This is a genomic window from Spirillospora sp. NPDC000708, assembly GCF_040299565.1.
In the GTDB taxonomy this organism is placed as follows: Bacteria; Actinomycetota; Actinomycetes; order Streptosporangiales; family Streptosporangiaceae; genus Spirillospora.
On the sequence record NZ_JBEPCJ010000067.1, the window covers coordinates 1 to 56873 of the forward strand.

General features: G+C 74.1%; 50 protein-coding genes (1 of these 50 running past the window's edge). 20 read left to right on the plus strand and 30 right to left on the minus strand.

What is annotated here, in order from left to right:
• The first annotated feature begins 219 nt into the window (after window positions 1-219).
• Entirely contained in the window at window positions 220-1554 is a 1335-nt protein-coding gene (locus ABT299_RS35935; protein WP_387021501.1) for a UDP-glucose dehydrogenase family protein, read from the plus strand.
• A gap of 38 nt (window positions 1555-1592) precedes the next feature.
• Entirely contained in the window at window positions 1593-2012 is a 420-nt protein-coding gene (locus ABT299_RS35940) for a CoA-binding protein (protein ID WP_190867040.1), read from the plus strand.
• Between the two features lie 85 nt (window positions 2013-2097).
• Here the strand turns inward: ABT299_RS35940 and purE are convergent, their stop codons facing one another.
• Both purE and ABT299_RS35950 read right to left on the minus strand, forming a co-directional pair.
• Window positions 2098-2589 carry a 5-(carboxyamino)imidazole ribonucleotide mutase gene (gene purE, locus ABT299_RS35945; RefSeq protein ID WP_500253451.1) on the minus strand — a complete coding sequence of 164 codons (492 nt, stop codon included), beginning with the start codon at window positions 2587-2589 and terminating at the stop codon, window positions 2098-2100.
• Window positions 2590-2638: 49 nt separating this feature from the next.
• Window positions 2639-3850 (minus strand): 5-(carboxyamino)imidazole ribonucleotide synthase, encoded by a 1212-nt coding sequence (locus ABT299_RS35950; protein ID WP_500253452.1) that lies wholly within the window; start codon window positions 3848-3850, stop codon window positions 2639-2641.
• A gap of 220 nt (window positions 3851-4070) precedes the next feature.
• Here ABT299_RS35950 and ABT299_RS35955 point away from each other — a divergent pair, with 220 nt between their 5' ends.
• A complete protein-coding gene (locus ABT299_RS35955; protein WP_387021510.1) occupies window positions 4071-4658 on the plus strand; it encodes a GtrA family protein in 588 nt (195 codons plus the stop codon).
• Window positions 4659-4789: 131 nt separating this feature from the next.
• On the opposite strand, the gene ABT299_RS35960 is transcribed toward ABT299_RS35955, so the two are convergent.
• The 5 genes from ABT299_RS35960 to glgX form a co-directional block, all read right to left on the minus strand.
• Window positions 4790-6067 (minus strand): sensor histidine kinase, encoded by a 1278-nt coding sequence (locus tag ABT299_RS35960; RefSeq protein ID WP_387021513.1) that lies wholly within the window; start codon window positions 6065-6067, stop codon window positions 4790-4792.
• Between the two features lie 101 nt (window positions 6068-6168).
• Window positions 6169-6840: a response regulator transcription factor gene (locus ABT299_RS35965; RefSeq protein WP_019629095.1), complete on the minus strand. Its 672-nt coding sequence runs from the start codon at window positions 6838-6840 to the stop codon at window positions 6169-6171.
• 176 nt (window positions 6841-7016) lie between these two features.
• A complete protein-coding gene (gene treZ / locus ABT299_RS35970) occupies window positions 7017-8852 on the minus strand; it encodes a malto-oligosyltrehalose trehalohydrolase (protein ID WP_500253453.1) in 1836 nt (611 codons plus the stop codon).
• 20 nt (window positions 8853-8872) lie between these two features.
• Entirely contained in the window at window positions 8873-11104 is a 2232-nt protein-coding gene (gene treY, locus ABT299_RS35975) for a malto-oligosyltrehalose synthase (RefSeq protein WP_500253475.1), read from the minus strand.
• Between the two features lies 1 nt (window position 11105).
• Window positions 11106-13271, minus strand: coding sequence for a glycogen debranching protein GlgX (gene glgX, locus ABT299_RS35980; protein ID WP_500253454.1), 2166 nt, complete (start codon window positions 13269-13271; stop codon window positions 11106-11108).
• Window positions 13272-13462: 191 nt separating this feature from the next.
• Here glgX and ABT299_RS35985 point away from each other — a divergent pair, with 191 nt between their 5' ends.
• The gene (locus ABT299_RS35985) at window positions 13463-13822 is read left to right on the plus strand and encodes a (2Fe-2S)-binding protein (protein ID WP_500253455.1); all 360 of its coding nucleotides are present in this window, start codon (window positions 13463-13465) and stop codon (window positions 13820-13822) included.
• Window positions 13823-13917: 95 nt separating this feature from the next.
• The gene (bfr, locus tag ABT299_RS35990) at window positions 13918-14415 is read left to right on the plus strand and encodes a bacterioferritin (RefSeq protein ID WP_190867055.1); all 498 of its coding nucleotides are present in this window, start codon (window positions 13918-13920) and stop codon (window positions 14413-14415) included.
• A 6-nt stretch (window positions 14416-14421) separates the two neighbouring features.
• On the opposite strand, the gene ABT299_RS35995 is transcribed toward bfr, so the two are convergent.
• Together ABT299_RS35995 and ABT299_RS36000 are read right to left on the minus strand one after the other, a co-directional pair.
• On the minus strand, window positions 14422-15453 hold the full coding sequence (locus ABT299_RS35995) for an adenylate/guanylate cyclase domain-containing protein (RefSeq protein WP_387022224.1): 1032 nt from the start codon (window positions 15451-15453) through the stop codon (window positions 14422-14424).
• 179 nt (window positions 15454-15632) lie between these two features.
• Entirely contained in the window at window positions 15633-16496 is an 864-nt protein-coding gene (locus ABT299_RS36000) for a biotin--[acetyl-CoA-carboxylase] ligase (RefSeq protein ID WP_433141692.1), read from the minus strand.
• A gap of 93 nt (window positions 16497-16589) precedes the next feature.
• Between ABT299_RS36000 and ABT299_RS36005 the strand changes: the two genes are divergently transcribed.
• Complete coding sequence (locus tag ABT299_RS36005; protein WP_190867062.1) at window positions 16590-17363, plus strand: enoyl-CoA hydratase/isomerase family protein; 774 nt, start codon at window positions 16590-16592, stop codon at window positions 17361-17363.
• Between the two features lie 22 nt (window positions 17364-17385).
• Here the strand turns inward: ABT299_RS36005 and ABT299_RS36010 are convergent, their stop codons facing one another.
• Genes ABT299_RS36010 through ABT299_RS36020 form a run of 3 tightly spaced genes read right to left on the minus strand, consistent with a single transcriptional unit; the run spans window position 17386 to window position 20834 of the window.
• On the minus strand, window positions 17386-17718 hold the full coding sequence (locus ABT299_RS36010) for a TraR/DksA family transcriptional regulator (protein ID WP_500253456.1): 333 nt from the start codon (window positions 17716-17718) through the stop codon (window positions 17386-17388).
• A gap of 36 nt (window positions 17719-17754) precedes the next feature.
• Window positions 17755-18198 carry a GNAT family N-acetyltransferase gene (locus ABT299_RS36015; protein WP_500253457.1) on the minus strand — a complete coding sequence of 148 codons (444 nt, stop codon included), beginning with the start codon at window positions 18196-18198 and terminating at the stop codon, window positions 17755-17757.
• The gene (locus ABT299_RS36020) at window positions 18198-20834 is read right to left on the minus strand and encodes a phosphoenolpyruvate carboxylase (protein ID WP_500253476.1); all 2637 of its coding nucleotides are present in this window, start codon (window positions 20832-20834) and stop codon (window positions 18198-18200) included. Before ABT299_RS36020 ends, ABT299_RS36015 begins: the two co-directional genes overlap by 1 nt.
• A 132-nt stretch (window positions 20835-20966) precedes the next feature.
• Between ABT299_RS36020 and ABT299_RS36025 the strand changes: the two genes are divergently transcribed.
• From ABT299_RS36025 to ABT299_RS36035, 3 genes are all read left to right on the plus strand, one after another.
• A complete protein-coding gene (locus ABT299_RS36025; protein ID WP_206700316.1) occupies window positions 20967-22559 on the plus strand; it encodes an acyl-CoA carboxylase subunit beta in 1593 nt (530 codons plus the stop codon).
• Between the two features lie 74 nt (window positions 22560-22633).
• Entirely contained in the window at window positions 22634-22873 is a 240-nt protein-coding gene (locus tag ABT299_RS36030; protein ID WP_387021534.1) for an acyl-CoA carboxylase subunit epsilon, read from the plus strand.
• A gap of 188 nt (window positions 22874-23061) precedes the next feature.
• Entirely contained in the window at window positions 23062-24129 is a 1068-nt protein-coding gene (locus ABT299_RS36035; RefSeq protein ID WP_500253458.1) for an NYN domain-containing protein, read from the plus strand.
• 13 nt (window positions 24130-24142) lie between these two features.
• Here the strand turns inward: ABT299_RS36035 and abc-f are convergent, their stop codons facing one another.
• Window positions 24143-25786 carry a ribosomal protection-like ABC-F family protein gene (gene abc-f / locus ABT299_RS36040; RefSeq protein WP_387021538.1) on the minus strand — a complete coding sequence of 548 codons (1644 nt, stop codon included), beginning with the start codon at window positions 25784-25786 and terminating at the stop codon, window positions 24143-24145.
• Between the two features lie 219 nt (window positions 25787-26005).
• On the opposite strand from abc-f, the gene ABT299_RS36045 reads away from it, so the two are divergent.
• Window positions 26006-27211, plus strand: coding sequence for a YncE family protein (locus ABT299_RS36045; RefSeq protein ID WP_500253459.1), 1206 nt, complete (start codon window positions 26006-26008; stop codon window positions 27209-27211).
• Here ABT299_RS36045 and ABT299_RS36050 read toward each other — a convergent pair whose 3' ends face one another.
• The 11 genes from ABT299_RS36050 to ABT299_RS36100 form a co-directional block, all read right to left on the minus strand.
• Window positions 27212-30373 (minus strand): BTAD domain-containing putative transcriptional regulator, encoded by a 3162-nt coding sequence (locus tag ABT299_RS36050; protein ID WP_500253460.1) that lies wholly within the window; start codon window positions 30371-30373, stop codon window positions 27212-27214.
• A gap of 64 nt (window positions 30374-30437) precedes the next feature.
• Window positions 30438-30911, minus strand: coding sequence for a TadE/TadG family type IV pilus assembly protein (locus ABT299_RS36055; RefSeq protein WP_500253461.1), 474 nt, complete (start codon window positions 30909-30911; stop codon window positions 30438-30440).
• Window positions 30908-31393 (minus strand): TadE family protein, encoded by a 486-nt coding sequence (locus tag ABT299_RS36060; protein ID WP_500253462.1) that lies wholly within the window; start codon window positions 31391-31393, stop codon window positions 30908-30910. Before ABT299_RS36060 ends, ABT299_RS36055 begins: the two co-directional genes overlap by 4 nt.
• Window positions 31390-31866: a TadE family protein gene (locus ABT299_RS36065; protein WP_500253463.1), complete on the minus strand. Its 477-nt coding sequence runs from the start codon at window positions 31864-31866 to the stop codon at window positions 31390-31392. The genes ABT299_RS36060 and ABT299_RS36065 overlap by 4 nt, the downstream gene beginning before the upstream one ends.
• Window positions 31867-31871: 5 nt before the next feature.
• The gene (locus ABT299_RS36070; protein WP_190867078.1) at window positions 31872-32084 is read right to left on the minus strand and encodes a Flp family type IVb pilin; all 213 of its coding nucleotides are present in this window, start codon (window positions 32082-32084) and stop codon (window positions 31872-31874) included.
• Between the two features lie 41 nt (window positions 32085-32125).
• Window positions 32126-33040, minus strand: coding sequence for a type II secretion system F family protein (locus ABT299_RS36075; protein ID WP_190867080.1), 915 nt, complete (start codon window positions 33038-33040; stop codon window positions 32126-32128).
• Window positions 33041-33056: 16 nt separating this feature from the next.
• Window positions 33057-34106 (minus strand): type II secretion system F family protein, encoded by a 1050-nt coding sequence (locus tag ABT299_RS36080; RefSeq protein ID WP_387021555.1) that lies wholly within the window; start codon window positions 34104-34106, stop codon window positions 33057-33059.
• Window positions 34096-35397, minus strand: a complete 1302-nt coding sequence (locus ABT299_RS36085; RefSeq protein ID WP_500253464.1) for a TadA family conjugal transfer-associated ATPase — start codon at window positions 35395-35397, stop codon at window positions 34096-34098. The genes ABT299_RS36080 and ABT299_RS36085 overlap by 11 nt, the downstream gene beginning before the upstream one ends.
• Complete coding sequence (locus ABT299_RS36090; protein ID WP_500253465.1) at window positions 35398-36396, minus strand: hypothetical protein; 999 nt, start codon at window positions 36394-36396, stop codon at window positions 35398-35400.
• Between the two features lie 2 nt (window positions 36397-36398).
• On the minus strand, window positions 36399-37310 hold the full coding sequence (locus tag ABT299_RS36095) for a hypothetical protein (RefSeq protein WP_500253466.1): 912 nt from the start codon (window positions 37308-37310) through the stop codon (window positions 36399-36401).
• A gap of 246 nt (window positions 37311-37556) precedes the next feature.
• Window positions 37557-38267 carry a TetR/AcrR family transcriptional regulator gene (locus ABT299_RS36100; RefSeq protein WP_190867443.1) on the minus strand — a complete coding sequence of 237 codons (711 nt, stop codon included), beginning with the start codon at window positions 38265-38267 and terminating at the stop codon, window positions 37557-37559.
• 129 nt (window positions 38268-38396) lie between these two features.
• On the opposite strand from ABT299_RS36100, the gene ABT299_RS36105 reads away from it, so the two are divergent.
• From ABT299_RS36105 to ABT299_RS36115, 3 genes are all read left to right on the plus strand, one after another.
• Window positions 38397-38870, plus strand: a complete 474-nt coding sequence (locus tag ABT299_RS36105) for an SRPBCC family protein (RefSeq protein ID WP_500253467.1) — start codon at window positions 38397-38399, stop codon at window positions 38868-38870.
• Between the two features lie 73 nt (window positions 38871-38943).
• On the plus strand, window positions 38944-39885 hold the full coding sequence (locus ABT299_RS36110; protein ID WP_500253468.1) for an NAD-dependent epimerase/dehydratase family protein: 942 nt from the start codon (window positions 38944-38946) through the stop codon (window positions 39883-39885).
• Between the two features lie 118 nt (window positions 39886-40003).
• Window positions 40004-44518 (plus strand): FtsK/SpoIIIE domain-containing protein, encoded by a 4515-nt coding sequence (locus tag ABT299_RS36115; protein WP_500253469.1) that lies wholly within the window; start codon window positions 40004-40006, stop codon window positions 44516-44518.
• 123 nt (window positions 44519-44641) lie between these two features.
• Here ABT299_RS36115 and ABT299_RS36120 read toward each other — a convergent pair whose 3' ends face one another.
• Window positions 44642-44914, minus strand: a complete 273-nt coding sequence (locus tag ABT299_RS36120; protein ID WP_151543653.1) for a WXG100 family type VII secretion target — start codon at window positions 44912-44914, stop codon at window positions 44642-44644.
• Between the two features lie 349 nt (window positions 44915-45263).
• Window positions 45264-45806: a hypothetical protein gene (locus tag ABT299_RS36125; protein WP_190867434.1), complete on the minus strand. Its 543-nt coding sequence runs from the start codon at window positions 45804-45806 to the stop codon at window positions 45264-45266.
• 223 nt (window positions 45807-46029) lie between these two features.
• Between ABT299_RS36125 and ABT299_RS36130 the strand changes: the two genes are divergently transcribed.
• From ABT299_RS36130 to ABT299_RS36145, 4 genes are all read left to right on the plus strand, one after another.
• Window positions 46030-46275, plus strand: coding sequence for a type B 50S ribosomal protein L31 (locus ABT299_RS36130; protein WP_151543655.1), 246 nt, complete (start codon window positions 46030-46032; stop codon window positions 46273-46275).
• Window positions 46276-46642: 367 nt separating this feature from the next.
• Window positions 46643-48409: an ATP-binding protein gene (locus ABT299_RS36135; RefSeq protein ID WP_190867432.1), complete on the plus strand. Its 1767-nt coding sequence runs from the start codon at window positions 46643-46645 to the stop codon at window positions 48407-48409.
• A 134-nt stretch (window positions 48410-48543) separates the two neighbouring features.
• The gene (locus tag ABT299_RS36140) at window positions 48544-50046 is read left to right on the plus strand and encodes a hypothetical protein (protein WP_500253470.1); all 1503 of its coding nucleotides are present in this window, start codon (window positions 48544-48546) and stop codon (window positions 50044-50046) included.
• Window positions 50047-50061: 15 nt separating this feature from the next.
• A complete protein-coding gene (locus ABT299_RS36145; RefSeq protein ID WP_190867428.1) occupies window positions 50062-50382 on the plus strand; it encodes a DUF5313 family protein in 321 nt (106 codons plus the stop codon).
• A gap of 51 nt (window positions 50383-50433) precedes the next feature.
• On the opposite strand, the gene ABT299_RS36150 is transcribed toward ABT299_RS36145, so the two are convergent.
• Window positions 50434-51819, minus strand: coding sequence for an NAD(P)H-quinone dehydrogenase (locus tag ABT299_RS36150; RefSeq protein WP_190867426.1), 1386 nt, complete (start codon window positions 51817-51819; stop codon window positions 50434-50436).
• A 102-nt stretch (window positions 51820-51921) separates the two neighbouring features.
• Here ABT299_RS36150 and ABT299_RS36155 point away from each other — a divergent pair, with 102 nt between their 5' ends.
• The 3 genes from ABT299_RS36155 (at window position 51922) to ABT299_RS36165 (ending at window position 55034) form a co-directional block, all read left to right on the plus strand.
• Window positions 51922-52368, plus strand: coding sequence for a gamma-glutamylcyclotransferase family protein (locus ABT299_RS36155; protein ID WP_151543661.1), 447 nt, complete (start codon window positions 51922-51924; stop codon window positions 52366-52368).
• 231 nt (window positions 52369-52599) lie between these two features.
• Window positions 52600-53400 carry a purine-nucleoside phosphorylase gene (locus ABT299_RS36160; protein ID WP_190867424.1) on the plus strand — a complete coding sequence of 267 codons (801 nt, stop codon included), beginning with the start codon at window positions 52600-52602 and terminating at the stop codon, window positions 53398-53400.
• 2 nt (window positions 53401-53402) lie between these two features.
• A complete protein-coding gene (locus ABT299_RS36165; protein WP_500253471.1) occupies window positions 53403-55034 on the plus strand; it encodes a phospho-sugar mutase in 1632 nt (543 codons plus the stop codon).
• On the opposite strand, the gene ABT299_RS36170 is transcribed toward ABT299_RS36165, so the two are convergent.
• From ABT299_RS36170 to ABT299_RS36180, 3 genes are all read right to left on the minus strand, one after another.
• Complete coding sequence (locus ABT299_RS36170; RefSeq protein WP_500253472.1) at window positions 55027-55668, minus strand: PH domain-containing protein; 642 nt, start codon at window positions 55666-55668, stop codon at window positions 55027-55029. The two genes, ABT299_RS36165 and ABT299_RS36170, sit on opposite strands and share 8 nt — an antisense overlap.
• 7 nt (window positions 55669-55675) lie before the next feature.
• The gene (locus tag ABT299_RS36175) at window positions 55676-56767 is read right to left on the minus strand and encodes an adenosine deaminase (RefSeq protein ID WP_500253473.1); all 1092 of its coding nucleotides are present in this window, start codon (window positions 56765-56767) and stop codon (window positions 55676-55678) included.
• 64 nt (window positions 56768-56831) lie between these two features.
• Window positions 56832-56873, minus strand: the 3' portion of a protein-coding gene (locus tag ABT299_RS36180) for a cupin domain-containing protein (protein ID WP_190867416.1). It continues 315 nt past the right edge of the window; 42 of the gene's 357 nt are visible here — the last part of the coding sequence; its start codon lies beyond the right edge, outside the window; it ends in the stop codon at window positions 56832-56834.

Here is a 56873-nt window from a genome sequence, read left to right on the forward strand (position 1 = left end):
TCCGCCGCGAACGGCGCGATCTTGGCATCCGCCAGCTCACGCACCGTCGCCCGCAGCAGCTCCTGCTCCTCCGACGGCGCGTACGCGGGAAAGTCATGGCTCATGCCGCAAATGCTACCGGCCAGTAGACTCCACTGCGCCCCCGCCGGTACCGGGCAGCACTTCGGGGAAGGTTGACTAGGGCGTACGACGGCGGCAGCGAACCGGAAGGAGCCCGCCTTGACCCAGCGGCTGACGGTCATCGGAACCGGTTACCTCGGCACCACCCATGCGGCCTGCATGGCCGACCTGGGCTTCGAGGTGCTCGGCCTGGACGCCGACAAGGACAAGATCGCCCGGCTCGCGGCCGGTGACCTGCCGTTCTACGAACCCGGGCTCGAACCCGTGCTGCGCCGCGGCCTGGCGAGCGGGCGGCTGCGGTTCACCACGTCCTACGAGGAGATCGCCGAGTTCGGCGACGTCCACTTCCTGTGCGTCGGGACCCCGCAGAAGGCGGGCGAGTACGCCGCCGACCTCGCCTACGTGGACGCGGCGGTCGGCGCGCTCGCGCCGCTGCTGCACCGGCCCTGCCTGATCGTCGGCAAGTCGACGGTGCCGGTGGGGACGGCGGCGCGGCTGGCCGAGACGGTCGCGAGGGAGGCGCCGGTGGGCGGCGACGCCGTCCTGGCGTGGAACCCCGAGTTCCTGCGCGAGGGGTTCGCCGTCGAGGACACCCTGCACCCGGACCGGATCGTCGCCGGGCTGCCCGCCGAGCAGGGCGCCGCCGAGCACGCCGAGAAGGTGCTGCGCGAGATCTACCGGACGATGATCGCCGACGAGACGCCGTTCATCACCGCCGACTACGCCACCGCCGAGCTGGTCAAGGTGTCGGCGAACGCGTTCCTGGCCACCAAGATCTCGTTCATCAACGCGATGGCGGAGGTCTGCGAGGCCGCGCACGCGGACGTGACCAAGCTGTCGGAGGCGCTGTCGTACGACGACCGGATCGGCGGCCGGTTCCTCGGCCCCGGGCTCGGGTTCGGCGGCGGCTGCCTGCCCAAGGACATCCGCGCGTTCATGGCGCGGGCCGGGGAGCTGGGCGCCGACCAGGCGCTGACGTTCCTGCGCGAGGTCGACGAGATCAACATCCGGCGCCGGATCCGGATGGTGGACCTCGCCCGCCAGCTGCTCGGCGGCTCGTTCGCGGACCGGACGGTCGGGGTGCTCGGCGCGGCGTTCAAGCCGAACTCCGACGACGTGCGCGACTCGCCCGCGCTGGACGTCGCGGCGTCGATCCGCGCGCAGGGCGGCCGGGTGACCGTCTACGACCCGCGCGCGATGGAGAACGCCCGCCGCGCGCAGCCGTCGCTGGCCTTCGCGTCGTCGGCGCTGGGCGCGGTCAAGGACGCGCACGTCGTGCTGCTGCTGACCGAATGGCGGGAGTTCCGCGACATGGACCCGGCGGACCTCGCCGCGGCGGTGGCGGAGCGCAACATCGTCGACGGCCGCAACGCCCTGGACCCCGAGCGCTGGCGGGCCGCCGGCTGGAACTACCGGGCCCTCGGCCGCCCCTGAACGGGAACGATCGGGGCGCCGCGGGTGTTGTCGCGGGCATGGGTGATGTCTACGCCGACCCGGACGTGATCAGCCGGCTGCTCAGCGAGTCCAGGACGTGGGCGTTCGTGGGCCTGAGCGACAACCCGGCCCGGGAGGTCCACAACCAGGCGCGGCTGCTGCAGCGGCGCGGCAAGCGGATCGTCCCGGTGCATCCGTCGGGCGCCACGGTGCTGGGAGAGCGGGGCTACGCGTCCCTGGCCGACGTGCCGGACGCGGCGGACGTGGACGTCGTCGGCGTCTACCGGCGCTCCGAGCACGCGGGCGCGGCCGTGGACGAGGCGATCGCGGCGGGCGCGAAGGCCGTGTGGCTGCCCCTCGGCGTGATCGACGAGGCGGCCGCCCGGCGCGCGCAGGACGCCGGGCTCGACGTGGTCATGGACCGCTGCCCCGCCATCGAGTGGAGCCGCCGGCACTGAAGCCCCCGGCCCACTGATGTGGCCCCTGTGTGAGCCCGGCACCGGGTGAGCCCCGGCGCCGGGCCGCGCGCCCCTCGCAGGGCCGTCAGAGGCTCTGTCGGAGCCGTTCGCCCTTCGCCTTGGCCTGGTCGTACATCGACTGCTGGAAGTCCTTCATCTTCGCCTGGAGCGCCTCGTCGGACGCCGCGAGGATGCGGACGGCCAGCAGTCCCGCGTTGCGGGCGGCGCCGACCGCCACCGTCGCGACCGGGACCCCGGCGGGCATCTGCACGATCGACAGCAGCGAGTCCATGCCGTCGAGGTACTTCAGCGGGACGGGCACGCCGATCACCGGCAGCGGCGTCACCGACGCGAGCATGCCGGGCAGGTGCGCGGCGCCGCCGGCGCCCGCGATGATCGCGCGGAGCCCGCGCCCGGCCGCCTGCTCGCCGTAGGCGATCATGTCGTGCGGCATCCGGTGCGCGGACACGACGTCGGCCTCGTAGGGGACGCCGAACTCCTCCAGGGCCTCCCCCGCCGCCTTCATGACCGGCCAGTCGGAGTCGCTCCCCATCACCACGCCCACCAGCGGGCTCATGCGTTCCTCCTGTGGGGGGACGACCCCCACGCCCCCCGGTTCGCTTCGCTCATGCGTGTTCCTTCATCGCCGTGCCCCAGCGCAGGTAGTCCGCCGCGTGCCGGGCGCGCTCCCGCAGCTCGGGCAGGTCGTCCCCGAGCACGGTCACATGGCCGATCTTGCGGCCCGGCCGGGACTCCTTGCCGTACATGTGCACCTTGACGCCCGGGTCGTGCGCCATCACGTGGATGTAGCGGGAGTAGACGTCCGGGTCGTCGCCGCCGAGGACGTTCGCCATCACCGTGTAGGGGGCGGTGGGCTCGGTGGAGCCGAGCGGCAGGTCCAAGACGGCCCGCAGGTGCTGCTCGAACTGGGACGTGCGGGCGCCCTCGATCGTCCAGTGCCCGGAGTTGTGCGGGCGCATCGCCAGCTCGTTCACCAGCAGGCCGCGCCCGCTGCCCTGACGCCCGGTCTTCGGCGCCTCGGTCTCGAACAGCTCGACCGCGAGCAGCCCCGCGACGCCCAGCTCGTCGGCGATCCGCAGCGCGAGGCTCTGCGCCTCGGCGGCCAGCTCGCCGGACAGCCCCGGCGCCGGGGAGATCACCTCGACGCAGATGCCGTCCTTCTGGACGGTCTCCACGATCGGGTACGCGGCCCCCTGCCCGTACGGGGAGCGGGCGACGAGCGCCGCGAGCTCCCGCCGGAACGGAACGTACTGCTCCACCATCAGGGAGACGCCCTCGCCGATCAGCCGCTCCACCAGCTCGACGGTCCCGACGCCGAGGTTGTCGGCGATCCACACGCCCTTGCCGTCGTAGCCGCCACGGGTCGCCTTCAGCACCACCGGCCAGCCGTGGTCCCGGCCGAACGCCTCCAGGGCGGGCACCGGGTCGGCCGAGGGCAGGGGCGCGTACGGGGGGCAGGGCGCGCCGAACGACGACAGCTTGTCCCGCATGACCAGCTTGTCCTGGGCGTGGGCGAGGGCCGCCGAGCCCGGCCGGCACGGCACCCCCGCCTCCTCCAGTTCCCTGATGTGGGGGCCGGGGACGTGCTCGTGGTCGAACGTCACGACGTCGCACCCCTTGGCGAACGCCGTCAGGTCGTCCAGGGAGCGGTCGTCGCCGACCCGGACGTCCGCGACGACCTTCGCCGCCGACTCGCCCGGCGATCCGGCGAGGACGCGCAGCGGCACGCCGAGGGCGATCGCGGCCTGCTGGGTCATCCGGGCCAGCTGCCCGCCGCCCGCCATCCCGACGACCGGTGTCTGAGGTGGATTGCTCACGTCAGAAGGCTATCGGCCCATGGAACCGAACAATTCCCCCGTTCCGGACGTCGGACCAGGTGTGGACCTCCGGGCTCGGGGCAGGGAACGCGTGGAAAACGCAGAACGTTCATGTTCCGACGTCACGGGGCCGGGGGCGTCTATCCTCGTTGTGCCCCCGCACCGGCCGCGTCAACGACCGCGGCGCCACCCGCCGAGGTCCGGAAGGACGGTTCCCTTCGTGAACCTGGTCGCCACTCTCAACCGGCGCTTCGCGCACCTGCTGCGCGAGCTCGCCCAGTTCGGCAGCGTGGGCGCGGTCGCCTTCGTGATCACGGTCGGCATCGGCAACGGGATGAACAGCGGCCTCGGCATGGGCCCGCTGACCTCCAACGGCGTCGCCACCATCGTCGCGACGACGTTCGCCTACCTCGCCAACCGCTACTGGACGTTCCGGCACCGCGACCGGACCGGGCTCGGCCGCGAGTACGTGCTGTTCTTCGCGCTGAACGGCGTCGGCCTGGTGATCACCGAGGCGTTCATCGGGTTCACGCACTACGTGCTGGGGCTGACGGGCCCGATCCCGTACAACATCTCGCTGGTGATCGGCACCGGCGTCGCCACGCTGTTCCGGTTCTGGTCGTACAAGAAGTGGGTCTTCCTGCCCGCGAGCGCCCCGCCCGTCGACCCGGCGTCCGGACTGCCCGAGGGGCCCGGCGTGCACGCCGCGACCAGCCCGCACGCCAGGCACGGCGGGGCTGGCCCGGCGGGGCGGCTCGGGCACCCGCTCGACCAGGACGCCGCGGGCGACTACGCCCAGTTCTCCTGACCTCGCACGGCGTTCTGCCGGTCTCGCCCGGCTCCTGATCTCGCATGGCTCCTGATCTCGCACGGCGTTCTCCCGGCCTCGCGCGCTCTCCGGGCCGCCCCGGGCACCGCCTCTCTGAGCGGCGGCCCCCTCTAGGCGGGCCCCAGGACGACGCGTTCACCGGCCAGCCGGGCCTCCGCCGCCTCGCGCAGGAACACCCCGAACACCGCCGGGCGGGACTGGAGCAGCTCCAGCCGCCCGCCGTCCACCACGGCCAGCGAGCGGGCCAGGTAGAGGCCGAGGCCGGTGCCGCGGCCGCCGCTGACGCTCCGCTCGAAGATCCGCGGCTCCAGCTCCGGCGGTATCCCGGCGCCCTCGTCGCCGACCTCCACCACCACCGAGCTGGCGCCCGGCTTGGTGTGGATGGTGACGGTCCCGGCGCCGTGCATCAGCGAGTTGTCCAGGAGCGTCGCGACGATCTGCGACAGCCCCTCCGGGTTGGTCATGCCGACCAGGCCCTGCTCGCCGACGATCCGCACGTCCCGGCCGTCCCGCCGGAAGATCGGCCGCCACTCCTCCACCTGCTGGCGGATGATGTCGTCGATCGGGGAGGCGACGGCGCCGCCCGTGCGGTCGTGGCGGGCGCGGGCGAGCAGCTGCTCGACGACGGCGACGAGCCGCTCGGCCTGCGCCACGGCCGCGGCGCCCTCCTCGCGGACGACGTCGGGGTAGTCGGCCGCCTCGATCATCTCCTCCAGCCGCATGGACAGCGCGGTCAGCGGGGTGCGCAGCTGGTGGGAGGCGTCGGAGGCGAACTCGCGGCTCGCGGCGAGCAGGTCGGCGATGCGGACGGCGCTGCGGTCCAGCACCTCGGCGACCCGGTCGACCTCCGGGATGCCGTAGCGGCGCCGGCGCGGCCGGGCGTTGCCGGTGCCGAGCCGGTCGGCGGTCTCGGCGAGGTCGCGCAGCGGCAGCGTCAGCTTGCGGGCCTGGACCATCGCCAGGCCGACGGTGACGGCGACGCCGAGCAGCGCGAGGCTGCCGATGAACAGCAGCAGCCGCAGTTCCTGGTCCTTCAGCTGGGAGGCGGGCCGCGACATCCGCACCCGCACGCCCTGCCCGGCCGCGGTCGCGGTGAGCTGCCGCGCGCCCGGACGGGGGCGCGGCCCCGCCTCGACGGCGGCGCCGCCCGGCAGGGTGACCGCGATGTACCGGCCGGGGTACTCCCGCGCGATCGCGGCGCCGGTGACCGGCTGGCGCGATTCGAGGGTGTAGGCGACCCCGCCGGCGATGGCGGACGCCTCCCGGTCGAGGGACTGCCCGGCCTCTTCGTAGATGAGCTTGTGGGCGGCGTAGGCGAGGGGTATGCCGAGCAACAGGATCGCGACCACCGCCACCGCGAGCGTCGACAGGAGGAGTCGGCGCCTCATCTGGGCTCCTTATGGTGGGGCCACGCCCGGGCGGGGCGCCCCGGGCCTCTCGGGAAGGCCCGGGGGCTGACCGCGCGGCCATGGCGGCCGGTACGGGGCTGTCAGTCGCCGCGTTCGAACCGGAAGCCGACGCCCCGCACGGTGGTGATGTAGCGGGGGCTGCCGGCGTCGTCGCCGAGCTTGCGGCGCAGCCAGGAGATGTGCATGTCGAGGGTCTTCGTGGAACCCCACCAGTTGGTGTCCCACACCTCGCGCATGATCTGTTCGCGGGTCACGACCTTCCCGGCGTCCCTGACCAGGACGCGCAGCAGGTCGAACTCCTTGGTGGTGAGCTGCAGTTCCTGGTCGCCCATCCAGGCGCGGCGCGACTCGGCGTCGATCCGCACCCCCTGGACGATCGGGGTCTCGGTGCTGCCGCGGCGCAGCAGCGCGCGGACCCGGGCCAGCAGCTCGGCCAGGCGGAACGGCTTGGTGACGTAGTCGTCGGCGCCCGCGTCGAGACCGACGACGGTGTCGACCTCGTCGGCCCGGGCGGTCAGGATCAGGATGGGCACTCCATGCCCCTCGGCACGGACCCGGCGGGCCACCTCCAGGCCGTCCAGCTCGGGCAGGCCCAGGTCGAGAACAATGAGGTCCACGCCGCCCCCGAGCGCCCGCTCGAGCGCCTGCGGACCGTCCGGGCTGACTTCGACGGTGTACCCCTCGCGACGCAGCGCGCGGGCGAGAGGCTCGGAGATGGACGTGTCGTCCTCGGCGAGCAGTACTGAGGTCATGAACCGATCGTATGACCATTCTTGAACGTTTCCCGGGTGCCGCCGCGCTCTTGACCTGCGGTTTGCCACTCGTAGTACATCCTCGAACACCCATTTTCCGGGTGGTAGCGGGAGTTAGGCGGACATCGCGCTTCGGGCCCTTGTCCGCCGGGCGGCGGGCGCGCCGCCGTGAACGGTCATCCGCAGACGGCGGCCGACGCGCCCGGGAGGACCACGACCGGGATTTTGGAATCGCCGTTGGCGCCGGTTTCCATCCGGATTGCCGGATCTGACGCGAGCAGCAGGCGGGCCCCTCCCCCGACCCCGGCATCGGGGAGTGGGAGCCGGACGGTCCCGTCGCCGAGATTCGCCGCCACGAGCACGCCGCCGCGCCGCATGACGAGCCAGCGGCCGGCCGCGCCGTCGCCGTCCGCCCGGACACCGCAGTCGGCGGCGGACTCGCTGGTCACGACGGACGCGGCGGTCAGGCGCGGGTCGTTCAGCTCCGGCCGGGCGCGGCGCAGGGCGATCAGGGACCGGTGCCATTCCAGCAGGTCCGCGTGCGGTTCGGCGGCGGGCTCGGCCCAGTCGAGGACGGACCGGCGGAAGGTATCCACAGCCTGTGGATCGGGGACCTCGCCCGTCCAGCCGTGCCGGGAGAACTCCCTGCGCCGGCCCTCGCTGACGGCCCGCGCCAGTTCCGGGTCCTGGTGGTCGGTGAAGTAGCACCAGGGGGTGGAGGCGCCCCATTCCTCGCCCATGAAGAGCATCGGTGTGAACGGCGCCAGGACGAGCAGCGCCGCGCCGACTTTGAGCAGCCCGGGAGGGAGCCCGGCCCCTGCCAGGACGGCGCCTATACGGTCTCCTGCGCCCCTGTTACCGACCTGGTCGTGGTTCTGCAGAAAACCGAGGAACCGGTGGGCGGGCAGCTTTTCCACGTCCACGGGACGGCCGTGCCTGCGCCCGCGGTACGTCGACATCGTTCCGTCGTGGACGAACACCCTCGTCAATGCTTTCTTGAGGGTTTCCAGAGAGCCGAAGTCGCAGTAATAGCCCTGCCGTTCGCCGGTCAGCGCGGCGTGCAGGCAGTGGTGGAAGTCGTCGCTCCACTGGGCGTCGAGCCCGTATCCGCCCGCCTCCCGCGAGGTGACGAGGCGCGGATCGTTCAGGTCCGATTCCGCTATGAGGAACAGATGCCGCCCCAACTGCGCGGACAGGGCCGACACCGCCTGCGCCATCTCCTCCAGCAGATGGACGGCACTGTGGTCGGTGATGGCATGGACGGCGTCCAGGCGCAGCCCGTCGAAGTGGTAATCCCGCAGCCACATCAACGCGTTCTCTATGGCGAAGGCACGGACCTCGTCCGAGCCCTCCTGGTCGTAGTTGACCGCGTCGCCCCACGGGGTGCTGTGGGCGCTGGTGAAGTAGGGGCCGTAGTCGCCCAGGTGGTTTCCGTCGGGCCCGAGATGGTTGTAGACGACGTCCAGGACGACGGCGAGGCCGCGCGCATGGGCGGCGTCCACGAAACGCTTGAGCGCGTCGGGGCCGCCATAGGGCTCGTGGGGCGCCCATAGGAGAGCACCGTCGTATCCCCATCCGTGGTGGCCGGGAAAGGACGCGACGGGCAGGAGTTCGACGGTGTCGATTCCGAGCGCGACGAGATGGTCCAGCCGCTCGATCGCGGCATCGAACGTCCCCTCGGGCGTGAACGTGCCGACGTGCATCTCGTACAGGACGCTGCCGGGAAGCGGGCGTCCGTGCCAATGCCCGTCCGTCCAGGCGAACCGGTCGTGCTCGTAGACGCGGCTGAGAGCGTGCACGCCGGACGGCTGCCACGGGGAGCGCGGGTCGGGCAGGGGGTCTTCTGCGCCGTCCAGCGCGAACCCGTAGTCCGTCCCGTGGCCCGCGCCGGGCACGTCGGCCGTCCACCAGCCGGGGCGTCCCTCCGCCTCCGCCATGGGACGCCGCTCGCCTGCGACGACGACATCGACGCGCCGGGCCTTGGGGGCCCAGACCTCGAACCGCTGATTCATCGGCCGGTCTTCGGGGGACTTCACCTGTCGATCTCCCGGGGGACGATCAGCGCGACGGGCAGATGTGCGAACACCTCGGCGGCGTCCAGGAGCGGGCCCCAGTGCGTGGCGCCGGTGAGGACGTCCCGCCAGCCCTGCCGGCCGACGTCCACCTCCGTCCCCGCCCAGCCGCCCCGTCGCTCCAGGCCGGCGGGGAGCCGGGTGGCGAGCGCGACCGCGCCGCCCCGCCGGAACGCGACGACGTGATCGGCGGCGGGCCCCGCCACCGGGACCGGCTCATGAGCCGCCGACGGCCCGAACCACTTCGGATGGGTGCGGCGCAGCCGCAGCGTCCGCGCCGTGACCAGGAGCTTCTCGTCGTCGACGTCCTTGGGCGGGCGGCCGGTGTCGAGCCGGTGCAGCCGCTCGCGGCGCCGCCCGTAGTCGACCGGCCGCCGGTTGTCGGGGTCGACGAGCGCCAGGCCGGTCAGCTCGCAGCCCTGGTAGACGTCGGGGACGCCCGGCATCGCGAGCTGGACGAGCTTCTGCCCGAGCCCGTTCACCCGCGCGTACGGCTCGAGCCGCGCCACGAACGCGGTCAGGTCGGTGACCAGGCCGGGGTCCTCCAGGACGCGCCGCGCGTACCCGAGCGCCGCGTTCTCGTAGGCGGTGTCCGGCTCGGCCCAGGACGTCCGGGTCTTGGCCTCGCGCATCGCCTTGACGAGGAACTCGTGCAGCCGGTCGGGGGTGATCGGCCAGGCGCCGGCGAGCGTCTGCCAGAGCAGGTACTCCAGGTCGGGTTCCATCGGCGACTCGGCGGGCCCCCACCAGGAACGCCACCGGCGGACCGCGTCGGCCCACTCCTCCGGCAGCTCCGACAGGACGGCCAGCCGCGCCCGCACGTCCTCCTGGCGCTTGGTGTCGTGCGTGGACAGCGTCGTCATCGTGGACGGCCAGTCCCGCGCAAGCCGGATGCAGTGCGCGTGGAAGTCGGCGGGGCTGACGGAGAAGCGCCCCGGGTCGCCCCCCACCTCGTTGAGGGCGGCCATACGGTTCCAGCGGTAGAAGGCGGTGTCCTCGACGCCTTTTGCGGCCAGCGGCGCTGCCGTCTGCTGGAACCGCACGACGAACTCTGGATCGGCGTTCTCGCCTCGCCCGAGCGCCATCTCCACCACCGTGTCGAGCGCCGGATGCAGCTTCTCGGGCAGGTGCCCGCGCGCTCTCTGCGCGGCCTCGTTGAGGACGTCCACGGCCTGTGGCGGCGGGTCCTCACCAGGGACGACGTACGCGCGGTACACGGGCATGGCCACGAGCAGCGCCTGCAAGGCCCGCTCCAGGTCCGCGTCGAGCTTCCCCACCACGCGGCCGAGGACGCGCATCAGCCGGTCCATCTCCGGCTTCATCCCGTGCGTCGCGGCATGCAGGCGGGCGTCGTGCTCGACCTCCTCGAAGGCCGCGGGGCCGCCCGTCAGCGCCGTGTAGAGCTCGGTGAGCGGCTCCTCACCGGCCGGGTCGACGAACAGGCCGCCGATCATCCCGAGCGAGTCGTAGCCCGTCGTGCCCGCGCACGGCCAGTCCGCGGGCAGCCGCTCCGCCCCCTCGGTGATCTTCTCGACGAGCAGCCAGCGGCCGGGCGCGGCGCCCGCCAGCCGGCGCAGGTACCCGCGCGGGTCGGCCAGGCCGTCCGGGTGGTCGACGCGCAGGCCGTCCACCAGGCCCTGCCCGACCAGGCCGAGCAGCAGCGCGTGCGTCCGCTCGAAGACCTCCGGCTCCTCCTGCCGCAGCCCGATCAGCCCGGAGATGTCGAAGAACCGGCGGTAGTTCGGCTCGCCCTGGCCGGGCAGGACGATCCGCCCGCCGCCCGCGTCCCAGTCCACGTCGAACCACTTCGCGTACGGCGACGACGGCCCCTCCGCCAGGACCGCGTTGAGCGGCAGGTTCAGGTCGGGCGGCACCGGAACGGCCATGTGGTTGGGGACGATGTCGACCAGCACCCGCAGCCCGTGCGCGCGGAACCGCTCCGCCATCGCGCCGAACGCCTCACCGCCGCCCAGCTCGTCCGACAGCCGGGAGTGGTCGACCACGTCGTAGCCGTGCGTGGAACCGGGAGCGGCCCGCAGGACCGGCGAGAGGTACACGTGCGACACGCCGAGAGCCGACAGGTACGGGGCGAGCGCGGCGGCCTCGGCGAACCCGAAGTGGTCCTCGGGAGTGCCGCGGAGCTGGAGCCTGTAGGTGCCGGAAGGGGGGGTGTCGTGCTCGGGGGGAGGCATGTCAGACACGGCGTAGCACCTGCACGGAGCGGGCCGCGACCTTCACGGACTCCCCGGCCTTCACGACCGGCGACTCCTCCTCGGCGAGCAGCGGATCGGCGGTGTCCAGCACCTTGATCCACATCTGCCCGTACGCGGCGGGCGGCAGCGCGAACGCCAGCTCGCCGTCATGGGCGCTGAACAGCAGCAGGAACGAGTCGTCCCGCACCTGCCGGCCCCGCCGGTCCGGCTCGCCGATCGCCTCCCCGTTCAGGAACACGTTCAGCGACTTGTTGAACCCCGCGGACCAGTCCTTCCCGGTCATCTCCTCGCCGCCCGGGGTGAACCACACCAGGTCCGGCAGGTCGGAGGCGCCGCCCCGGCCCGTCCTGTCGTCCCCGGACGGCCGGTCGCCGACGAAGAACCGGCGGCGCCGGAACACCGGATGGTCCGTCCGCAGCTTCGACAGCCGCCGGACGAAGTCGAGCAGCGGGCCGCGCTCGTCGAAGAACGTGTCCTCGTGGAGGCCCGTCCAGTCGACCCAGGAGATCTCGGTGTCCTGGCAGTAGGCGTTGTTGTTGCCCTGCTGGGTGCGGCCCAGCTCGTCGCCGTGCAGCAGCATCGGGACGCCCTGCGACAGGAACAGCGTGGTCAGGAAGTTGCGCTTCTGCCGCTCCCGCAGCGTGATGACGTCGAGGTCGTCGACCGGGCCCTCGTGGCCGCAGTTCCACGAGCGGTTGTCGTCGCTGCCGTCCCGGTTGCCCTCGCCGTTGGCCTCGTTGTGCTTGCCGTTGTACGACACCAGGTCGTGCAGCGTGAACCCGTCGTGGCAGGTCGCGAAGTTGATCGAGGCGATCGGGCGGCGGCCGTCGTCGGCGTACAGGTCGGACGACCCGGTCAGCCGGGACGCGAAGTCGGGCAGCGCGCCCGGCTGCCCGCGCCAGTAGTCGCGCACCGTGTCGCGGTACTGGCCGTTCCACTCCGTCCACAGCGGCGGGAAGTTCCCGACCTGGTAGCCGCCCTCCCCCACGTCCCACGGCTCGGCGATCAGCTTGACCTGCGACACCACCGGGTCCTGCTGGACGAGGTCGAAGAACGCCGACAGCCGGTCCACCTCGTGCAGCTCGCGGGCCAGCGTCGCGGCCAGGTCGAACCGGAACCCGTCCACGTGCATCTCCGTCACCCAGTACCGCAGCGAGTCCATGATCAGCTGCAGCACGTGCGGGCTGCGCATCAGCAGGCTGTTCCCGGTGCCCGTGGTGTCCATGTAGTAGCGCTGGTCGCCGTCGGTCAGCCGGTAGTACTGGGCGTTGTCGATCCCCCGGAACGACAGCGTCGGCCCGAGGTGGTTGCCCTCGGCGGTGTGGTTGTAGACCACGTCGAGGATCACCTCGATGTCCGCCTCGTGCAGCGCCTTCACCATCGCCTTGAACTCCAGCACCTGCTCCCCGCGCTCCCCCGACGAGGAGTACTCGCCGTGCGGCGCGAAGAACCCGATGGTGTTGTAGCCCCAGTAGTTGCGCAGCCCCCGCTGGATCAGCGCGTCGTCGTGGACGAACTGGTGCACCGGCATCAGCTCGACCGCCGTGACCCCGATCGACTTCAGATGGTCGATGATCACCGGGTGGGCGAGGGCCGCGTAGGTGCCGCGCAGCGCGGGCGGGATGTCCGGATGCCGGGCGGTGAGGCCCTTGACGTGCGCCTCGTAGATCACCGTCTCGTGGTACGGGATCCGGGGCGGCCGGTCGTCGCCCCAGTCGAAGTACGGGCTGACGACCACCGAGCGCATCGTGTGCCCGGCCGAGTCCAGGTCGTTGCGCGACCACGGGTCGCCGAACCGGTAGCCGAAGCACGACTCGTCCCAGTCGATGCGCCCCTCGATCGCCTGCGCGTACGGGTCGAGCAGCAGCTTCGCCGGGTTGCAGCGCTGCCCGCGCTGCGGATCGTAGGGGCCGTGCACCCTGAACCCGTACCGCCGGCCCGGCATCACCCCCGGCAGGTACCCGTGCCATACGAACGCGTCGACCTCCGGCAGCGCCAGCCGCGTCTCCTCACCGTCGCCCGCCGGCCCGTCGAACAGGCACAGCTCCACTCGTTCGGCCGCCTCGGAGAAGACGGCGAAGTTCGTGCCCGCGCCGTCGAACCGGGCTCCGAGGGGGTATGCATCGCCCGGCCACACCTGTGCCACTTGTCCCGCCCTCCCGTCGTACCGGGTGAAGCCCTTCCCTCTGAGGGTTGAATCACACCGATTCGGAGACCACTGGCCAGAACGGACATCGCTGGGTTACCTTAGGGGAGCCTAACCTTCATAAGGGTGCCCTAAGGGTCCAGGTCAGGCGCTTTCGTACCGGCTAGTCGCAGGGAAGGTCCCCCAACCGGATGTACGTCTGCATCTGCAACGCGATCACGGAGGACGACGTCCACGGCTGCCTGGCCGGCGGCGGCTGCGGCACCGCCAAGGAGGTCAAGGCGGCCTGCGGCTTCAAGCCCGGCTGCGGCTCCTGCACCAAGCGGCTGCACGCCATGGTCAGCGAGTACCGCACCGCAGGGGAGCTCGCCGACGCCCTGACCGGCGGCCCGACGCCGCTCGCCGCCGTCCCCGACGCCGCCCCGGCCGCCTCGGCTGTCGCGGACGCCGGTGCGGCGCCGTCCGGCACCCTCTCCCGCCCCTCCGAGCCCGCCGCCGCGGACCGGCTCGTCCCGCCGGGGGCCGTCGCCGGAGCCGAAGCCGCCGCCTGAGCCGCCGCGGCGCCTTCCGCACGGCCCGCCGGCCCGCGCCGCGAGACGCGCCGCTGCGGGGATCACCGCCGCCCCCTGTGCGAGCATGAGGTCCCATGGAAGGCGACAAGGACATCATCGCGCTGCTGAACGACCAGCTCACCGCGGAACTGACGGCGATCAACCAGTACTTCCTGCACTCCAAGATGCAGGAGAACTGGGGCTTCACGCGCATCGCGAAGCACACCCGCGAAGAGTCGATCGACGAGATGCGGCACGCGGAGCGGCTCACCGACCGGATCCTGTTCCTCGAGGGCCTGCCGAACTACCAGAAGCTCGGCACCCTGCGGATCGGCCAGACCGTCGTCGAGCAGCTCAAGGCGGACCTGGAGATCGAGATGGAGGCGGTCGCCCGGCTGCGCCCCGGCATCGAGCTGATGCGCTCGCGCGGCGACGTCACGTCCGCGCGGATCTTCGAGGACATCCTCGCCGACGAGGAGTACCACATCGACTACCTGGAGACCGAGCTCAGCCTCGTCCAGGCCCTCGGCGAGCAGAACTACCTGCAGCGCCTCACCGACTCGCCCGGCGAGGAGATCAGCAAGCCGGTCTGACGCGCCCTACCGGCCGCCGCCGTCCGGCGGCCCGTCCTGGGGCTCCGGCGCGCGCCGCAGCACGAACGGCTGCACGATCCCGAGCCCCTGGACGGGCCGCCGGACGATCCGCGTGATCCGGTACGCCGGCTCCTTCTCCAGCCGCGCCGCCAGCTCGCTGTCGATCACCACCGAGCCCGGCCGGGCCAGCGCCGTCAGCCGCGCCGCCAGGTTCACCGTGGTGCCGAACACGTCCCCCATCAGCGGCAGCACCGGGCCGTGCGCGACGCCGACCCGCACGTCCGGCACCTCGGTCTCGTCCTGGATCGCCGCCGCGATCGTCAGCGCGATCTCCGCGCCGATCGTCGGCGACTCCGCGCTGAACAGCACCTCGTCGCCCAGCGTCTTCACCAGCCGCCCCCCGCACGCGGCGATGATGTCGGCGGCGGTCTCCTCGAACCACTCCACCACCCGGGCCAGCTCGATCTCCTCCAGCTCCCGGCTGACCTGCGTGAACGACACCATGTCCGCGAACCCGACGGTGGTCGGCGGCCGCCCCGCGGGCTCCCCGTCGTCCCGGGTCGCCGCCGCCGCGATCGCCCGCGTCCCCGCCGCGGCGAGCTGCCGCCGCCACGCGTGCACCACCAGCGGCTCGAACTCCCCGATGTGCTTGTCGGCGATCTCCACGATCGTCCCGACCGCCTCCGCGGACGGCACGCCGTTCGGGTCCGGGGCGACCATCTCCCGCATGAGGTTGACCTGCCACTCCGCCAGCCGCGTCATGGTCTGCCCGAACGCGCGGATGAGGCGGATCACCCCGTCCTCGTCGAGCACGCCCTCCTCCATGAGGCGGCGGAGGCGGCACAGCGCCGCCACGTCGCCCTCGGTGTAGGCGACCGCGTCGTCCGGCATCGACGGGTAGCCGAACGCGCGCCACACCCGTCCGGTGAAGTCCCGCGACACCCCCGACAGCCGGACGGCGTCGACGCGCGTGTAGCGGAGCTCGCCGCCGAGGAGCAGCTCCTCGATCTCCTTGGGATCCGGCAGTCCGCGCGCCATCATCCGCCCCTCAGTCCGCCGTCGCGCGGAGCCCCCGCCGCCGGCGTCGTGGATCGGTACACCCCATATCGTTGCAGATCCGACGTGACACAGCGCACCCACCTGCACTGGTCACCCCACGTGCACCATCCCCCATACCGCCGCAAAGCGACAAGGTTCCGTCCCCAAGGTCCAGTCCCTCAACGGACGTGGACCACGTCGCCCGCGCTCACGGCGACGTCGCCGCCCGGCCCCTCGACCACGAGGCGGCCCGACCCGTCCACGTCCCGCGCCGTGCCCTCCAGCGTCTCGTCCGCCGGCAACTCCACCCGGACGCGGCGGCCGAGGGTCGTGCAGAGCTCCTTGTAGGCGGTGCGGAGCCCGCTGGACTCCGGGTCGCCGCCGAGCATCGTCCACTCGCCGTACCAGGTCCGCATCTCGCGCAGGATCGCGCGCAGCAGCGGCGCCCGGTCGGTGAGCGGCGCGCCCTCGATCGCCAGCGACGTCGCGGTCGGCACCGGCAGCTCCTCGGCGCGCAGCCCGACGTTCAGGCCGACGCCCACGATCAGCGCGTCGTCGACCTTCTCGGCGAGGATCCCGGCGAGCTTGCGGTCCCCGACCAGCAGGTCGTTCGGCCACTTCAGCCGGGCGTCCACGGCGACGTCGCCGCCGGCGCCGCCGAAGAACCGCTCCCCGGACTCGGCGAACGCGGTCATCCGGCGGATCGCGGTGGCGACCGCGACGCCGGTCAGCAGCGGCAGCCAGCCGAGCAGCGGCACCGGCACCGCCGGCCGCAGCAGCATCGAGAACATCAGCCCCGAGCGCGGCGGCGCCGTCCACGACCGGCCGAGCCGCCCGCGCCCGGCCGTCTGCAGCTCGGTGACCAGCACCGTCCCCTCGGGCGCCCCCTCCCTGGCCCGGGCCGCGAGGTCGGCGTTGGTCGACCCCGTCTCCGGCACGACGCGCACCTCCCGCCACAGCCCGCCCTCCTGGACGAGCGCGCTCCGCAGCGCCGCCTCGTGCAGCGGCGGCCGGTCAAGGTCCCCATACGGTGATTCGCTCACCCGTCCATCCAACCTCACCGGCCCCGGCCCTCTCCCGCCCGCCACCGAACCTCGCCGCGAGCCGGCGCCGGGGCGGCCGTTAGGGTTCGCCGCATGGATGGTGTGACGCTGCGGCGCGACGGGCACGTCGCGGAGATCGTGCTGGACCGGCCCGAGGCCCTCAACGCCCTGTCGACGTCGATGGCGCGGCGGCTGGCCGCGGTGTGCCGCGAGGTCGCCGACGACGCGTCCGTCCGGGCGGTGGTGCTGAGCGCGGCGGGCGAGAAGGCGTTCTGCGTCGGCGCGGACCTGAAGGAACGCAACTCGATGAGCGACGAGGAGATCCTCGCGCAGCGGCCGGTGTTCCGGGCCGCGTTCGGCGGCGTCCTGAACCTCCCGCAGCCGGTGATCGCGGCGGTGCACGGGTACGCGCTGGGCGGCGGCTGCGAGTTCGCGCTGTCCGCCGACATGATCGTGGCGGACGAGTCGGCCGTGTTCGGGCTCCCTGAGGTGAGCGTCGGGCTCGTCCCCGGCGGCGGCGGTACGCAGCTGGCGCTGCGCAAGCTCGGCCCCGGCAAGGCCGCCGACCTGGTGTTCACCGGGCGCCGCCTCGGCATCGAGGAGGCCCTGGAGTACGGCCTCGCCGACCGGAAGGTGCCCGCCGGGACCGCCCGCGAGGAGGCCCTCGGCATCGCCCAGGTGATCGCGCGGAACTCCCCGACCGCCGTCCGGGCCGCCAAGCGGGCGCTGCGCCTCGGCGCCGGCGTCTCCCTGGAGGCGGGCCTGGACCTGGAGGACAACGCCTGGCGGACCGTCGCGTTCTCCGCCGACCGCCGCGAGGGCATCGCCGCCTTCAACGACAAGCGCAAGCCCGAATGGCCGAGCTAGCCCCCTCCGCTCGACGGGGGTGTCAGGCGCAGGCGACGCAGGTGCGGGCCATGGGGCGGGCCTCCAGACGCTCCGGCGCGATCGGGCCGCCGCAGCGTTCGCAGATCCCGTAGGCGCCCTCGGCGAGCCGGCGCAGCGCGCCGTCGATCTCGGCCAGCCGGGCCTCGGCCCGGCTCAGCGACGCCTCGATCCGGGCGCGTTCGAAGGCGATCGTGGCGCCTTCCGGGTCGTGCTCGTCGTCCGCGTTGCTCTGCGCCGACGCCTCGACGACGCCGTCCCAGTCGCGGCGCAGCGACGCCAGAAGCTCCAGCGTGCCCGCGCGGTCGGTGATAAGGCGTTCCTCCGCTGTGGTCACACCGCCTTCAACGCCGGCCGCGCCCGGCGCGATTCCTCACGCCAGCGGCTTGGCCATGTGGACGACGTTGCGGCCCTTGAGCACCTCGCGGCCGGTCTCCCGGTAACCGAGCCGCTGGTAGCGGTCGATGTTGCCGGTCATCCGCTCATTGGTGATCAGGCGGAGCCGGGTCAGGCCGAGGGCGCGGGCGCGGGCCTCGGCGAACGCGAGCAGCCGCCCGCCGATGCCCGTGCCGTGCAGCTCCGGGTGCACGGCCACGTTGTCGACGAGGAGGACGCCGTCCTCGGGAATGAGGACGATCAGGCCGTCCGGCCCGGGGCCGGTCACGAACACGTGCCCGGCCCCGATCAGCGCGGCGTAGTCGTCGTCCATGGGCATGGGGCGGGTGCCGATGATCTCCGCCCACGGCGCGTAGGCGGCCTGGACGATCTCCTCCACGCGCGGCCGGTCGGCGGCGGCCGCGGGCCTGACCTCCGCCATCAGCCGGTGTTCTGCAGTCCGGCGGCGACCCCGTTCACCGACAGGAGCAGCAGCGCTTCGAGGTGGCTGCGCTCCTCCTCGTCGGTGACGTCCCCGGCGCGCAGCGCGGTGAGGGCGCGCAGCTGGAGGTGCGAGAGCGCGTCCACGTACGGGTTGCGCAGCTCGACGGCGCGGGACAGCACGCGGCGGTTCTCCAGCAGCCGCTCGTGGCCGGTGACCGCGAGGACGAGCCGCCGGGTGCGGTCGTACTCGGCGAGGACGGTCTCGGACAGCTCGGGGCGCCCGCCGAGCGCGAGGTAGCGCTCCGCGATCGCCCGGTCGGACTTGGCGAGGCTCATCTCGGCGTTGTCGAGCAGCGTGTTGAACAGCGGCCACGCCTCGTAGGCCTCGCGGAGCCCGACGAGGTCGCGGCCGTCGTCGGAGACGGCGGCGAGGCCGCTGCCGAGGCCGTACCAGCCGGGCAGGTTGACGCGGGTCTGCGTCCACGCGAACACCCAGGGGATGGCGCGCAGGTCCTCCAGGCCGCGGGCGGCCTTGCGGCGGGCCGGGCGGGACCCGATCCGCAGCTCGGCGATCTCCTCCAGGGGGCTGACGCGGGCGAACCAGGCGGCGAAGCCGTCGGTCTCGATCAGCGCCCGGAACGCGTCCTTGGCCGCCTCGCCGATCTTGTCGGCGAGCGGGCGGAACCGGGCGGCGGCCTCCCGGGCGCGGTCCTGGACGGCGTCGGTCGAGGCCAGCAGGACGGCGCTGGTGACCTGCTCGACGTGCCGCTCGGCGATCTCCGTCCGGCCGTACCGGGCGAAGATCACCTCGCCCTGCTCGGTGACCTTGAAGCGGCCCGCGACGGACCCGGGGGCCTGCGCGAGGATCGCCCGGTTGGCGGGGCCGCCGCCGCGGCCGAGGGACCCGCCGCGGCCGTGGAACAGCGTCAGCGTGATGTCGTTGCGGGCCGCCCACGCGGCGAGCGCCTCCTGCGTGTCGTACAGCCGCAGGGTGGCGCTGGCCGGGCCGAGCTGCTTCGCGGAGTCGGAGTAGCCGAGCATGACCTCCATGCGGCGGCCGGTGTCGTCCAGCCGGCGCCGGACGGCCGGGATCTCCAGCATCCCCTCCAGCACGGACGGGGCGCGCTCCAGGTCCTCGCCGGTCTCGAACAGCGGGATCACGTCGAGGACGGGCGCGCCCTCGCCGAGGGACGCGGCCAGCTCGTGGACGTTCGCCATGTCCTGCGCGGACCGGGTGAACGACACGATGTAGCGGTGGCAGGCGCGGACGCCGAAGCGCTTCTGGATCCACGCGACGACGCGGAGGGTCTCGAGGATCTCCTCGGTCATCTCACTGAGCTGTTGCCGGGGGGTGTGGGGGGTCGTCCCCCCTCGGGTAGCGCCGTCGCCGCCCGCGCGGACCTCGGCCAGGGCCTTCTCGTGCAGCTCGGAGTGCTGGCGGATCTCCAGCTCGGCGAGGTGGAAGCCGAACGTCTCGACCTGCCAGACCAGCTGCTGGACGCGCCCGTACGCCTGCCGGACGGCGCCGGCGGCGGCCAGGGACTCCTGGACGGTCCGCAGGTCGGCGAGCAGCTCCTCCGGGGACGCGTAGGCGAGGTCGGCGTCCCGTTCGCGGGTCGCGGCGATCCGCGCCGCCGCGTACAGCAGGAACTGGCGGTGCGGCTCGCCCGGCGACCGCTTGGTGCCCTCGGCGAGCCGGGACGGGTGCGCGGTGCGGGCGGCGGCGAGCGCGTCCCGCAGCTCCGCCGAGGCGGGCGTCGTGGACTCGTGGACGGTCAGCTCGCGGCCGACCCGCGCGCACGCGGTCTCCAGCGCGCGCAGCACGTGGTCCGCCTGGATCATGACCGCGTCGCGGGTGACCTGCGCGGTGACGTAGGGGTTGCCGTCCCGGTCGCCGCCGATCCAGCTGCCGAACCGCAGGTACGGGCGGGCCTTCGGCGGGCGGGTGCCGGTGTCCTCCCCGTCGAGGGCGCGGTCGAGGGCGCGGTAGACGTGCGGCACGACCCGGAAGATCGTCTCGTCGAACGCGGCCATCGCGGTGCGGACCTCGTCGAGCGGGTCCATCTGGGTGCCGCGGCGCAGCGCCGTCCGCCAGAGCACGTCGATCTCCTCGCGGAGCCGCCGCTCGGTCTCCTCCCGCTCGCTCGCGCCCTGCCCGGCGTTCAGCGCCGTCAGCAGGTCGCTGATCCGCTGGATCGCGGTGACGACGGCGCGGCGGCGGGCCTCGGTCGGGTGCGCGGTGAAGACGGGCCGGAACTCCAGGCCGTCGATCATCTCGGCGAGCCGGTCGCCGCCGGCGGCGCGGATCTCCTCGACGGCCGCGGCCACCGAGCCCGGCACGCTCCCGCCGGTGTCGCGCTCGCGGAGCGTCCGGATCCGGTGGTGCTCCTCGGCGAGGTTCGTCAGGTGGAAGTACACGGTGAACGCGCGCGCGACCTGCTCGGCGCGCTCCAGCGTCCAGCCGTCGACGATCGCCGCGACCTCGTCGGCGGACGTCTCGCCCCGGCGGGCGGCGATCACCGCGTGGCGCAGCCGCTCGACGTCGTCCAGCAGCTCTCGCCCCCCGTACTCCACCAGCCCGTCGCCCAGCATCGCCCCGAGGAGGCGGACGTCACGGCGCAGCGGTTCCGGCATGTCCTGCCGCAGGGTGTCTCGCGTCTTCGTAGCCACGCGCCCAGCGTAACGAGCCCCGGTAAGGCGGAGTTCATCCCGGTCAGCGGGCCCCGCCCGCAGGTCCGGGGTCAGCGTGCGGTTACCCTGGCCCGCATGGCGATGGAAGCCCCTGAACCCGCGGTCGAGTACGACATCCACACGACGGCGGGAAAGATCGCGGACCTGGAACGACGCCGCTACGAGGCGGTGCACGCGGGCTCGGCGCGCGCCGTCGAGAAGCAGCACGCCAAGGGCAAGATGACGGCCCGGGAGCGGATCGACGCGCTGCTCGACCCCGGCTCGTTCGTCGAGTTCGACGAGATGGCGCGGCACCGGTCCACCAACTTCGGGATGGAGAAGAACCGCCCCTACGGCGACGGCGTCGTCACCGGGTACGGCACGGTCGACGGCCGGCCGGTCGCGGTCTTCAGCCAGGACTTCACCGTCTCCGGCGGGTCCCTCGGCGAGGTGTTCGGCGAGAAGATCGTCAAGGTCATGGACCACGCGCTGAAGACGGGCTGCCCGGTGGTCGGGATCAACGACTCCGGCGGCGCGCGGATCCAGGAGGGCGTGGTCGCGCTCGGCCTGTACGCGGAGATCTTCAAGCGGAACGTGCACGCCTCCGGCGTCATCCCGCAGATCTCGCTGGTCCTCGGGCCGTGCGCGGGCGGCGCGGTGTACTCCCCCGCGATCACCGACTTCATCGTCATGGCCGACCAGACCTCGCACATGTTCATCACCGGCCCGGACGTCATCAAGACGGTCACCGGCGAAGAGGTGACCATGGAGGAGCTCGGCGGGGCGCACTCGCACAACTCCAAGTCGGGCGTGGCCCACTACCAGGGCTCCGACGAGGAGGACGCGATCGAGTACGTCAAGGCGCTGCTGTCGTACCTGCCGTCCAACAACCTCTCCGACGCGCCCGCCTTCGACGTGCCGGTCGACCCGTCCGAGCCGGTCGAGGACCTCGACACCCTCATCCCGGACTCGCCGAACCAGCCGTACGACATGCACACCGCGATCGAGCACGTGGTCGACGACGGCGAGTTCCTGGAGGTCCAGGAGCTGTTCGCGCCGAACATCATCTGCGGGTTCGGGCGCGTCGAGGGCCACTCCGTCGGCATCGTCGCGAACCAGCCGATGCAGTTCGCCGGGACGCTCGACATCGACGCCTCCGAGAAGGCCGCCCGGTTCGTCCGGACCTGCGACGCCTTCAACATCCCCGTGCTGACCTTCGTGGACGTCCCCGGCTTCCTGCCCGGCACCGACCAGGAGTGGAACGGGATCATCCGGCGCGGCGCCAAGCTGCTGTACGCCTACGCCGAGGCGACCGTCCCGCTCGTCACCGTGATCACCCGGAAGGCGTACGGCGGCGCGTACGACGTCATGGGCTCCAAGCACCTCGGCGCCGACATCAACCTGGCGTGGCCGACCGCGCAGATCGCCGTCATGGGCGCGCAGGGCGCGGTCAACATCCTGTACCGGCGCGAGCTGGCCGCCGCGGACGACCCCGACACCCGCCGCGCCGAGCTGATCACCGAGTACGAGGACACCCTCGCCAACCCGTACGTCGCCGCCGACCGCGGCTACGTCGACGCGGTGATCAAGCCGTCGGAGACCCGCGGCCAGGTCGTCAAGGCGCTGCGCGCGCTACGCGAGAAGCGCAAGACGCTGCCGCCGAAGAAGCACGGCAACATCCCGCTCTAGAGCACCGAGACGGACGCCCGTTCCGGGGTCGGACCGCCCGCCGCGTCCGGCCCCGGGGCCGCCGAGGAGAACCCGTGACCGCTGAAGACAAGCCGTTCCTGCAGGTGGTGCGGGGCGACCCGTCCCCCGAGGAGGTCGCCGCGCTGGTCGCCGTGCTGACCGCGCGCGCCCGCGCCGCCGCCGCGGCCCGCGACGGCGGAGAGCCCCGGACGTCCCGCTGGGCCGACCGGACCCGGCTCGTCCGCGCCACCGCGGCCGGCGGGCTGCGGCCCCGCGGGCCCGGTGCGTGGCGGGCCAGCGGCCTGCCCCGCTGACCCACGCCCGCGAGACGCCGCGCGGCCCGCGTCGGCGGCCACCGCGCGGGCCCGCGCGACGCGCCCGGGATGCGTCCGATCTCCCGTCCTATGGGGTGTGTTGATCCCCGGACGGGGAATGGGATCGGGCGACACGTAACCGTGGTTCGCGCCCAGCGGGGGTCTCCGCACGAATAAGGTGGAAGGCCATGGCCACCTCGGAGTTCGTCCCACAGCCCGCGCGATACGCCATCTTCGTCGACGCGGGGTACCTTTACGCGGCCTCCGGGGCTCTGCTGCTCGGCTGCGGCTCGCGGCGCGAGTACCGGGTCGCCGCGGAGCAGCTGATCAAGGCACTGACCAGCCACGCGGACGACCAGTTGCTGGGCGAGCTGCTGCGCGTCTACTGGTTCGACGCCGCGCCGAAGAAGCAGCCCACCGTCGACCAGCGGGTCATCGCGAACCTGCCGCTGGTGAAGCTGCGGCTCGGCAACCTGAACGCGCAGGGCCAGCAGAAGGGCGTGGACGCGCAGCTCCGCGCCGACCTGGAGGCCCTCGCCCGGCACCGCGCGATCACCGACGCGGTGCTGCTGGCCGGCGACGAGGACATGCTGCCCGCCGTGGAGGCCGCGCAGCGCTACGGCGTCCGCGTGCACCTGTGGGGCGTGGAGCCGACGCACGGCTCCAACCAGGCCGAATGGCTGGTGTGGGAGTCCGACCGGGTCGAGGTGCTGTCCGCCGACTTCCTGCGCCCCTACTTCACCAAGGCCAAGGTGCTGCCGGTGCCCGCGCCCGGCACCGCCGCCGCCGTCCGCGACGCGGCCGCCGCCGCGCAGCGCACGTCGCCCGTCCCGTCCCCGTCCCAGGTGTTCGCCGGGCGCCCCCCGGCGGTCAAGCCCGCGCCCGCCGCGGCCGTCCGCACCGCCGTGCCCGTCCCGGGCGGCACCCCGGTGACCCCGGCGACCGTGGCGGCCTCGATGAACGCGGCGTCCGCCGCCCAGTCCGACGGCCGCCTCGGCCCGGACCGCGACCACATGCTGGAGATCGGCGAGCACGTCGCCCAGAAGTGGATCTTCGAGCGGGGCCGCGACAACATCCGCGATCTGCTCCCCGGCCCGATCCTGCCGCCCGTCATCGACAAGGAGCTGCTGATCGAGGCCGAGAAGGAGCTCGGCGGCTCCCTGCGCCCCTACCAGGAGGCCCGGACCTGGCTCCGCGACGGCTTCTGGGAGCGCGTCTACCGGGAGTTCGGCATCGGCTTCGGCAAATCCGACTGACCTCCGCCGCCGGTCAGGCGGCCTGCTCGTCGGTCACCCGGCCGTCCCGGAGTTCCAGGCGGCGGCCCGTGAAGGACGCGCGCATGCGGCGGTCGTGCGTGACGATGACGAGCGCCCCCTGGTAGCCGTCGAGGGCCTCCTCCAGCTCGTCGACCAGCAGCGGCGACAGGTGGTTGGTGGGTTCGTCCAGCAGGACGAGGTCCGCGCGGCCGGAGACGAGGCGGGCCAGCTCCAGCCTGCGGCGCTGCCCCGCCGACAGGGACCGGACGCTCTTGCCCAGGTCGGCGGCCGTGAACAGGCCCATGGCGAGCAGCTCGGCGGCGTGCTCCTCGGGCTCGCCGGCCCGGCCCTCGCCGAACGCGCGCAGCAGCGTCCGGCCGTCGCGGTGGGACGGGCCGCCGTCCTGGCGGAGGTGGCCGACGTTCGCCGGACGGCGGACGCGGCCCTCCGCCGGGGCCAGCTCACCGGCCAGCACCCGCATCAGCGTCGTCTTCCCGGCGCCGTTCGGGCCGGTGATCAGGACCCGCTCGCCCGGCCGGACGCGCAGCGACCCGATCTCCAGGCGGCCGGGGATCCGGACCTCCTCGAGTTCGACCGCCGGGCCGTCCGGCGGCGCGCCGGCGGTGGACGGGCGGGCCGCGAACCGCAGCGGCTCGGGCGGCGGCGGGACCGGGCCGTCCCGCAGTTCCCGGAGCCGCTGCCGCGCGCTGCGGATCCGGGACATCGCGCCGTGCGAGCGGGACCGCGCGCGGAACGCGCCCGCGCCGCTGAACGCCCACGGGCCCTTGCGCGGGATCGCCGAGAGCCGGTCGATGTTGCCGTCGGCGAGCGCCTCGTGCCGCCGCACCTCCTCCCGCCACGTCTCGTACTCGTGCCGGTGGCGCTCCCGGGCGGCGGCCTTCGCGGCGAGATAGCCGGTGTAGCCGTTGCCGTAGCGCCGGACGGTCCGCTGGTCGTGGTCGACCTCGATGACGGTGGCGGTGACGCGGTCGAGGAACGCGCGGTCGTGGGTGACGGCGACGACGGACCCGCGATGGGTGCGCAGCCGTTCCTCCAGCCACTGCGCGGCGTCGTCGTCGAGGTCGTTGGTGGGCTCGTCCAGCAGGAGCAGTTCGGGTGACGCGGCGAGCGTCGCGGCGAGCATCAGCCTCGACCGCTCGCCGCCGGACAGAGTGCCGAGCGCCCGCTCGCGGGCGAAGCCGGACACGCCGAGGGCCTTGCGGGCGATCTCGACGCGGGCGTCGGCCTCGTAGCCGCCGCGCGCCTCGAACCGTTCGACGAGGTCGCCGTACGCGGCGAGTTCGGCGGGTGTGGCGGTGCCGAGTCCGGCCTCGGCGCGGGTCATCCGGTCCCGGAGGTCGCGCAGGTCGGCGAGCGCGAGGTCGATCGCGTCCTGCACGGTCGCGGACGGCGGGAGGTCGAGGGTCTGCGGCAGGTGGCCGATGCCGCCGGGCGCGGCGACCTCCACGGTGCCGTTGTCGGGGGCCTCGACGCCGGCGATGAGGCGCAGAAGCGTCGACTTCCCCGAGCCGTTCTCGCCGATCACCCCGACCTTGTCGCCGGGGCGGATCGACAGCGACACCCGATCGAGGACGACGTGGTCGTCGTAGCGCTTGGTGACGCCGGACAGGACGAGGCGGGATTGCGCGGTACGCAAAAAGGAACTCCAGTGATCAATGCGTTGGCAGGGCGTGGCGGAGCGCGGCTCGACGCCGGGTGCGCGCTTGCAACGCAGTGATCACAGAGTTCCCATTGCCTCCATTACTAGCAGACGGCTTCCGGAGCGACAAGCCTCGCCTTCTCGCGAGACGAGGATGGACACGTTTCGTAGTTATTCGGGCGCGTTGAGTTGCAGGCGAGTACAGTCCCCGCCGTGATGGGGAGAGGCTGTGCCGCGGGACGGCGCCGGAGCCTGCTCGGCGCGTTCGCGCTGGCCGGGGTCATGGCGCTGGTCTCGGGGTGCGAGCCGCCCGTGGGCTTCTACCGGCCCGGCGAGGGCGGCCCGGACGATCCCGTGGTGGGGCTCGGCGGGCCCGCGCCCTACGTGCGGCCGGGCACGGAGCGGCCCAAGACCGCGGACCCGCCGGTCGTGCCGGCCGGCGGACGGGTGTACGCGGCGACCGGACCCGGGATGATCGCTCCGGGCGCGCGGAGCATGCCGGCGCGGCTGTACGTCGCGGACGGGCGCGGCATCGAGGTCATCGACCCGCGGACGCTGCGGCTGATCGGACGGGTCGGCGCCGGGGCCGGGGGCGCCGCGGCGCGGGTGGTGCCGTCGTGGGACCTGCGGCGGCTGTGGATCGCCGACACCGTGCACGACGTGCTGGTCCCGGTGTGGGCGCGGACGGGGCGGCGGGGCCTGCCGGTGCCCGCCGTCGACCCGGCGGGGCTGTACTTCACCCCCGACGGGCGGACGGCGCTGGTCGCGGCGGGGCGGCCGAGGCGGATCGAGGTCCGCGACCCGCGGACGATGCGGCCCCGGGCGTCGGTGCCGCTGCCGTGCGCGGCGGCGGACGGCGACTTCACGCTCGCCGGGACGTCCCTGGTGATGAGCTGCACGTCGGCGGGGGCGCTGGTCCGGGTGGACGTGCCGGGGCGGCGGGTCGCGGGCGCGGTCCGGCTGCCTGCGGGGGCGCGGCCGGGCGACGTGCGGCTGTCCCCCGACGGCGGGACGTTCTTCGTCGCGGACGCGGCGAACGGCGGGGTGTGGGCGGTGGACGCGCGGACGTTCGCGCCGCGCGGGTTCGTCCGGACGGCGCCGGGCGCGCGGGGCCTCGCGATCAGCCGGGACGCGCGGCGGCTGTTCGTCGCGGGCGGCGGGACGCTCGCCACCGTGGACTTCCGGACCCGCCGCGTCACCGCGCGATGGCCGCTGCCAGGAGGCGGGGACGCGATCCCGGGCGGTGTGTCGTCGGACGGGCGGGCGCTGTGGCTGGCCGGCGCGGAAGGGCTCGTCTACGCGGTGTCGACGCGGACGGGCCGGGTGCTGCGGCGGGCGCGGCTCCGGAGCCGTCCGGCGGCCCTGGCCGTGCACCCGCAGCCGGGCCGGTACTCGCTGGGCGGCACCGGCCTGTACCGCTGATCAGGACCCGACCCGGTGCCATTCCGGGATCAGCTCCTCGACCAGCGCCTCCGTCTCCGGCTGCAGCTGGTCGATCATCGGGTCCCGGCCGACGCGGCCGCGCAGCTCGTCGACCGCGATCCTGACCTGCGCCTCGTCACCGGTCGCGTGGGTGGCGCGGAGCAGGTCCCGCCACAGGCCCTCGTCGTCGGGCGCGAGCCGGAGCCCGGCGCGGGCGGCGGCGACCGCGCCGCGCGCGTCGCCCTCGTCCAGCCGCAGGACGGCGAGCCGGTGCGCGACGTCGACGACCCGGGCCGTCGCCTCGTACTCCAGGTCGTGCGCGGCGAGCCAGGAGTAGCGGCCGCGGGGGCGGCCGGAGAGCAGGGGGCCGCGGACGAGGTCCAGCGCGTACGCCATGTAGGCCATCTCGGAGGCGGGTTCGGCGGCGGACCGCCACACCAGCCACCGGAACACGGCGAGGTCGACGCGGACCTCCGAGCCGAGCCTGATCCGGCCGCGCTCGTCGTAGTACAGGTTGGGGCGGCCGCGGGCGTCGCGGCCGAGCCAGTCGGACACGCGGGCCACGCACGCGTCGCGGACGCCCGCGGTGACGCCGCGCGGCCAGATCGCGCCGGACAGCACGGTCGGGTGCACGCCGTTCGGGTGCGCCGCCAGGTAGACGAGGACCTCGGTGCAGAGTTCGCGGCGGCTCTCGTCCATCGGCCCCGGTGCCTCGACCTCGATCGGGCCGAGCAGCCGGACGTCGACCGACGACTGCTGCGCGTCGGGCGGCTGCGGGGCGTCCACGGGGTCCGCCAGCGGCACCGGGTCGGTCCGCCCGGCCGTCTCGAACAGGTCGAACACCGCGCGGTACTGGTCGTCGCGGACGAGCTGCGCGTCCACCTCGAAGCCGAGGACGCCGGCGTGCAGCCGGGCGCGCTCGTCGACGTCCCAGGTCCAGGTGGCGCCGGGCACGTCGCCGGGGACGAGGTAGCCGGCGGCCATCCGGGTGCCGGTGCGGGCGAGGGCGACGAGCCGGTCCGCCTCCCAGTCCGCCGGCGGGTCCGCCATGATCAGGTAGTGCGGCATCCACGCCTCGCCGAACACGCCGCGGCAGCGCCCGGTGAGGACGGAGTCGACGCCGGACGCGGCGAGCGCCTGGCGGACCTCCTCGGTGCGGCCCTCCAGTTCGGGCAGCGCGTCGGCGAGGTTCGGCACGGACCGGACGCGGTCCGGGGCGATCCGGGCGAGGCCCTCGCCGAACTCGGCGCCGAACCCGACGAGCGTGATCCGCATGTGGTCGGACCAGCGGTTGGTGGCCAGCTCCATCGCGATCGCGGCGAGGGCGGCGCGCCGGTCGTCGTCGGGGCCGCGCAGCGCGACCAGGCCGTGCGCCGCCTCCAGGTCGACGAGGATGCGGCCGTTGTCGTTGGTGCCTATGGAGACCAGGCCCGGGTAGGGGGCGAGGACGTCGGCGAGGTCGGCGGCCTCCAGCCCGGCCGCCGCGTCGGCGCGCAGCCGCCACACCTGCCCGTCGTCGAACGCCTGCCAGGGCGCGGGCGGGTTGCGGTCGGCGGGCGCGATCCACAGGTCGAGGCTGCCCTGCCCGTTCTGCGCGTGGCCGAGGTGCACCCCGTAGACGGTGGGGAGGGCGCGTCCTCCGGCGGCCATCGACTTCGACAGGTGCCGCAGGCCGAGGTCGAGGAGCCGCGCGCCGTCCTCGTCGGCGCCGAACCGCAGCGCGCGCTCCGCCTCCGCCGCCGCGCCCTCCGGCCGGGCGATCATGTGGCCGAACGCGCGGTTCCACATCTGCGTCCGGCGGCGCCGGCCGAGCACGCTGAGCAGGCCGGCGGCCAGCAGCGACGCGGCGGCGAGGCCCTGCGGCCATTTCAGCTCGAACGACGGGCCGGGGTCGTCGTAGGAGGTCCGGCTCTGGCCGGGCAGGCTCGCGCCGCCGGTGCCGGCGCCGCCGCCCATCTCGCCGGACGGCCCGCCCGCACCGCCGCCGTGCGCGGGCGGATGCGCCGGGGTCTCGGCCCCGTGCGACGGCGCGGCCGTGTGGGACGGGGAAGGCGCGGCCGTGTGGGACGGAGACGGTGCGGCCGTGTGGGACGGAGACGGTGCGGCCGTGTGGGAGGGGGCCGGGCTCGGCGCCGCGGTGTGGGGCGGCGACGGCGTGGGGGCGGCCGTGTGCGCGGGCGGACGCGCGGGCGCCGGCTTCTGCGGCTGCGGTGTAGCGGTGTGCGCCGGCGCCTCGGTGTGGGACGGCCGCGGTGCCGGAGTCGCCGGCGCCGAGGGCTGCGGCGCCGGCTTCTGCGGCGCGGGCGTCGAGGGCGCCGGGTCCTGCGGATGCTCCGGACGGTCCGGGACGGCGTGCCCGAACCGGTAGTAGTCGTGCAGGTCCTTCACGGGGACGGTGTGCGCGTGCTTGGCGTCCGCCGGCATCTCCAGGACCCAGCCGGGACGGATCAGGCTCGCGATCGTGAGGCGCGTCCCGTCCGGCTGCACGTGCCCCTTGTTGAGGTCGTAGATCTCCTTGTAGCGGCGCCCTTCGCCGAGGCACTTCTCGGCGATCTCCCAGAGGCTCTCGTGGTGCCGGCCCTCCGGCGGGTGCACCCGGTAGATCTTGGTGGTGTCCGGTTTCTCGCTGAGCGTCTCGGTGCGGGACTCGGCGGGCGCGGGCGGCGCCTCGGCGGGACGGTCCGGCGCGTCCGGGACGCGGTGGTACTCCTGCGCCGAGGCGTGCGCGGGACGCTGCGACAGCCCGCCGGAGAGCGCCGGCATGATCACGGACGTGGCGGTGAACAGCAGCAGCGCGGCGACGACGAGCCGGTGCACCAGCGACTGCGTGCCGCCCGCGAGCGGCACCCGCGCGGGCACGCCGACCCCGCGGATCCCCGCGTACACCTCGACGACCACGCACAGCGCGAGCTGGATCCAGGCGAGCCAGACCAGCACGACGAGGATGCCGATGAGCGAGCCGGGCCCGATCCGGTGCGAGAGGTCGGACGCGGCGGGCAGGTGCGACGGGATCGGCGACCCGAAGAACGTCAGCAGCGCGTAGGGGACGCCCGCGAGGAGCGCGGCGAGCGCCGCGAGGGCGCCGATGCCGGCGAGGACGTCGCCGGGGCCGCGGCGCGCCCGCACCCGTACGGGGGTCCGCCGCCCATGCCCTGTCACCATCGCGCCCCCACGGTTCGCCGGGTCTCGGACGTCGCCTCGATCGTAAGGCCCTTCCCCGCCGGCCTCATGGGCCGTTCCCACCGGTGACGGGGCGGGCGGTCTCGGTGGAGGTCAGGGTGAACGAGCCGAACCCCGGGACGATCCCGAGGATCTGCGGCTTCACCGTGATCTCGACGCTGACCGTCACCTGCTGCTGGTCGGCGTCGCAGCGCGACGCGGCGACCTGGGTGCCGAAGTCGCCGAGCAGCTCGCAGGCCGCGGCGCGGGCCCGTCCCGGGTCGAGGACGGGCTCGCCGGTCGCGCGGAGCGCCTCGGTGTCGATCTGGTTCGCCCCGGCGCGCGCCGCCTGCTCGGCCATGTCGGCGGCGCGCTGCCGCGCGTGGATGGCGAGGCCGCCGTCCACCAGCAGGCCCGCCAGCATCAGCACGATCGGGGTGAACAGGACGGTGTACATCGCGATCGTGCCCCGGTCGCCGCCGCCCTGGCCCGAGAGCCGGGTCCGGGTCCGGGCGCGGAGCACGCGGAGGGCGCGTCTCATCGGCCGTCCCCCGGTTCCGCCGGTCCGTCGCCGCCCCGGAAGGTGAAGGTGTCGATCGGGGCGACCGACCGGCCCTGCAGCCGCTTGGTGCCGGGCAGCCCGATGAACGCCAGGTCGGACAGGTTCACGTCGCACACGATCGTCACCTCGACGTGCCCGCCGGGCGCGAAGTCCGACACGTCCGTCTGGACGGACGGGCCGCCGGAGCACCAGCGCGAGTCGCGCAGCCCGGCGGTGGCGGTCTCCTGCGCGAGCTCCTGCGCGGATCCGGAGTCGCGGGCGATGGACGCGGCGCGGACCGCGTCGCGGGCGGCGCCGTCCACCTGGCTCTGCGCGTCCACCATCCGCCCCGCGCCGGCGAGGAACAGCAGGAACGCGACGAACAGCGGCGTGACGAGCACCAGCTCCAGCGACATGGAGCCCCGGTCGCCGCCGGCCGCGCTCCGCCGCCCGCTCCCGATCCGCCCGATCCGCCCGGTCACGGGCCCGCTCCCCGCTGGCAGGCGAGGCCCGTCCCGACGTCCGGCCGGAAGCACTCGATCGGCCCCTGCGACCGCTGCGACACGTGGAAGGTCAGGAACGGGATGACCTGCACGGCCTCGCCGCTGACCTGCACCCACCGCTCGTCGTTCACCTCGCCGGTGTCGACGTGCAGGCCGCTGATCAGGTGCGGCCCGATGTGGTCGATGTCGCCGGTCGCCTTCGTGACGGCCGCGTCCTGCCAGCCGCCGCCGACCGGCTGGGTCCGCGCGACACGGGCGCCGGACTGCGCGGCGGCCAGCGCGACCTGCCGCGCGTGGAACACCATCGTGAACTGGACGACGGCGAGCAGCACGAGGATGAGCACCGGCGTGAGCAGCGCCCACTCCATCGACGACACGCCCGCGTCCGACCCGAGCCGGCGGCGGGCGGCGGCGAGGGCGGCGGCCGCCCGCGCGCGTCCACGGCACCGCATCGCGGTCAGCCCGTGTTGATGCTGTTGGCCTTGTCCTGGATCTTTTTCTGGATGATCGCGCCGATGGTGATCGCGATCAGCGCGAGGATCGCGGTGATGATCGCCCATTCGATCGCCGAGGCGCCCTTGCTCCGCTCCTCCTCGTCGCGCAGCCGCGCGAGCCGCGTGCCGAGCAGGGCCCGCAGGTAGACGAGGGCCGGATCGTTCAGCGGGTTCATCGAGACTCCTTCAAGGGGACGGGCCCGGAGGCGATGCGGGGTCACGAGGCGAGCACCCGCATCAGGGCCGGATAGGCCAGGAAGACCAGGAAGCCGGCGCACAGGAACAGCTGCGCGACGAGCATGGACTGGGACCGCTCGCCCGCCTTGCCCTCCAGCTCCGACAGCTCGCGGCTGCGCATCGACGCGGCGCGGGCGGACAGCGACCGGCGGATCTGCGCGCCGTCATCGGACACCAGCGCGAGCGCGCCGGCGAGGTCGCGCAGCTCGGCGATGTCGAGGTCGTCGCCGAGGCCGCCGAGCGCCTGCCAGGGCGTCTGCCCGGTGAGGCGGGCGTTGCCGAGCGCGTCGCGGATGCGGCGCATCGCCGGGCCGTCCCCGACGTTCGACGCGGTCATCAGCGCCTCCGGGACGCCGCGCCCGCCCGCGAGGTTCATCGAGACCAGGTCGAGGAACGCGCCGACGACGTGCCGGAAGTCCTGCCGGCGGGCCTGCGCCTCCTGCCGCAGCTGCATGTCCGGGAAGAAGAAGAACAGCGCGGCGAACAGCACGCAGATCCACACCGGGACCTGCACGGACGAGCCGAAGCCGAGCAGCGCGAAGTACCCGACGACCAGCGGGATGAACAGCAGCGCGGCGGCGGGCAGCAGGAACTTGGTCGCGAGGAACGCCTCCAGCGACCGCTCGGTGATGGCGAGGTCCGCGCGGACCGAGCGCAGCTTCCAGCCGCGCGACTCGCAGAACGCCACCAGCTCCCGCCCGAGCCGCGCCCGCATCCCGCCGAACCGGCCGGCGGGCCGGACCGTCCCGGCCCGCGCGTCCTCCAGGTCGCGGCGGCGGGCGGCGTCGAGCGCGGCCATCCGCGCGGCGAGGCCGGGACGCGCCGGGAACAGCGCCCGGACGAGCGCGTACAGGCCGAGGCCGACGACGGCGCCCGCGAGGATCGCGCCGGTCACGCGGCATCACCCCCGGTCATGCCGCACCACCGCCGCCCGCGTCCATGGTGTGCCGGCCGCGCAGCGGGAGGTCCTGGGCGCCGGTGGCGGCGCGCCCGGCCTGCCAGCCCGCGACCGTGCTCGGCACCTCGCCCGGCACGCCGGGACGGGCCTGCCGCGGCTCGCCGAGGAACCGTCCGGGCAGGTCGTACTTGGCGAGGCGGCGCAGCCACAGGAACGCCGCGCCGTACAGGGCGACGACGATGCACAGCACGAGCTGCCCGAGGAAGTCGTCGTAGGGCTGCACGTAGGAGTGGTTGAACACGGCGAGCGCGAGGGCCGTCCCGACCGAGACGCCGACGACGATCCGGACGCTGCGGCGGGTGGAGCGGCGGTCGGCCTCGACGCGGCGCCGCATGTCGAGCTCCGCGCGCGCGGACGTCGCGAGCGCGCTGAGCATGTCGCGCAGGCCGGGGCCGCGCAGCCGGGCGTTCAGGATCAGCGCGGCGATCACGAGGTCGGCGGACGGGTCGTCGATGTCGTCGGCGAACCGGCGCAGCGCCTCCGGCATCGGGACGCGGGTGTGCAGCCGGTCGACGAGGGTGCGCAGCGGCTGCTGGAGCGCCGGGGCGGCGGCGCGCTGCGACGCCGGGATGGCCTGTTCGAGGCCGACCGCGCCCGCGATGGTGTCGCGCAGCGACTCCGTCCACGCGGCGAGGCCCTCCAGCCGCGCCATGCCCTTGCGCTCCTCGGCGGCGCCGCCGGCGAGGCCGTCCCAGGCGAGCACGAGCGCGCCCGTCCCGGCGGCGGCGATAGGCCAGCGGGTCACCGCGAGCACGAGCACGCCGACGATGACCGCGACGGCGGTGCGGGTGGTGAGGGTCCGGACGAGGTCCTCGCGGCTGCGGCCGCGCACCGGACGGGTCCGCGGCGGCAGGCCGCGGATCGCGACGGCGAGCAGCAGGAGCCCGCCGCCGGCGACGGCGCCGGCGACGACGGCGAGCAGCACGTCGGCGGAGTACATCACCGGCCCCCGCTCCGCGCGCGCCGCGCCCGCCGCGCCCCGCTCGCAGTGATCACCAGGCACCCCCGTGGGACGGGTCGTAGCCGTACTCGGCGAGCTCGTCGACGCAGGCGATCGGCGCGGACGCCACCGCGAACCCGCCGGGCCCGAGCGCGAACACCTCCGACGACAGCACCCGCCCGTCCACGCCGGTGACCTCGCGGACGCTCGCGACGTAGCGGCGCAGCCGCCCGCCGGAGGCGTAGTCGTTGCGCTTCTCGATGAACACCACGAAGTCGATCGCGCCCGCGATCAGCATGTGCGTCGCCTCGACGGGCAGCCGCTCCTCCGACTGGATCGCGTAGGTGGAGATGCGGTTGAACACCTCCGCCGACGAGTTCGCGTGGATCGTCGACAGCGAGCCGTCGTTGCCCTGCGTCATCGCGTTCAGCATCGTGACGATCTCGTCGCCGAGCACCTCGCCGACGATGACGCGGGACGGGTTCATCCGCAGCGACCGGCGGACCAGCTCCGCCATCGAGATCGCGCCCTGCCCCTCGGAGTTCGGGAGCCGCTGCTCGAACGCCACGCAGTTCGGGTGCAGCTCGGGGAAGGCGTCCAGGCCGAGCTCCAGCGCCCGCTCGACGGTGATGAGCCGCTCGTTCGCCGGGATCTCGTTGGCGACGGCGCGCAGCAGCGTCGTCTTCCCCGCGTTCGTCGCGCCGGCGATCATCACGTTCTTGCGGGCGAGGACCGCGGCGCGGAAGAACCGGCCCAGCTCCTCGGTGAACGTGCCGTTGCCGACCAGGTCGGACAGGAACACCTTGCCGAGCCGGGCGCGGCGGATCGACAGCGCGGGGCGCAGCGTCACGTCCATCACCGCGGAGAGCCGCGAGCCGTCGGGGAGCCGCAGGTCCAGCTGCGGGTTCGCGGTGTCGAACGGCCGCGACGACAGCCCGCTGTAGGCGGCGAGGATCTGGATCAGCTCGACCAGCTCCTCGTCGGTCTCGGCGACCGGCTCGCCCATCACCTCGCGGCCGTCGGCGTAGCCGATGAACACCCGGTCGCAGCCGTTGATGTCGATGTTCTCGATCTCCGGGTCCTCCAGCAGCGGCTGGAGCCGGCCGACCCCGAACAGCGCGGCGTGCACGCCGGCGGCGAGCGCCTCCTCCTCTTCGGCGTTCGGCGGGCGCCGCCCGGCGGTGATCTCGCCGCGCGCGAACTCCTCCAGCACCTGGCCGATCAGCGCGCGGGCGAACTGCCGCTCGTCCTCCCCGGACATCGGCGGCAGCCCGTGCGCGGCGTCCATCCGGCGCTGCTGGGCGAGCCGGTCGCCGACCTCCTGGCGGAGCCGTTTGACGAGGACGTGGTCCACCTAGCGCCCCCGCTCCTCGTGCCGTCCGCCCGCCGGGACCTGCTCGGACCGCGCGTCCGCGGGCGGGACGGGACGCCCGTTCCCGGCGGCGTGCCGCGCGTGCGGCGCCGGCTCGCCGGCCGCGTCCGGCATCGAGGGCATAGGCGGTGCGGCGGGCGGCGCGGACGCGGGCGGGGCGGCGGGCGCGGCGCCGAGGCGCGCGACCAGGTCGCCGGCGACCTCGCGGGCCGAGCGGATCAGCAGCGACCGGTCGAGGCGGCCGCCCCAGCGGCCCGACAGCAGGTCGGCGCCCTTCGGGTCGAGCGCCAGCCCGCCCAGCACGCGCACCTCCGGCGGCGGCGGCCCGGCCTGCGCGGCCGGGTCCGGGGCCTGCCGGCCGCGCGCGCCGACGATGATCCGGTCGACCTCGGCGATCGAGCCGCGGAAGTCGCGCGGGTCGGCGAGGACCAGCACCCCGACCGGCGGCCCGCCGCGCAGCTCCGCCGTCAGCGCGGCGACGCGCTCGCGCAGGTGCGCGACCTGCTCCAGGGTCGCCCGGGTGAGCAGGACGACGAGGTCCGCCTCGCGCAGCAGGTCGTTGAGGGGGGTGCCGGCGCCGAGCCGTCCGCAGTCGGCGATCACGTCCACCGGGGCGAGCCCGGCGAACGCGCGGCCGAGCGGCCCCCACAGCCACGTCATCCCCTGCGCCTGCTCGGCGTTGGTGATCCCGACGAGCACGTCGAGGCCGCCGACGAGGCGCTGGCAGTGCTCGCCGATCTGGTCGGGGCGCAGCCCGCGGCGGGCCGTCGCGGCGAGGCTGAGCAGCCCGCGCGCCGGGTTCAGCATGCCGCCGTCGCCCGCGCCGTCCGGCGCGGCGGCGGGCAGCCGGTACACCAGGTCGCCGCCCGCCTGGTCGCACTCGGCGACCAGCACGGGGCGCGGCCACACCGCGCCGAGGGCCACCGCCGCGGTCGTGACGCCCGGCGCCCCCTTGTCGGCCGCGAGCGCGATCAGTGCCACTGTCAGTTCCCGCCTGTGCCCGGAGTGCCGTTCCCCGCACCGGGGGTGCCGGTACCGGCACCGTTGCCGTTGCCGTTGCCGCTGCCGCCCGTCCCGGCCGGAGGCTGGGCGCCGCCGGTCGCCGGGGTCTGCCTGCCCGGCGTCCCGCCGGCCGGCTGGCCGGGCGCCTTCGTCCCGTCGGGGATCAGCGCGATCGCGACCGTCCCGGCGGACGCGGCCTCCGTGACCTGCGGGGCGTCGCCGGGCGCGACGGCGACGTCCACGGTCGTCTGGTCGGAGCGCAGCCGGTCGCCGCCGCCGCTCCCGACGTTGATCACGATGGCCTCGGCGGCGAGCACCGTGCCGGCGCGCGGGCCGCCGCCGTTGCCGCTGCCGTTGCCGACCGCGTACAGGGTCACCTTCTTGCCGCTCTCGACGCCGTCGGACGGCAGCTGCCCCGGCTTGAGCGCGAGGCCCACGACCAGCCGGCCCTTGGCCGCCTCGTCGGTCCGGCTGATCATGCCGTTGGTCAGCAGCGCGCCCTTGACCAGCGGGACCGAGGCGTAGTACCGGGACACGTTCAGCCGTTCCGACCAGGTGATGTACTGGACGCCGGTGTCGCCGATCTGCACCTCCTCCAGCGCGCTCTGCGGGATCTGCTGCCCCGCCGCGACGGGCTGCGCGATCCGGATCGCCGACACCCGCTGGCCGCTCGCCATCACCAGGTAGGCGCTGGCCAGCGCGCCGCCGAGGATGAGCAGCACCGCGAGCGCGGCCAGCGCCGGCTTGCGCTCGCGCGGCGAGACGGGCAGCCGCTGCCCGCCGGAGGTCCCGAGGCCGGTGCGGCCGAGCCCGCCGCCGGCGTTCGCCCCGGAGGAGCCGCCGGACGAGCCGCCGGCGAGGGCCGACTGGTTGGCCTTCATCGCGCTGCGCACGTGCCCCTTCCCGCCCTCCCGCGGACCTCGCCTCAGGAGGTCTCCGCATCATCGGGCGATCCATGCTTGCGGTGCGGGCAAGGCCGCGTCAATGGATTCGGTGAGGGTAAGCGCGCCGTTCTCCCCGACCATGGCGATGACCTGCGAATTCATCGGTCACTTCGCTACTTACCACCAGTCACATCCGTCACTGACCGCCTCTGGCGGGACATTCGCGGCGACCTGCCCGCCCCGGCGGCGGCGCCGTTACGGGACGTCGTGGAAGCCGACGAGCCGCCCCAGCAGGGTCATCGCGTGGTCGAAGTAGGCGGCCCGTTCCTCGATCACATTGTTGAATTGCCCGAACAATTCGAAACTGACCGTCCCGTACAGACCGGCCCACGCGGTGAACGCCCGGGCCGCCACGTCGTCGGGCGCGTCGATGAGGAGCGCGGCCCGGCCGCGCGCCAGGTCCTCGCCCAGCACGGGCGGCGCCGGAGGGCACGGCCCGGCGGGCTCCAGGGCCCCCGCCGCGTGCGCCTCCGAGACGAGCCGCGCGAAGACGACCGTGTCCCGCATGGCCGCGGGGACGGTGTCCTCTGGCGCCTCATAGCCGGGCACCGGCGAGCCGTACAGCAGCGCGTACTCGTGCGGGTGCGCCAGCGCCCACGTGCGGACGCTCCGGCACACGGCGAGCCACCGCCCGGAGAAGGACGTCCCGGCCTCGCGCGCGGTCGCGTCGGCCTGCTCCACGGCCTCGCCGACGGCGTTGTAGCCGTCGATGATCAGCGCGGTCAGCAGGTCGTCGCGGCTCGGGAAGTAGCGGTAGATCGCCGAGGAGGCCATGCCCATCTCGCGGGCCACCGCCCGCAGCGACAGCCCCGCCGCGCCCTCCGTCGCCAGCTGCTCCCGCGCGATGCCGGTGATCTCCCTGATCAGCTCCGCGCGCACCCGTTCCCGTACCGTCCGCCCGCTCATGCGGCGAGGTTAGCAGAGCGCCGGAACAAAACGAGAGCACTGCTCTTGACGAGCGGCGCTCCAAAGAGAGAGCATTGCTCGCATCGGAGAGCACCGAACCCACGGGCTCCGGACCGGACGGAGGCGGCCATGCCGAACCTGGCGACCCTGCACGACGAGTACGCGCTGCGCGGCCGGATCGACGAGGACGCCCCCGTCGTCAGCGCGTCCAGCGTCCTGATCGACGCGTCACCGGACCGGACCTGGGACGTGCTCGCCGACCTGCGCGGCTGGGAGGGCTGGGCCACCGACTTCCGGCTGCGCGCCCTGGACGCCGTCGAGCCGGGCCGCGAGTTCCGCTGGGCGCAGAAGGGCGTGCCGCTGCGCTCGCGCTTCGCGGTCGTCGCCCCCGGCCGCGAACTGAGCTGGACGGGCAGCATGCTCGGCCTCTACCGGGCCGTCGACCGCATGGTCCTGACCAAGGAGGACGGCCGGACCCGCGTGACGCTGCAGGAGTCCCTCGCCGGCCCGCTCGTCCGCCTCGTCTACGGCGAGGACAAGCTCCGCGCCGGCCACGAGGCCCGTCTGGCCGCCCTCAAGAACCACATCGAGAGCGCGGCCTGAAACCGCGACCGGCACCGGAACCCCGGCCGCACCGGACGGCGGCCGGACCGAAGAACACCGAAGGAGAAGGACCATGGGCAAGCACGTGATCGTCGGCGCCGGGCAGGTCGGCTCGCACCTCGTCGAGCGGCTCACCGGCATGGGGCACGACGTCACCGTCGTGACGCGCTCCGGCTCCGGACCGGAGGGCGTCGAGCGGGTCGCCGCCGACGTCGCCGACCGGGCCCGGCTGGCCGCCGTCGCCAAGGGCGCCGACACCATCTACAACTGCGTCAACCCCCGCTACCACCGCTGGGCGCAGGACTGGCCGCCGATGGCCGCGTCGTTCCTGGGCGCCGCCGAGGACACCGGCGCCGCCCTCGTCACCCTCGGCTGCCTCTACGGGTACGGGCCGGTCGACGGCCCGATGACCGAGGACCTGCCGCTGGCGGCGACCGGCACCAAGGGGCGCGTCCGCGCGGCGATGTGGCACGACATGCTCGCCGCGCACCGGGCGGGCCGCGTCCGCGCCACCGAGCTGCGCGGGTCCGACTACTACGGCCCCGGCAGCACCGACCAGGCGTACGTCGGCGAGACGCGGTTCGTGAAGCCGCTGCTGGCGGGCAGGCGCGTCCTCTACTTCAGCGACCCCTCGATCCCGCACGCCTGGACGTACCTGCCCGACGTCGCCGAGGCGCTCGCCATCGCCGGCACGGACGAGCGCGCCTACGGCCGGGCCTGGCACATCCCGACCGGGCCCGCCCTGTCGACGCGGGAGCTCGCCGAGCGGCTGTGCCGGATCGCCGGCGCGCCCGCCCCGCGCATCCACGAGGTGCCGCGGCCGGTCTTCACGGCGGCGGGGCTCGCCAGCCCGCTTTTCAAGGAGATGCGGGAGACCCGCTACCAGTTCGACCGGCCGTACATCCTGGACTCCTTGGCCTTCCAGTCCGCTTTCGGCATGGCGCCGACACCGCTGGACGACGCGCTCAGGACCATCATCGCCGCGGCCCGCGAGTCGGCGCCCCGCGCAGAATGACGCCAGGACGCCCCCGCACCGCCCGAACCGGCTTCGCCGGAAAGTGCGGGCGCCGGTAATTAAGCTGGCCCGGACGGCAGCGCCGGCGGCGCGGGGCGGCGCGCGATGGAGGGCTCGGATGCGGATCTCGTTCACGGCGCTGACCGGCGGCGGACCACGCGACGTCGTGATCGACATGGACTCGGAGATCACCGTCGGCGGGGTCGCCCGGTCGCTGACCGCCGCGCTCGACGCCCCGGCGGCGGCCGGCGGGGTCCCCGCCCCCCGCTTCTCCAAGGAGGCGCTGCTCACCGGGGCGCCGCAGGCGCCGCGCGTCCCGCCCGCGGGCCCGACCGCCGAGCGCGGGGCGCTGTGGATGGACGGGCGGATGCTCGACCCGCAGGCGCTCGCCGCCAAGGAGCTGCGGGACGGCGCGGTCGTCGCGGTCGAGCGGGGCGCCGCCGCCGCGACCGTCCTCGCCGAGCCGACCGGGCTGGTCGAGGTCCGGGTCGTCGGCGGGCCCGCGGCGGGGCCGGTGCACCGGCTCGGGCTCGGCGTCAGCACGATCGGGTCCGGCGACGACGTCGACGTGGTGCTCGGCGACCCGTCCGTCCCGGCCCGGTCGCTGCGGCTGACGGTCGGCCGCGACGAGGTGCAGGTCGAGGCGTCCGCGATGACGATGCAGGGCGCCGCCCGGCTCGACGGCGAACCGCTCACCGCCAAGACCCCCTGGCCGGTCGGCGGGATGCTGACCGTCGGGGCGAGCGTGCTGACCCTCGCGCCGAGCGCCGCGCCCGACACGCACCTGGAGCCGCTGCCCGAGGGCGGCCTGGCGTTCAACCGGCCGCCCCGGCTCGCGCCCGCGCACCGCGTCCGCACGCTGGAGATCCCGAAGCGGCCCGAGCGGAACCCGCGCGAGCGCCTCCGGCTGTTCGGCGCGATCCTGTTCGCGGTGTTCGGCCTCGCAATGGCGTTCGGGCTGCACCAGTGGTGGTGGGCGCTGTTCGCGCTGGCCTGGCCGGTGATGACGGTCGGCGAATGGGTCGGCGACCGGATGCACGGCCGCAAGTCGTACAAGAAGGCGCTGAAGGAGTACCAGCGCAGGGCCGACGCGTTCGGCGGCGAGCTGGACGGGCTGCGCCGCGAGGACGAGGCCGAGCGCCGCGCCCTGTACCCCGACCCCGCCGAGGTGCTGCTGACCGCGACGGGCCCGCGCCGCCGCCTGTGGGAGCGCCGCCGCGAGGACCCCGACACGCTGCACCTGCGGCTCGGCGTCGCCGACCTGCCCGCCCGCATCGAGCTGACCGAACCGACGGGCGGGGACGCCGGCGCGCTGCCGGTCCCGGCCGCCCGCCTGGTGCCGGTCGCGCTGCCGCTCGGCGAGATCGGCGTGCTCGGGCTGACCGGGCCGCGCGCCGCGTCCCGGGCCCTCGCCCGCTGGCTCGTCGCGCAGGCCGCCGTCCTGCACAGCCCCCGCGACCTGTCGATCATCGTGCTGTCCGCCGACCAGCACGCGGGGGACGCGTGGAACTGGGTGCGGTGGCTGCCGCACTGCGCGCCGCGCGAGGGCGAGGAGTGCGTGGCGCTCGTCGGCACCGATCCCGAGTCCGCCGCGCACCGCGTCACCGAACTCGCGATCCGCGTCACGGAACGGCGCCGCGCCGCGCAGGCCGAGTCCGCGTTCTTCGGGCAGGGCAAGCCCGCCGACGCCGTCCCCTACAACATCCTGCTCGTGCTGGACGGCGCGCGCGCACTGCGCCGCATACCCGGCATGCCGATGCTGCTGTCGCGCGGCGCCGAGTACGGCATCCACGCCATCTGCGTGGACGACGAGGAGCGTCTCCTCCCCGAAGAGTGCAACGCCGTCGCCGAGTGGGACTCGCAGTACCCGTCCTTCGTCCACCTCCGTGGGCAGGGCCTCGACGACCTCGGCCCCGTGCTCGCCGACCAGGTGTCACCCGCCTGGACCGAACGCGTGGCGCGCGCGCTGGCGCCCGTACGGGACGTGTCCCGCGAGGACGCCCAGGAGGCCATCCCGTCGGACGTCCGCCTCCTGGACCTGCTCGACATGGCCGAACCCACCGCCGAGCACATCCTCCAGTCCTGGTCCCGCACCGGCGGACGCCGTACCCGCGTCCCCATCGGCCTCGGCACCGGCGACCGCCCCGGACGTCCCGGCCGCCCCTACGAGATCGACCTGCGCACCGACGGCCCGCACGGCCTCATCGCCGGCACCACCGGCGCCGGCAAGTCCGAGCTGCTGCAGACCCTCATCGCGTCCCTCGCCGTGGCGAACCGCCCCGACGAGATGACGTTCGTCCTCATCGACTACAAGGGCGGCGCCGCGTTCAAGGACTGCGCGCGCCTCCCGCACACCGTCGGCATGGTCACCGACCTCGACGGGCACGCCACCGAACGCGCCCTGGAGTCCCTCGCCGCCGAGCTCCGCCGCCGCGAGGAGATCCTGCTGCGGGCCGGCGCCAAGGACATCGACGACCACAACGACGCGGCGGGCTCGCTGCCGCGGCTCGTCCTCGTCATCGACGAGTTCGCCGCGATGGTCGCCGAGCTGCCCGACTTCGTCGCCGGCCTCGTCGACATCGGGCGCCGCGGCCGCTCCCTCGGCGTCCACCTGATCCTCGCCACGCAGCGGCCCGCGGGCGTCGTCACCGCCGACATCCGCGCCAACACCAACCTGCGGATCGCGCTGCGCGTCACCGACCCCGACGAGTCCACGGACGTCATCGACGGCCCCGAGGCCGCCCGCATCGCCAAGTCCACGCCGGGCCGCTGCTACGTCCGGTCCGGCGCGGCGGCGCCGCACGCCGTCCAGTCCGCCCGGATCGGCGGGCGCCGCGCCGGGCCCGCGGGCCAGCGGACCAGCGTCCGGCCGCTGCCCTGGCAGGGCCTCGGGCATCCGCTGCCCGCGCCGGACGAGCCCTCCGGCGACGCGCCCGCCACCGACCTCGCCGTCCTCGTCCAGGCCGTCGACGAGGCCGCCCGCCGCGCCGGGATCGCCCGGCAGCCGTCACCGTGGCTCACCCCCCTGCCCGAGCTGGTCCGGCTCACCCCGCGCACCGCCGCCGGGGGCTCGGTGGTGGACGTCCCCGCCGTCCCGTTCGGGATCACCGACCTGCCCGCCGTCCAGTCGCGCGAGCCGCTCGTCCTCGACCTCGCCGCGGGCGGCCACCTCTACATCGCCGGATCGCCGCAGTCGGGGCGGTCCACGGCGCTGCGCACCATCGCCGGGTCCCTCGCGGGCGCCTGCTCCCCCTACGACGCGCACCTGTACGCCATCGACTGCGGCGCGAACGCGCTCCTGCCGCTGATCTCGCTGCCGCACTGCGGCGCCGTCGTGACCCGCGACCAGCTCGACCGCTGCGAGCGCCTCCTCACCGCCCTCGCCGCCGAGGTCGCCCGCCGCCAGCAGCTCCTCGCCGAGGCCGGGTTCGCGTCCCTCGCCGAGCAGCGCGCCGCCGTCGCCGCCACCGACCGGCTGCCCTGGATGGTCCTGCTCCTCGACCGGTGGGAGGGGTTCCTCGGCGCGTTCGAGCACTACGACTACGGCCGCCTCGTCGACCAGACCCTCCGGCTGCTGCGCGAGGGCGCCGCGGTCGGCCTGCGCGCCGTCTTCACCGGCGACCGCACGGGCCTCGGCGGGCAGATCTCCACGGTCTTCGACCGCCGCCTCGTCCTGCGGATGGCCGACCCCAACGACTACGGCTACGCCGGGCTGCAGGACCGGCACGTCCCCGCCGCGATGCCGCCGGGCCGCGCCCTCGAACCCGCCGCGCCCGGCGCCGCGCCGCGCGAGTCCCAGATCGGGCTGCTCGGCGACGACCCGTCCGGCACCGCGCAGGTCGCGGCCCTCCAGGAGATCGCCCGCGCCTCCGTCGCCCGCTACGGCCGCCTTCCGCGCCGCCAGCGCCCCCTGCACGTCGACGAGCTGCCCGTCCGCGTCACCTACCGCGAGGCGATGGCATTGGACGAGGCGTTCCTCGCGCCGTCCGCGCTCTGGGCCCTCGTCGGCGTCGGCGGCGACACCCTCGCCCCGGTCGGCGCCGACCTGCTGAACGAGGGCCCCGGCTTCACCGTCGCGGGCCCGCCCCGGTCGGGGCGCTCCACCACGCTGCGCACCATCGTGCACTCGCTGCTGGACCCGGCCGTCGGGGGCGGGCTCGTCCCGGTGGTCCTGGTCACCCCGCGCCGCTCCCCGCTGCGGCTGCTGTCCGGGCGGCCCGGCGTCCTCGGGGTGCTCACGTCCGACTCCGACCCCGACGACCTGGAGCGCGCGATCGGCGACGAGCACCGCTACGCCGTCGTCGTCGACGACGCCGAGCTCCTCGACGAGACCGACATGGACGACGCCCTGTGCGACGTGCTGCGCACCGCCCGCGACGGCGAGCACGCCGTCGTCGTCGGCGGCACGACCGCCGACATCGGCCGCGGCTACCGCGGCTTCCTCGCCGACGCCCGCCGGTCGCGCTCCGGCGTCCTGCTGTCCGTCGAGTCGCCGGACGACGGCGACCTGTTCGGGCTGCGCCTTCCGCGCAACGCCCCGTTGGCGGGGCCGACCGGCCGGGGCCTGTTCGTCGCCGCGGGCGCCACCACCCAGATCCAGGTGGCCCTTCCGCCTCCGGTCAGCGCCGAGTAGCGGTCCCTTCCCCGGAGGCGGCGGTCGCCGCCGGGAGGCCGGGATCTGCGGGGCGTGCGGAGAAAATGATGCGGGTCCCGGCCTCGGGGGGATGGGCCGGGACCCGCGGTCCGTGACGAGGCGTCAGCGCGTGGCGGCCTCGATGTTCTGCTGGGACTTGCGGATGTCCTGGCTGCCCTGCTCCAGCGCGAGGGCCATCTTGTCGAACGCGGTCTTGGCCTCGGCCCAGGCGCTGCGGAACCGGTCGGCGCCGGGCCCCCACCAGGCGGCGCTGCTGCTGACCGTGCGGCCGTTGAGGTCCCTGATCAGGGCGTCCAGGTTCTTGGAGTGCTTGCTGAAGATCCGGGACAGCTCCTCCAGCTCGCCGAGGTTGGCGCCGCGCTTGTCACCGCTCATCGCTCCGACCCTCCGTCGCCATCCGCCGCCCGCCGGGGGCGGGACTTCAACTGGAACGTTTTCCGGTCCTGCCGCACTGCGAAAGAATGGCGCCAGCCTACGCCTCCCCGATCACGGGAATCCAGCGGCACATCGGAGATCGGGCGACGAAACACCCGTAATCCCGCCGTTCGAGTGTGACCGGATGTGGCCACACAGCCCCCGCCAGGTGGAGGTTTCGCGGCCCGGCGCCACCGACCGGCGACGCTCCGCAATGCCGTGACCCGCTTAATTACTGTCCGTCAAAGGCATTTCAGAGCGGCCGCGCCACGGACTTTCCGGAACGATGCCCGCAATGCCGGAAAGGACGTCAGCGGGAGCGCGGGGCCGGGTCGTTCACCGGCTGCGCCTTCGGATCGAGGACCCGCTCGCCCACCAGGACGATGTCGTCGCCCCGCTGGCGGAAGTCGAACCGGCGCGGGACCGACTGGGTGACCTTGCCCGTGCGGTAGCGGACGACGGTGTGCTCGACGGCGTCCAGCGTGATCCGGTCGCCGGTGCGGACGGCCCGCCGGGCGTCCAGGCTGGTGCGGGCGCCGGTGTAGGCGGGCCCGCCCTCGACGGGGGCGCGGTTGCTGTTCTCCAGCTCACGGAAGGCCCGCTCCTGGACGCGGGCGACGCGCGAGGAGATCCGGACGCCGAGGACCTCCGTCGGCACCTCCGGATGGGGGCGCGCGTGCCGCTGGACGAGCGCCTCGGAGCGCCCCTGGAGCAGCGTTCCGGCGGCGGCCGTGAGCTGCCGGGTGGTGGCGGCGTCCACGGCGGACGGGCCGCTCCGGACGGCGGACGACGGCGCCGCGAGGCAGCAGGCCAGGGCCACCGCGAGTCCGGCCCGGGTCCAGTGGCGAGCCATCCGGCCCCTTCCCATGCGTTCCCGCTGGCTGACGAGGCTGATCAGCGACGGAGGGCAGGGCCGAGCTCGGTGGCGAAGCTCAGTGGCAAGCCCGGTCGCGAAGCTGATCAGTGGCGAAGATACACCGGCGCGGCGGGCTTCGGGCAGCACTCCGAAAACCGGGGAATGAAAACCGTTGCCACCCTGTTGGGAGGGGTGAACAGCCGAGAACCAGGGAGGAACGATGAGGAACAGGATCCACCCGGAGTACCGGCCCGTGGTCTTCCGCGACCGTGGTGCGGACTACGCCTTCCTGACCCGTTCGACGGCCGAGACGGACCGGACGATCGAGTGGACGGACGGCCGCACCTACCCGCTGGTCGACGTGGACGTGTCGTCCGCGAGCCACCCGTTCTACACGGGCCGCCAGCAGGTCCTGGACACCACCGGGGCGGTCGAGCGGTTCAACCGCCGGTACAACCGGAGCTGACGCGTCCGGACGCGCCCGCCGGGCCGCCACCGCGCCCCGCGCGGCCCCGGGCACGTCCGATCGAAGGCCCGCGCCTCCCCGAGGCGCGGGCCTTCGCCGTGCCCGGACGGCCGCCGAGGACCGCGCCGCGCCCAAGACCGCGCCGCGCCCAAGGCCAGGCCGCCGACCAAGGCCGGCCGCGATCAACACCGTGCCTCGATCAACAGCGGGCCGCCCGGGAGCGCCTGGTGGCACGGGGGTGCGCGATAGGTCCCGCTGAGCGGCATCCGCCCGGAAATCTGGCGTCCAGGTGCAATAAGGAGGGCCTTACGAAAACCTCGAACGGCGGTTATCTAGACTGCGTGCGAGGTTTAGGGAGGAGACCCACGTGCGCAAGGTCCTGATCGCCAACCGCGGTGAGATCGCGGTTCGTATAGCCCGTGCCTGTCGCGATGCGGGGCTGGCCAGTGTGGCGGTGTACGCCGAACCCGATCTGGAGGCGCTGCACGTACGGGTCGCCGACGAGGCGTACGCCCTGGGCGGCCAGACCGCGGCGGACAGCTACCTGGACATCGACAAGCTGCTGAAGGTCGCCGCCGAGGCGGGCGCGGACGCCGTGCACCCCGGCTACGGGTTCCTGGCGGAGAACGCCGACTTCGCGGCGGCCGTCGAGAACGCCGGGCTGACCTGGATCGGCCCGCCGCCCGCCGCGATCACCGCGCTCGGCGACAAGGTGCAGGCCCGGCACATCGCCCAGAAGGTCGGCGCGCCGCTGGTCGCCGGCACCAAGGACCCGGTGTCGGGCGCGGACGAGGTCGTCGCGTTCGCCGAGGAGCACGGCCTGCCGATCGCGATCAAGGCGGCGTTCGGCGGCGGCGGCCGCGGCCTCAAGGTCGCGCGCAAGCTGGAGGAGGTCGCCGAGCTGTACGAGTCGGCGGTCCGCGAGGCGGTCGGCGCGTTCGGCCGCGGCGAGTGCTTCGTCGAGCGGTACCTGGACAAGCCGCGGCACGTCGAGACCCAGTGCCTGGCCGACAAGCACGGCAACGTCGTCGTCGTGTCCACCCGGGACTGCTCGCTGCAGCGCCGCCACCAGAAGCTCGTCGAGGAGGCCCCCGCGCCGTACCTGTCGGACGAGCAGCTGGAGCTGCTGTACACCTCGTCCAAGGCCATCCTGAAGGAGGCCGGCTACGTCGGCGCGGGGACCTGCGAGTTCCTCGTCGGCCAGGACGGGACGATCTCCTTCCTGGAGGTCAACACCCGGCTCCAGGTCGAGCACCCGGTGACCGAGGAGGTCGCGGGCGTCGACATGGTCCGGGAGATGTTCCGGGTCGCCGACGGCGAGGAGATCGGCTACGACGACCCGGTCCTGCGCGGCCACTCGTTCGAGTTCCGGCTGAACGCCGAGGACGCGGGGCGCGGTTTCCTGCCCGCCGTCGGCACGCTGACCGCGTTCGACCCGCCGTCCGGCCCCGGTGTCCGGCTGGACTCCGGCTACGTCGCCGGGCAGACCGTCCCGCAGGCGTTCGACTCGCTGATCGCCAAGCTGATCGTGACCGGCGCGACCCGCCGGCAGGCCGCCGAGCGGGCCAAGCGGGCGCTGGACGAGTTCGTGATCGACGGCATGCCGACCGTGCTGCCGTTCCACCGGGTGGTGCTGGACGACCCGGCGTTCGTCCCGGCGGACGACGAGACGCCGTTCAGCGTCCACACCCGCTGGATCGAGACCGAGTTCGACAACCGGATCCCGCCGTTCGACCCCACCGCCGCGGGCGAGGAGGCCGAGGCGGGCGAGCGCGAGCGCGTCACCGTGGAGGTCGGCGGCAGGCGCATCGAGGTCGTGCTGCCCGCCGGGCTGGGCGCGTCCGCGGCCCCCGCGGCCGGCAAGGGGGCGCCCGCCAAGCGGCGCGGCGGCAAGAAGGGCGGCGGCGCCCAGGCGTCCGGTGACTCCCTGGTCAGCCCGATGCAGGGCACGATCGTCAAGACGGTCGTGGAGGACGGCGCGACCGTCGCGGCGGGCGACACCATCGTCGTCCTGGAGGCCATGAAGATGGAGCAGCCGCTCACCGCGCACAAGGCCGGCACGATCAGCGGCCTGTCCGCCGAGGTCGGCCAGACCGTCTCCTCCGGGGCGGTCATCTGCGAGATCAAGGACTGACGCGCGGCGTCTCCCATGGCACCCCCGTCCGGCCCGGTTCGGACGGGGGTGTCGTTTTCGTCACTAAAAGCGGTTTTTACGGAACGCGTGCGGCGGCCCGGTCGTCGGCCTTCATGAGGGGGCAGACTGACATCATGAGTTCCGAGATCCGTACCGTCCGGCCGGTACTCCGCGGGGCGGTATCGGCGGTGGTCCTCGCCGTGGCGGTGCTGGCGGGCCTCGCGGCCCCCGGCCTCGCCGCACCCGCGCACGCCGCGTCTCCGCAGGCCGCGCAGGCAGTGTCCGCACAGGCAGTGTCCGCACAGGCCGCGCAGGCCGCGCCCGCACAGGCCGCGCAGGCCGCGCCCGGGCAGGCCGCGCCCGCTCGGGCGGCGACGGCCCCGGCGGCGCTTCCCGCCGACACGGTCGGCCAGATCGCCAAGGGCCTGCTCGGCTCGCGCCTGTACGTCACCAGCGACTCCGGCGCGAACCTGTCGGCGGCCGACCAGCAGCAGATCAGGTCGGCGCTCGACGGCGACCACGACGCCGACATCCGCGCCGTGGTCGTCCGCAACGACGTGAGCGGGCCGCAGGTCGGGCAGATGCTGAAGGCGGTCGCGAACCGCGTCGGCAAGGGCCAGACGTACGTGGCGATCACCGCGGACGGCACCCGGATGGGCGGGATCTCCAAGAAGCTCGACACCAACGAGATCAACCAGCTCGTCACCCGCACGGACGGGTCGCCGCTCAAGCAGCGGCTCATCCAGTTCGGGAACCTCGCCGAGAAGAAGGTCGACGACAAGGCCCGGTCCGGCGCGGTCGTCGGCTACGTCGTGATCGGCGTCCTCGTCGTGATCGCGGCGGCCGTCACCAGCGCCGTCCTGGTCGCCCGGAAGCGGCGCCGCGAGCGGCACGCCCGGCAGATGGCGGACCTGAAGCAGGGCGTCCAGGAGGACGTCACCCTGCTCGGCGAGGACATCGCCCGGCTCGACCTCAACGTCATGGACCCCGGCCTCGATCCGGAGACCCGCGCCGACTACGAGCGCGCCATGAACTCCTACGACAAGGCGAAGACGGCGACGGAGCGCGCCCAGAAGCCGCAGGACATGCAGGCCGTCACCACCGCGCTGGAGGACGGCCGCTACTACATGACCGCGACCCGCGCCCGCCTGGCGGGCGAGCCCGTGCCCGAGCGCCGCCCGCCGTGCTTCTTCAACCCGCAGCACGGCCCGTCCGTCCAGGACGTCACGTGGGCGCCTCCGGGCGGCGTGGCGCGGTCCGTGCCGGCCTGCGCGGCGGACGCGCGGGCCGTCCTGGAGGGCCACGACCCGGACGTCCGGATGGTCCCGTACGGGGGCGCGCGGCGGCCTTACTGGGACGCGGGTCCCGCCTACGCGCCCTACGCGGGCGGCTACTACTACGGCTACGGCGGTTTCGACCTGCTCAGCGGCCTGCTGCTCGGCACCGCGCTGGGCTCGATGATGGGCGGCGGCTTCGGCTGGGGCGGCGGCTACTACGGCGACGGCGGGGACGGCTTCGGCGGCGGCGACGGCGGCTTCGGGGGCGACGGCGGTGACGTCGGCGGCGGCTGGGACTTCGGCAGCGGCGACTTCGGCGGCGGCGGAGACTGGGGCGGCAACGACTTCGGCGGCTTCTGAGGTGGTCTCCCGAGCATGACCCGCATACCAGGCGACCCGGGCCCGTTAGGCCGCGTCCGGTACGCCCTGGGCTTCCGGCTGCCGCCCCGCAACCGCGAGTGGGTGCGGCACGACCTCACCGACGCGGGCTGGCGGGGCCGGCTGCTGCTGCGGCACCTGTACGTGATGGTCCCGGTGTGCCTGCTTCTGGCGCTCCTGCCGGGCCCGACGTGGATCCGCGCCGCCGTCCCGCTGCTGGCGTTCGTCGCCAGCACCCTCACGGTCGCGATCACCGCCGAGGACCTGCGCCGGTCCCGCCTGCACCGCCACGGCCTGCACCCGCCCGACCGCCGCTGACCGCGCTCAGCCGACCGCGCTCCGCCGACCGCCCGGCGTGGCCTGGCCGTCCTAGTAGGCGTGCTCGGACATCAGGCGGCGGGACGCCTCGGTGATGCTGCCCGACAGCGACGGGTACACCGCGAACGTGTGCGCGACCTGGTCGACCGTCAGGTGCTGCTGCACGGCGATCGACACGCCGAGGATCAGCTCGCTGGCCCGCGGCGCCACGATCACGCCGCCCAGCACGATCCCCGTGGACGGCCGGCAGAACAGCTTCACGAAGCCGTCCTCGAAGCCCTGCATCTTGGCGCGCGCGTTGGTGAACAGCGGCAGCATGACCGTCCGGGCGTTGACGTCGCCGGAGTCGACCATCTGCTGCGTCACGCCGACCGACGCCACCTCGGGGTCGGTGAAGATGTTGGAGGCGACCCAGCCGAGCTTCAGCGGCTGGACGGCCTCGCCGAGCGCGTGCCACATCGCGATCCGGCCCTGCATCCCCGCCACCGACGCCAGCATCAGCACGCCCGTGCAGTCGCCGGACGCGTAGATGTGCGGGACGGACGTCCGGGAGACCTTGTCGACCTCGACGAACCCGCGCTTGTCGCAGGCGACGCCGACCTCCTCCAGGCCGATGCCCGTGGTGTTCGGCACCATCCCGACCGTCATCAGGCAGTGCGTGCCCTCGACCTTGCCGCCGTCCTCCAGCGTGACGATCACGCCGTTCCCGGACCGCTCGACTCCCGCGGCCCGCGACCGCGACATCACGTTCATCCCGCGCCGCAGGAACACCTCCTGCAGCACGGACGCGGCGTCGGCGTCCTCCGTCGGCAGGATCCGGTCCCGCGAGGACACCAGCGTGACCTTCGACCCCAGCGACAGGTACGCCCCGGCCAGCTCGGCGCCGGTGACGCCGGACCCGACCACGATCAGCTCCTCGGGCAGCTCCGGCAGGTCGTACAGCTGCCGCCAGTTGAGGATCCGCTCCCCGTCCGGCTCGGCGCCGGGCAGCACCCGCGGCGTCGCGCCGGTCGCGATCAGCACGATGTCGGCCCGGATCCGCCGCTCCCCGACCGCGACGACGTGCGGCTCCACCAGCCGCGCCTCACCCCGGACGATCTTCACTTCCTCGTAGGCGAGCCGTTCCGCGACGTCGAACGACTGGGCCCGCGCGAGGTCCTTCACCCGCTTGTTGACGTTGGCCATGTCGACCTCGAGGCCGCCGACGATGCCGTCGGGACCGCCGCTGAAGCGCAGCCCGAGCCCGGCGGACTCGGACATGACCGCCATGCGGGTCGACGTGGCGATGAGCGTCTTGGAGGGGACGCAGTCGGTGAGCACGCACGCGCCGCCGGGCCCGTCCCGCTCGATGACGGTCACGTCCGCGCCGAGCTGCGCCGCGACGAGTGCGGCCTCGTAGCCGCCCGGTCCTCCTCCGATGATCACGATGCGGGTCACATCTCCCATTGTTTCCTACTCAGACCAGTGATAAGACCCGCGGGTACGCGAACGACGCTCCGCAGCGGTCCCGCCCTCTCATGTGGCGTAGCCTTGGCCAACGTGGCTCTGTACGCGGCGTACGCCTCCAACATGGACCCCGAGCAGATGGCGAGCCGGGCTCCCCACTCGCCCATGCGCGGCACCGGCTGGCTGACCGGCTGGCGGCTGACCTTCGGCGGCCAGGGCTTCGACGGGGCCCTCGCGACCGTCGTCGAGGACGACTTCGAGCAGGTCTTCGTGGTGATCTACGACGTCCCGGCCTTCGACGAGAAGGAGCTGGACGCGTGGGAGGGCGCCGCGCTCGGCGTCTACCGCAAGATCCGGGTCCGCGTGCAGACGCTGGACGGCGACGCGCTGTGCTGGCTCTACGTCCTGGACGACTACGAGGGCGGCCTGCCGTCCGCGCACTACCTCGGCATCCTCGCCGACGCCGCCGAGGCGGCCGGCGCCCCGGACGACTACGTCAAGGACCTGCGCACCCGCCCCTGCAAATCCCTCGGCGACTGACCCGCGAGCAAGCCGACGCAACGCGACGGGCGACCAGAACCCAGCGAGGATCGCCCCACGCGACGGCGCCCTCCCCGCGAATGAGCCGACGCGCCGCGGCGGGCGACCAGAACCGAGGAGGATCGCCCCTGGCGGCGGCGCCCTCCCCCGCGAGTGAGCCGACGCGGCGCGGCGGGCGACCGGAGCGGAGCGAGGATCGCCCGGCCGGGGGACGGCTGTAGTGTCGGCGATGTGAGCAACGACGCTTTTGACCTGGCGCGGGCCGCCGCCGACGAGCTGCGGACGCGCACCTCCATCGACTCCTTCGACGTGGCGCTGGTGATGGGGTCGGGCTGGGTCCCGGCGGCCGACGCGCTCGGGGCGCCGGACGACGAGCTGCCCGTCACGCTGCTGCCGGGGTTCGCGGCGCCCGCCGTCGAGGGCCACGCGGGCAAGGTCCGGATCGTGGAGGTCGGCGGGCACCGGGCGCTGGTGTTCCTCGGCCGGACGCACCTGTACGAGGGGCGCGGCGTGGACGCCGTGGTGCACGGCGTCCGGACGGCTCTGGCGGCGGGCGTCGGAACCGTCGTTCTGACGAACGCGGCGGGCGGGCTGCGGCCGGAGCACCAGCGGGTCGGCGACCCGGTGCTGATCTCCGACCACCTGAACCTGTCGGGCGCGAACCCGCTGACCGGGCCGTCGTTCCTGGACATGACCGAGGCGTACTCGGCGAGGCTGCGGGCGCTGGCGAAGGAGGTCGACCCGACGCTGGCGGAGGGCGTCTACGCGGCGTTCCGGGGCCCGACGTACGAGACGCCGGCGGAGATCCGGATGCTGCGGACGATGGGCGCCGACATGGTCGGGATGTCCACGGCGCTGGAGACGATCGCGGCCCGGCAGGGCGGCGCGGACGTGCTGGGGATCTCGCTGGTCACCAACATCGCGGCGGGCCTGTCCGGGGAGCCGCTGGACCACGAGGAGGTCCTGGCGGCGGGCCGCGCGGCGGCGGGCCGGATGGGCGAGCTGCTCGGCACCGTCCTGACGAAGCTGTGAGCATGAGCGACCTTCGCGGATACGCCGAGGAATGGCTGGCGCAGGACCCGGACCCGGATAACCGCGCGGAGCTGCGCGCGATCCTCGACGCGGGCGACGACCGGGCCCTCGCGGACCGGTTCGGGTCCCGGCTGGAGTTCGGGACGGCGGGGCTGCGCGGCGAGCTGGGCGCGGGGCCGAACCGGATGAACCGGGTGACGGTGATGCGTGCGGCGGCGGGCCTCGCCGCGTGCCTCCCGGCCGGCGGCCGGGTGATCGTCGGGTTCGACGCGCGGCACGGGTCGCGGCGGTTCGCGCAGGACACGGCGGCGGTGCTGGCGGGCGCGGGGCTGCGCGCCGAGGTGTTCGCCGACCCGGTACCGACGCCCGTCCTGGCCCATTTCACGAGGTCGTTCGGCGACATCGTGGCGGGCGTCATGGTGACGGCGAGCCACAACCCGCCGCGCGACAACGGCTACAAGGTGTACTGGGGGGACGGCGCGCAGATCGTCCCGCCGCGTGACGCGGAGATCTCCGCCGCGATCGACGCGGTCGGCCGCGTGGACGAGCTGCCGCTCGGCTCGGACTGGACCGTCCACCACGACACCCGCCTCTACCTGGACGCCCTGGCGGACCTGCGCCTCGGCGATGAGCGCGACATCTCGATCGTCTACACGCCGATGCACGGCGTAGGGCGCGACGTCCTCCTCGCGGCGTTCGAGCAGGCCGGGTTCCCCGCGCCCGTCGTCGTCCCCGAGCAGGCGGAGCCCGATCCCGACTTCCCGACCGTCGCGTTCCCGAACCCGGAGGAGCCGGGCGCGCTCGACCTGGCCCTCGCGCTCGCCCGCGACCGGGACGCCGACCTGGTGATCGCCAACGACCCCGACGCGGACCGCTGCGCCGTCGCCGTCCCCGGCCCCGGCGGCTGGCGGGCGCTGACCGGCGACGAGGTCGGCGGGCTGCTCGCCGAGCACGTCCTGCGGCACACCGCCGGGGACGACCGCCTGGTGGTGACCACGATCGTGTCGTCGTCGCTGCTGGCGTCGATCGCGCGCGAGCACGGCGTCCGGTCGGCCGAGTCCCTCACCGGCTTCAAGTGGATCATGAAGGCGGGCGGGCCGGGCGACCGGCTCGTGTTCGGCTACGAGGAGGCCCTCGGCTACAGCGTCGGCGACGACCGGGGCGTCCTGGTCAACGACAAGGACGGCATCGGCGCGGCCCTCGCCGTCGCGGCGCTCGCCGCCGACGCCCGCCGCGACGGCCGCACCCTGCTCGACCTCCTCGACGACCAGGCCCGCCGGTACGGGCTGCACGCCACGTCCCAGCTGTCGGTGCGGGTGGACGACCTGTCGCTGATCGCCGGCGCGATGGCGCGGCTGCGCGCGAACCCGCCCGCCGAGCTGGGCGGACGCGCCGTGGAGGCGTTCGACGACCTGTCCGGCGGCGTGGACGGCCTGCCGCCCACCGACGGCCTGCGGTTCCGCCTCGGCGGCGCCCGCGTCGTCATCCGGCCGTCCGGCACCGAACCCAAGCTGAAGTGCTACCTGGAGGTCGTCCGCCCGGTGTCCGGCGACGTCGCGGCGGACCGCGAACGCGCCGCCGCCGACCTCGACGCCCTCCGCGAGGACGTCTCCGCCGCCCTCGCCCTCACCTGACCGCGCCCGCGACCAGCAGCCCGATCAGGGCCACCAGGGGAACCAGCAGGGACGCGAGGGCCGGGACGGACCAGCTGATCGTCCCGGTCGCGCCGTCCTTCTCCGCCTTCGCCTCGGCGGCCCGGTCGGGCGCCCCCGACCTGGTCTTCGTCCGCTGCCGGTCCCGGATCTCGTTCAGCTGCTGCGCCGCGTACGCCGCCGGGGTCCGGCCCTTCAGCGCCGCCGCCATCTTGTCCTCCGACCGGCGCGCCCGCGCCTCCGCCTTCGCCTGCGCGCGCGGCGACGTCTGGTGCACCCACGCCCGCGTCTCCAGCTCCCGCCCGTCCGGCCCGTCGAACTTCACGGTCACCGCGTTCGTCCCCACGATCTCCCGGACGGCCGGCCACGGCGCCCGCGTCTCCCGCAGCGGGTTGCGGACCGTCACCGCCTCCTCGGTCCCGATGATCGCCGGACGGAGCCCGACCGTGTAGGCGATGCCGCAGCCGAGCAGCAGCAGCGCCCCGATGGTGAAGGCGGCCAGCGAGTACGTGGCGTCGCCGGTGACGCCGAACACCAGGTCGATGATGTTGAGCCCGGCGAACACCAGCCACACGTACGCGGCGATGCGCCCGCCGGTGGAGCGAATGGTCAGCATGGCCCGATCATGCCAGGGGCCGCGCGCCGCTCCACTTGAGCTGCGCGAATCCGGGCTTGATCACCCCGTTGATCAGTTCCAGCCGCTCGTTGAACGGCACGAACGCCGACTTCATCGCGTTCACCGTGAACCACTGCAGATCGTCCCACCCGTACCCGAACGCGTCCCGCAGCTTTCCGAACTCCCGCGACAGCGTCGTCCCGCTCATCAGCCGGTTGTCGGTGTTCACCGTCACCCGGAAGCTCAGCCGCCGCAGCAGCCCGATCGGGTGCTCCTCGATCGACTTCGCGGCGCCCGTCTGGATGTTCGACGTCGGGCACATCTCCAGCGGGATCCGCTTGTCCCGCACGTACCCGGCGAGCCGGCCGAGCCGCGCCTCGTCCCCGTCCACCTCGATGTCGTCGATGATCCGCACCCCGTGCCCGAGCCGGTCCGCGCCGCACCACTGGATCGCCTGCCAGATCGACGGCAGCCCGAAACCCTCCCCCGCGTGGATGGTGAAGTGCGCGTTCTCCCGCTGCAGGTACTCGAACGCGTCCAGGTGCCGGGTGGGCGGGTACCCCGCCTCCGCGCCCGCGATGTCGAACCCGACCACCCCGAGGTCCCGGTACCGGACGGCCAGCTCCGCGATCTCCATCGACCGCGCCTGGTGCCGCATCGCCGTCACCAGCGTCCCGACCCGGATCCCGAAGTCCCGACGGGCCTTCGCGAACCCGTCCAGGACCGCCTCGACGACCTGCTCCAGCGTCAGGCCGCCGCTCAGATGCTGCTCCGGCGCATACCGGACCTCCGCGTACACGACCCCGTCGGCCGCCAAGTCCTCGCCGCACTCGTACGCGACCCTCGTCAGCGCCTCGACGGACTGCATCACCCCGACGGTGTGCGAGAACGTCTCCAGGTACCGTTCCAGCGACCCGGAGTTGGACGCCTCCTCGAACCACGCCCGGAGGTTCTCCGGGTCCGTGGTGGGCAGCGCCTCGTACCCGCTGTCCCGCGCCAGGTCCACGATGGTCGCGGGCCTGACGCCACCGTCGAGGTGGTCGTGCAGCAGCACCTTCGGTGCCCGCCGGATGTCGTCGAGAGTCGGCCGATCGTCCATCTCTAGAATCTACTGCCCGCGGTACCCCGCGGACCTCGGCGACTCTTGCCGACACCCGGGAAGCTCAGTCGGCCTTCGCGTAGTCGCCGATGTTCCCGGCGAAGTC

Coding starts and splice junctions, on each gene's coding strand:
- ABT299_RS35940 (WP_190867040.1), top strand. CDS start 1,593: ATGGGTGATGTCTACGCCGACCCGGACGTGATCAGCCGGCTGCTCAGC.
- purE (WP_500253451.1), bottom strand. CDS start 2,589: ATGAGCCCGCTGGTGGGCGTGGTGATGGGGAGCGACTCCGACTGGCCG.
- ABT299_RS35960 (WP_387021513.1), bottom strand. CDS start 6,067: ATGAGGCGCCGACTCCTCCTGTCGACGCTCGCGGTGGCGGTGGTCGCG.
- ABT299_RS35965 (WP_019629095.1), bottom strand. CDS start 6,840: ATGACCTCAGTACTGCTCGCCGAGGACGACACGTCCATCTCCGAGCCT.
- treZ (WP_500253453.1), bottom strand. CDS start 8,852: ATGAATCAGCGGTTCGAGGTCTGGGCCCCCAAGGCCCGGCGCGTCGAT.
- treY (WP_500253475.1), bottom strand. CDS start 11,104: ATGCCTCCCCCCGAGCACGACACCCCCCCTTCCGGCACCTACAGGCTC.
- ABT299_RS35985 (WP_500253455.1), top strand. CDS start 13,463: ATGTACGTCTGCATCTGCAACGCGATCACGGAGGACGACGTCCACGGC.
- bfr (WP_190867055.1), top strand. CDS start 13,918: ATGGAAGGCGACAAGGACATCATCGCGCTGCTGAACGACCAGCTCACC.
- ABT299_RS35995 (WP_387022224.1), bottom strand. CDS start 15,453: ATGGCGCGCGGACTGCCGGATCCCAAGGAGATCGAGGAGCTGCTCCTC.
- ABT299_RS36005 (WP_190867062.1), top strand. CDS start 16,590: ATGGATGGTGTGACGCTGCGGCGCGACGGGCACGTCGCGGAGATCGTG.
- ABT299_RS36015 (WP_500253457.1), bottom strand. CDS start 18,198: ATGGCGGAGGTCAGGCCCGCGGCCGCCGCCGACCGGCCGCGCGTGGAG.
- ABT299_RS36020 (WP_500253476.1), bottom strand. CDS start 20,834: ATGCCGGAACCGCTGCGCCGTGACGTCCGCCTCCTCGGGGCGATGCTG.
- ABT299_RS36025 (WP_206700316.1), top strand. CDS start 20,967: ATGGCGATGGAAGCCCCTGAACCCGCGGTCGAGTACGACATCCACACG.
- ABT299_RS36035 (WP_500253458.1), top strand. CDS start 23,062: ATGGCCACCTCGGAGTTCGTCCCACAGCCCGCGCGATACGCCATCTTC.
- ABT299_RS36045 (WP_500253459.1), top strand. CDS start 26,006: ATGGGGAGAGGCTGTGCCGCGGGACGGCGCCGGAGCCTGCTCGGCGCG.
- ABT299_RS36050 (WP_500253460.1), bottom strand. CDS start 30,373: ATGGTGACAGGGCATGGGCGGCGGACCCCCGTACGGGTGCGGGCGCGC.
- ABT299_RS36055 (WP_500253461.1), bottom strand. CDS start 30,911: ATGAGACGCGCCCTCCGCGTGCTCCGCGCCCGGACCCGGACCCGGCTC.
- ABT299_RS36065 (WP_500253463.1), bottom strand. CDS start 31,866: ATGCGGTGCCGTGGACGCGCGCGGGCGGCCGCCGCCCTCGCCGCCGCC.
- ABT299_RS36070 (WP_190867078.1), bottom strand. CDS start 32,084: ATGAACCCGCTGAACGATCCGGCCCTCGTCTACCTGCGGGCCCTGCTC.
- ABT299_RS36100 (WP_190867443.1), bottom strand. CDS start 38,267: ATGAGCGGGCGGACGGTACGGGAACGGGTGCGCGCGGAGCTGATCAGG.
- ABT299_RS36105 (WP_500253467.1), top strand. CDS start 38,397: ATGCCGAACCTGGCGACCCTGCACGACGAGTACGCGCTGCGCGGCCGG.
- ABT299_RS36110 (WP_500253468.1), top strand. CDS start 38,944: ATGGGCAAGCACGTGATCGTCGGCGCCGGGCAGGTCGGCTCGCACCTC.
- ABT299_RS36115 (WP_500253469.1), top strand. CDS start 40,004: ATGCGGATCTCGTTCACGGCGCTGACCGGCGGCGGACCACGCGACGTC.
- ABT299_RS36120 (WP_151543653.1), bottom strand. CDS start 44,914: ATGAGCGGTGACAAGCGCGGCGCCAACCTCGGCGAGCTGGAGGAGCTG.
- ABT299_RS36125 (WP_190867434.1), bottom strand. CDS start 45,806: ATGGCTCGCCACTGGACCCGGGCCGGACTCGCGGTGGCCCTGGCCTGC.
- ABT299_RS36130 (WP_151543655.1), top strand. CDS start 46,030: ATGAGGAACAGGATCCACCCGGAGTACCGGCCCGTGGTCTTCCGCGAC.
- ABT299_RS36140 (WP_500253470.1), top strand. CDS start 48,544: ATGAGTTCCGAGATCCGTACCGTCCGGCCGGTACTCCGCGGGGCGGTA.
- ABT299_RS36145 (WP_190867428.1), top strand. CDS start 50,062: ATGACCCGCATACCAGGCGACCCGGGCCCGTTAGGCCGCGTCCGGTAC.
- ABT299_RS36165 (WP_500253471.1), top strand. CDS start 53,403: ATGAGCGACCTTCGCGGATACGCCGAGGAATGGCTGGCGCAGGACCCG.
- ABT299_RS36170 (WP_500253472.1), bottom strand. CDS start 55,668: ATGCTGACCATTCGCTCCACCGGCGGGCGCATCGCCGCGTACGTGTGG.
- ABT299_RS36175 (WP_500253473.1), bottom strand. CDS start 56,767: ATGGACGATCGGCCGACTCTCGACGACATCCGGCGGGCACCGAAGGTG.